The organism is Rhizorhabdus sp. GW822-FHT03C02 (assembly GCF_058801765.1).
Genome location: NZ_JBXANN010000010.1, coordinates 115344 through 169113, shown reverse-complemented (window position 1 = coordinate 169113; position 53770 = coordinate 115344). Strand labels below are relative to the sequence as shown.

The 53770-nt window shown below is 65.5% G+C and carries 59 protein-coding genes and 1 tRNA gene (2 of these 60 only partly in view); 29 read left to right on the top strand and 31 right to left on the bottom strand.

All coding sequences use genetic code 11. The features are described 5' to 3' along the window. Positions 1–1377, bottom strand: the 5' portion of a protein-coding gene (locus AC1RM6_RS22280; protein ID WP_493105258.1) for a lipopolysaccharide biosynthesis protein. It extends 147 nt beyond the left edge of the window; only the first 1377 of its 1524 coding nucleotides appear in the window; it begins with the start codon at positions 1375–1377; its stop codon lies off the left edge, out of view. A 182-nt stretch (positions 1378–1559) separates the two neighbouring features. Between AC1RM6_RS22280 and AC1RM6_RS22275 the strand changes: the two genes are divergently transcribed. The 9 genes from AC1RM6_RS22275 (at position 1560) to AC1RM6_RS22235 (ending at position 12822) form a co-directional block, all read left to right on the top strand. After that, on the top strand, positions 1560–2342 hold the full coding sequence (locus tag AC1RM6_RS22275; RefSeq protein ID WP_493105256.1) for a succinate dehydrogenase iron-sulfur subunit: 783 nt from the start codon (positions 1560–1562) through the stop codon (positions 2340–2342). A gap of 40 nt (positions 2343–2382) precedes the next feature. Continuing rightward, entirely contained in the window at positions 2383–3522 is a 1140-nt protein-coding gene (zapE, locus tag AC1RM6_RS22270; RefSeq protein WP_493105396.1) for a cell division protein ZapE, read from the top strand. A gap of 134 nt (positions 3523–3656) precedes the next feature. Further along, positions 3657–4619, top strand: coding sequence for a malate dehydrogenase (gene mdh, locus AC1RM6_RS22265; RefSeq protein ID WP_493105254.1), 963 nt, complete (start codon positions 3657–3659; stop codon positions 4617–4619). A gap of 86 nt (positions 4620–4705) precedes the next feature. After that, positions 4706–5590, top strand: a complete 885-nt coding sequence (gene sucD / locus AC1RM6_RS22260) for a succinate--CoA ligase subunit alpha (RefSeq protein WP_493105250.1) — start codon at positions 4706–4708, stop codon at positions 5588–5590. A 130-nt stretch (positions 5591–5720) separates the two neighbouring features. Continuing rightward, a complete protein-coding gene (locus AC1RM6_RS22255; RefSeq protein WP_493105249.1) occupies positions 5721–8627 on the top strand; it encodes a 2-oxoglutarate dehydrogenase E1 component in 2907 nt (968 codons plus the stop codon). Positions 8628–8629: 2 nt separating this feature from the next. Next, complete coding sequence (odhB, locus tag AC1RM6_RS22250) at positions 8630–9880, top strand: 2-oxoglutarate dehydrogenase complex dihydrolipoyllysine-residue succinyltransferase (RefSeq protein WP_493105247.1); 1251 nt, start codon at positions 8630–8632, stop codon at positions 9878–9880. 99 nt (positions 9881–9979) lie between these two features. Continuing rightward, positions 9980–11371 (top strand): dihydrolipoyl dehydrogenase, encoded by a 1392-nt coding sequence (lpdA, locus tag AC1RM6_RS22245; protein WP_493105245.1) that lies wholly within the window; start codon positions 9980–9982, stop codon positions 11369–11371. 160 nt (positions 11372–11531) lie between these two features. Next, on the top strand, positions 11532–12107 hold the full coding sequence (locus tag AC1RM6_RS22240) for a trimeric intracellular cation channel family protein (RefSeq protein WP_493105394.1): 576 nt from the start codon (positions 11532–11534) through the stop codon (positions 12105–12107). Positions 12108–12174: 67 nt separating this feature from the next. Further along, positions 12175–12822, top strand: a complete 648-nt coding sequence (locus tag AC1RM6_RS22235) for a hypothetical protein (RefSeq protein WP_493105244.1) — start codon at positions 12175–12177, stop codon at positions 12820–12822. Positions 12823–12829: 7 nt separating this feature from the next. On the opposite strand, the gene AC1RM6_RS22230 is transcribed toward AC1RM6_RS22235, so the two are convergent. From AC1RM6_RS22230 to AC1RM6_RS22200, 7 genes are all read right to left on the bottom strand, one after another. Continuing rightward, positions 12830–13366 (bottom strand): GNAT family N-acetyltransferase, encoded by a 537-nt coding sequence (locus tag AC1RM6_RS22230; RefSeq protein ID WP_493105242.1) that lies wholly within the window; start codon positions 13364–13366, stop codon positions 12830–12832. Beyond that, positions 13351–15234, bottom strand: a complete 1884-nt coding sequence (sppA, locus tag AC1RM6_RS22225) for a signal peptide peptidase SppA (RefSeq protein ID WP_493105240.1) — start codon at positions 15232–15234, stop codon at positions 13351–13353. The genes AC1RM6_RS22230 and sppA overlap by 16 nt, the downstream gene beginning before the upstream one ends. 99 nt (positions 15235–15333) lie before the next feature. Next, the gene (locus AC1RM6_RS22220; RefSeq protein ID WP_493105238.1) at positions 15334–16158 is read right to left on the bottom strand and encodes a transglutaminase family protein; all 825 of its coding nucleotides are present in this window, start codon (positions 16156–16158) and stop codon (positions 15334–15336) included. 1 nt (position 16159) lies between these two features. Further along, positions 16160–17095 carry an alpha-E domain-containing protein gene (locus AC1RM6_RS22215; RefSeq protein WP_493105237.1) on the bottom strand — a complete coding sequence of 312 codons (936 nt, stop codon included), beginning with the start codon at positions 17093–17095 and terminating at the stop codon, positions 16160–16162. Next, positions 17095–18555: a circularly permuted type 2 ATP-grasp protein gene (locus AC1RM6_RS22210; RefSeq protein WP_493105235.1), complete on the bottom strand. Its 1461-nt coding sequence runs from the start codon at positions 18553–18555 to the stop codon at positions 17095–17097. Before AC1RM6_RS22210 ends, AC1RM6_RS22215 begins: the two co-directional genes overlap by 1 nt. Before the next feature lie 226 nt (positions 18556–18781). Continuing rightward, positions 18782–19477 carry a response regulator transcription factor CtrA gene (gene ctrA / locus AC1RM6_RS22205; protein ID WP_493105233.1) on the bottom strand — a complete coding sequence of 232 codons (696 nt, stop codon included), beginning with the start codon at positions 19475–19477 and terminating at the stop codon, positions 18782–18784. A 374-nt stretch (positions 19478–19851) separates the two neighbouring features. Beyond that, positions 19852–20286: a hypothetical protein gene (locus tag AC1RM6_RS22200; RefSeq protein ID WP_493105231.1), complete on the bottom strand. Its 435-nt coding sequence runs from the start codon at positions 20284–20286 to the stop codon at positions 19852–19854. A gap of 132 nt (positions 20287–20418) precedes the next feature. On the opposite strand from AC1RM6_RS22200, the gene dinB reads away from it, so the two are divergent. Beyond that, positions 20419–21531, top strand: coding sequence for a DNA polymerase IV (gene dinB / locus AC1RM6_RS22195; protein WP_493105230.1), 1113 nt, complete (start codon positions 20419–20421; stop codon positions 21529–21531). On the opposite strand, the gene AC1RM6_RS22190 is transcribed toward dinB, so the two are convergent. Beyond that, a complete protein-coding gene (locus AC1RM6_RS22190; RefSeq protein ID WP_493105229.1) occupies positions 21528–22178 on the bottom strand; it encodes a uracil-DNA glycosylase in 651 nt (216 codons plus the stop codon). The genes dinB and AC1RM6_RS22190 overlap by 4 nt on opposite strands. Before the next feature lie 48 nt (positions 22179–22226). On the opposite strand from AC1RM6_RS22190, the gene folK reads away from it, so the two are divergent. From folK to AC1RM6_RS22175, 3 genes are all read left to right on the top strand, one after another. Continuing rightward, positions 22227–22733 carry a 2-amino-4-hydroxy-6-hydroxymethyldihydropteridine diphosphokinase gene (folK, locus tag AC1RM6_RS22185; RefSeq protein ID WP_493105228.1) on the top strand — a complete coding sequence of 169 codons (507 nt, stop codon included), beginning with the start codon at positions 22227–22229 and terminating at the stop codon, positions 22731–22733. A gap of 16 nt (positions 22734–22749) precedes the next feature. Next, a tRNA-Lys gene (locus AC1RM6_RS22180) sits at positions 22750–22825 on the top strand. Positions 22826–22916: 91 nt separating this feature from the next. Next, entirely contained in the window at positions 22917–23936 is a 1020-nt protein-coding gene (locus tag AC1RM6_RS22175) for a hypothetical protein (RefSeq protein ID WP_493105226.1), read from the top strand. 230 nt (positions 23937–24166) lie between these two features. Here AC1RM6_RS22175 and AC1RM6_RS22170 read toward each other — a convergent pair whose 3' ends face one another. Beyond that, positions 24167–24985, bottom strand: a complete 819-nt coding sequence (locus AC1RM6_RS22170; protein WP_493105224.1) for a site-specific integrase — start codon at positions 24983–24985, stop codon at positions 24167–24169. Positions 24986–25123: 138 nt separating this feature from the next. On the opposite strand from AC1RM6_RS22170, the gene AC1RM6_RS22165 reads away from it, so the two are divergent. The 4 genes from AC1RM6_RS22165 (at position 25124) to AC1RM6_RS22150 (ending at position 27102) form a co-directional block, all read left to right on the top strand. Next, on the top strand, positions 25124–25285 hold the full coding sequence (locus AC1RM6_RS22165; protein ID WP_493105222.1) for a hypothetical protein: 162 nt from the start codon (positions 25124–25126) through the stop codon (positions 25283–25285). Continuing rightward, positions 25282–26076, top strand: coding sequence for a hypothetical protein (locus AC1RM6_RS22160; RefSeq protein ID WP_493105220.1), 795 nt, complete (start codon positions 25282–25284; stop codon positions 26074–26076). The genes AC1RM6_RS22165 and AC1RM6_RS22160 overlap by 4 nt, the downstream gene beginning before the upstream one ends. A 92-nt stretch (positions 26077–26168) precedes the next feature. Next, on the top strand, positions 26169–26621 hold the full coding sequence (locus AC1RM6_RS22155; protein WP_493105218.1) for a hypothetical protein: 453 nt from the start codon (positions 26169–26171) through the stop codon (positions 26619–26621). Between the two features lie 19 nt (positions 26622–26640). Continuing rightward, positions 26641–27102, top strand: a complete 462-nt coding sequence (locus tag AC1RM6_RS22150; protein WP_493105216.1) for a M15 family metallopeptidase — start codon at positions 26641–26643, stop codon at positions 27100–27102. Between the two features lie 766 nt (positions 27103–27868). Here AC1RM6_RS22150 and AC1RM6_RS22145 read toward each other — a convergent pair. The 8 genes from AC1RM6_RS22145 to AC1RM6_RS22110 form a co-directional block, all read right to left on the bottom strand. Continuing rightward, the gene (locus AC1RM6_RS22145; RefSeq protein ID WP_493105214.1) at positions 27869–28399 is read right to left on the bottom strand and encodes a DUF6680 family protein; all 531 of its coding nucleotides are present in this window, start codon (positions 28397–28399) and stop codon (positions 27869–27871) included. A gap of 309 nt (positions 28400–28708) precedes the next feature. After that, positions 28709–28990 (bottom strand): hypothetical protein, encoded by a 282-nt coding sequence (locus AC1RM6_RS22140; protein WP_493105213.1) that lies wholly within the window; start codon positions 28988–28990, stop codon positions 28709–28711. A 144-nt stretch (positions 28991–29134) separates the two neighbouring features. Then, positions 29135–29545, bottom strand: a complete 411-nt coding sequence (locus tag AC1RM6_RS22135; protein ID WP_493105210.1) for a hypothetical protein — start codon at positions 29543–29545, stop codon at positions 29135–29137. After that, the gene (locus tag AC1RM6_RS22130; RefSeq protein WP_493105208.1) at positions 29542–29916 is read right to left on the bottom strand and encodes a hypothetical protein; all 375 of its coding nucleotides are present in this window, start codon (positions 29914–29916) and stop codon (positions 29542–29544) included. The genes AC1RM6_RS22135 and AC1RM6_RS22130 overlap by 4 nt, the downstream gene beginning before the upstream one ends. After that, positions 29913–30488, bottom strand: a complete 576-nt coding sequence (locus AC1RM6_RS22125) for a JAB domain-containing protein (protein WP_493105392.1) — start codon at positions 30486–30488, stop codon at positions 29913–29915. Before AC1RM6_RS22125 ends, AC1RM6_RS22130 begins: the two co-directional genes overlap by 4 nt. Beyond that, on the bottom strand, positions 30437–30943 hold the full coding sequence (locus AC1RM6_RS22120) for a hypothetical protein (RefSeq protein WP_493105206.1): 507 nt from the start codon (positions 30941–30943) through the stop codon (positions 30437–30439). The genes AC1RM6_RS22125 and AC1RM6_RS22120 overlap by 52 nt, the downstream gene beginning before the upstream one ends. Positions 30944–30963: 20 nt before the next feature. Beyond that, positions 30964–31317: a hypothetical protein gene (locus tag AC1RM6_RS22115; RefSeq protein WP_493105204.1), complete on the bottom strand. Its 354-nt coding sequence runs from the start codon at positions 31315–31317 to the stop codon at positions 30964–30966. 33 nt (positions 31318–31350) lie between these two features. Continuing rightward, complete coding sequence (locus AC1RM6_RS22110; protein ID WP_493105202.1) at positions 31351–31893, bottom strand: helix-turn-helix domain-containing protein; 543 nt, start codon at positions 31891–31893, stop codon at positions 31351–31353. Positions 31894–32022: 129 nt separating this feature from the next. Here AC1RM6_RS22110 and AC1RM6_RS22105 point away from each other — a divergent pair, with 129 nt between their 5' ends. The 3 genes from AC1RM6_RS22105 (at position 32023) to cysK (ending at position 36621) form a co-directional block, all read left to right on the top strand. Then, a complete protein-coding gene (locus AC1RM6_RS22105) occupies positions 32023–34302 on the top strand; it encodes an ATP-dependent helicase (RefSeq protein ID WP_493105200.1) in 2280 nt (759 codons plus the stop codon). A gap of 109 nt (positions 34303–34411) precedes the next feature. After that, positions 34412–35704: an MFS transporter gene (locus AC1RM6_RS22100; protein WP_493105198.1), complete on the top strand. Its 1293-nt coding sequence runs from the start codon at positions 34412–34414 to the stop codon at positions 35702–35704. Then, positions 35701–36621, top strand: a complete 921-nt coding sequence (gene cysK / locus AC1RM6_RS22095) for a cysteine synthase A (RefSeq protein WP_493105197.1) — start codon at positions 35701–35703, stop codon at positions 36619–36621. Before AC1RM6_RS22100 ends, cysK begins: the two co-directional genes overlap by 4 nt. 62 nt (positions 36622–36683) lie before the next feature. On the opposite strand, the gene AC1RM6_RS22090 is transcribed toward cysK, so the two are convergent. Next, positions 36684–38027, bottom strand: a complete 1344-nt coding sequence (locus AC1RM6_RS22090) for an AmpG family muropeptide MFS transporter (protein ID WP_493105195.1) — start codon at positions 38025–38027, stop codon at positions 36684–36686. Positions 38028–38099: 72 nt separating this feature from the next. Further along, positions 38100–38519: a response regulator gene (locus AC1RM6_RS22085; RefSeq protein ID WP_493105193.1), complete on the bottom strand. Its 420-nt coding sequence runs from the start codon at positions 38517–38519 to the stop codon at positions 38100–38102. A gap of 84 nt (positions 38520–38603) precedes the next feature. Here AC1RM6_RS22085 and AC1RM6_RS22080 point away from each other — a divergent pair, with 84 nt between their 5' ends. Then, complete coding sequence (locus AC1RM6_RS22080) at positions 38604–39923, top strand: dicarboxylate/amino acid:cation symporter (RefSeq protein ID WP_493105192.1); 1320 nt, start codon at positions 38604–38606, stop codon at positions 39921–39923. Between the two features lie 46 nt (positions 39924–39969). On the opposite strand, the gene aguB is transcribed toward AC1RM6_RS22080, so the two are convergent. From aguB to rpsD, 3 genes are all read right to left on the bottom strand, one after another. After that, positions 39970–40818 (bottom strand): N-carbamoylputrescine amidase, encoded by an 849-nt coding sequence (aguB, locus tag AC1RM6_RS22075; protein WP_493105190.1) that lies wholly within the window; start codon positions 40816–40818, stop codon positions 39970–39972. A gap of 10 nt (positions 40819–40828) precedes the next feature. Then, positions 40829–41830 carry an agmatine deiminase family protein gene (locus AC1RM6_RS22070; RefSeq protein ID WP_493105188.1) on the bottom strand — a complete coding sequence of 334 codons (1002 nt, stop codon included), beginning with the start codon at positions 41828–41830 and terminating at the stop codon, positions 40829–40831. Between the two features lie 132 nt (positions 41831–41962). Beyond that, positions 41963–42577: a 30S ribosomal protein S4 gene (gene rpsD / locus AC1RM6_RS22065; RefSeq protein WP_493105187.1), complete on the bottom strand. Its 615-nt coding sequence runs from the start codon at positions 42575–42577 to the stop codon at positions 41963–41965. A 234-nt stretch (positions 42578–42811) separates the two neighbouring features. Between rpsD and AC1RM6_RS22060 the strand changes: the two genes are divergently transcribed. Beyond that, positions 42812–43141 (top strand): chorismate mutase, encoded by a 330-nt coding sequence (locus tag AC1RM6_RS22060; protein ID WP_493105185.1) that lies wholly within the window; start codon positions 42812–42814, stop codon positions 43139–43141. Between the two features lie 99 nt (positions 43142–43240). On the opposite strand, the gene AC1RM6_RS22055 is transcribed toward AC1RM6_RS22060, so the two are convergent. The 3 genes from AC1RM6_RS22055 to AC1RM6_RS22045 all read right to left on the bottom strand — a co-directional run bounded on the left by AC1RM6_RS22055 (position 43241) and on the right by AC1RM6_RS22045 (position 46119). After that, the gene (locus tag AC1RM6_RS22055) at positions 43241–44053 is read right to left on the bottom strand and encodes a sterol desaturase family protein (protein WP_493105183.1); all 813 of its coding nucleotides are present in this window, start codon (positions 44051–44053) and stop codon (positions 43241–43243) included. Positions 44054–44209: 156 nt separating this feature from the next. After that, a complete protein-coding gene (locus AC1RM6_RS22050) occupies positions 44210–45040 on the bottom strand; it encodes a PEPxxWA-CTERM sorting domain-containing protein (RefSeq protein WP_493105181.1) in 831 nt (276 codons plus the stop codon). A gap of 359 nt (positions 45041–45399) precedes the next feature. Beyond that, positions 45400–46119 carry an RNA methyltransferase gene (locus tag AC1RM6_RS22045; RefSeq protein ID WP_493105390.1) on the bottom strand — a complete coding sequence of 240 codons (720 nt, stop codon included), beginning with the start codon at positions 46117–46119 and terminating at the stop codon, positions 45400–45402. 167 nt (positions 46120–46286) lie between these two features. On the opposite strand from AC1RM6_RS22045, the gene AC1RM6_RS22040 reads away from it, so the two are divergent. Beyond that, positions 46287–46946, top strand: coding sequence for a hypothetical protein (locus tag AC1RM6_RS22040; protein WP_493105180.1), 660 nt, complete (start codon positions 46287–46289; stop codon positions 46944–46946). A gap of 70 nt (positions 46947–47016) precedes the next feature. On the opposite strand, the gene AC1RM6_RS22035 is transcribed toward AC1RM6_RS22040, so the two are convergent. After that, complete coding sequence (locus AC1RM6_RS22035) at positions 47017–47439, bottom strand: organic hydroperoxide resistance protein (protein WP_493105178.1); 423 nt, start codon at positions 47437–47439, stop codon at positions 47017–47019. 125 nt (positions 47440–47564) lie between these two features. On the opposite strand from AC1RM6_RS22035, the gene AC1RM6_RS22030 reads away from it, so the two are divergent. Beyond that, entirely contained in the window at positions 47565–48029 is a 465-nt protein-coding gene (locus AC1RM6_RS22030; protein ID WP_493105176.1) for a MarR family winged helix-turn-helix transcriptional regulator, read from the top strand. On the opposite strand, the gene ada is transcribed toward AC1RM6_RS22030, so the two are convergent. The 3 genes from ada to AC1RM6_RS22015 form a co-directional block, all read right to left on the bottom strand. Continuing rightward, positions 48026–49084 carry a bifunctional DNA-binding transcriptional regulator/O6-methylguanine-DNA methyltransferase Ada gene (gene ada, locus AC1RM6_RS22025; protein ID WP_493105174.1) on the bottom strand — a complete coding sequence of 353 codons (1059 nt, stop codon included), beginning with the start codon at positions 49082–49084 and terminating at the stop codon, positions 48026–48028. The genes AC1RM6_RS22030 and ada overlap by 4 nt on opposite strands. A 103-nt stretch (positions 49085–49187) precedes the next feature. Further along, positions 49188–49442 carry a hypothetical protein gene (locus tag AC1RM6_RS22020; protein ID WP_493105172.1) on the bottom strand — a complete coding sequence of 85 codons (255 nt, stop codon included), beginning with the start codon at positions 49440–49442 and terminating at the stop codon, positions 49188–49190. 31 nt (positions 49443–49473) lie between these two features. After that, on the bottom strand, positions 49474–49986 hold the full coding sequence (locus AC1RM6_RS22015) for a hypothetical protein (protein ID WP_493105170.1): 513 nt from the start codon (positions 49984–49986) through the stop codon (positions 49474–49476). A gap of 113 nt (positions 49987–50099) precedes the next feature. Here AC1RM6_RS22015 and rpiB point away from each other — a divergent pair, with 113 nt between their 5' ends. From rpiB to nrdR, 3 genes are read left to right on the top strand one after another with little or no spacing between them, the layout of a single operon-like run. Next, positions 50100–50558: a ribose 5-phosphate isomerase B gene (rpiB, locus tag AC1RM6_RS22010; RefSeq protein WP_493105168.1), complete on the top strand. Its 459-nt coding sequence runs from the start codon at positions 50100–50102 to the stop codon at positions 50556–50558. Beyond that, complete coding sequence (gene glyA / locus AC1RM6_RS22005; RefSeq protein WP_493105166.1) at positions 50555–51868, top strand: serine hydroxymethyltransferase; 1314 nt, start codon at positions 50555–50557, stop codon at positions 51866–51868. The genes rpiB and glyA overlap by 4 nt, the downstream gene beginning before the upstream one ends. A 14-nt stretch (positions 51869–51882) precedes the next feature. After that, a complete protein-coding gene (nrdR, locus tag AC1RM6_RS22000) occupies positions 51883–52344 on the top strand; it encodes a transcriptional regulator NrdR (RefSeq protein ID WP_493105164.1) in 462 nt (153 codons plus the stop codon). Here nrdR and AC1RM6_RS21995 read toward each other — a convergent pair. Beyond that, on the bottom strand, positions 52334–52876 hold the full coding sequence (locus AC1RM6_RS21995) for a P-loop nucleotide/nucleoside kinase family protein (protein WP_493105162.1): 543 nt from the start codon (positions 52874–52876) through the stop codon (positions 52334–52336). The genes nrdR and AC1RM6_RS21995 overlap by 11 nt on opposite strands. A 56-nt stretch (positions 52877–52932) precedes the next feature. On the opposite strand from AC1RM6_RS21995, the gene AC1RM6_RS21990 reads away from it, so the two are divergent. After that, positions 52933–53709 (top strand): ImuA family protein, encoded by a 777-nt coding sequence (locus tag AC1RM6_RS21990; RefSeq protein WP_493105160.1) that lies wholly within the window; start codon positions 52933–52935, stop codon positions 53707–53709. Next, positions 53609–53770: the 5' portion of a Y-family DNA polymerase gene (locus AC1RM6_RS21985; RefSeq protein WP_493105158.1), read on the top strand. The gene runs 1365 nt beyond the window's last position; 162 of the gene's 1527 nt are visible here — the first part of the coding sequence; its start codon is at positions 53609–53611; its stop codon lies beyond the right edge, outside the window. The genes AC1RM6_RS21990 and AC1RM6_RS21985 overlap by 101 nt, the downstream gene beginning before the upstream one ends.

Sequence of the window (53770 nt, the reverse complement as noted above, 5' to 3'; positions counted from 1 at the left end):
CCCGGTCAGCAGCAGGATCGCCGCGGCCGCGGCCGCGGTGCTCGCCGCGGTGCGCAGGAAGGGCGGCGCGAACGGGTGGAGCCGCTGGCTGTACCAGAGCATCAGCATCGGCATCAGGTTCGAGACCGCGATCCCCGCCGACACCGCGATCGCCATGCCGTCGATCCCGCCCTGCGGCAGCAGCAGGAAGCCGGCGATCAGCGCGGCGCCCAGGCCGATGAAGCTGCTGAGCAGCGGATGATGGTAACGGCTGATCACCGCCTGGATCGATCCGGCCTGGCCCGTGATCGCCTCGATCATCCGGGTGACGGTCAGCAGCGCGAGCGCCCACCAGGCGGCCTGGCCGCCGGGGCCGAACAGGCCGAGGATCGCGGTGCCGGTGCCGACGATCGCGGCGACGATCGGCACCGCCACCACCATCGAGAGTCGGGTGGCGAAGCCATAGATCTCGGCGACATGGCGCTTGTCGTGGCGAACCGCCTCGGAGGCGAGTGGCGCCATCACATAGGTGAAGGCCATGCGCACCAGCTGCACCGCACTGGCGATCTTGCGGGCGATCGCGAACAGCCCCGACGCCGCGGCGCCCGCGGCGCCCGGGATGATCGCGTTGAGGATCAGCGGCGGCGCATCGGCGAACAGCCGGGCGACGATGTTGCTCGGCAGGATCGACACCCCGGCGACCAGCGTCCGGCCGATCATCGCGCCGCCGCGCAGCCGGAACACCAGGTCGATCCGGTAATAGCGCGCCATCAGCCGCGCCGAGAAGACGCAGGTGACCGCCAGCGAGCAGATGTGCGCGGCGAGCAGCCCGAGCGCGTCGGCGCCGAGCGCCCAGAGGATCGTCGCGGCGATCATCCGGATCACCTGTTCCCACAGCACCCGCAGCCTGATCTCGGGGCCGAACGCCTTGCGCGCGCGCAGCGCCGAGGTGCCGATCTCGACGAAGGCCCATAGCGGCAGCGCCCAGGCGAACAGCCGGATTCCGGTTTCGAGCGCGTGCGCGTCCTTGGCGGCGACGTTGACCAGCGGCGCCAGCCAGGGCGCGGCGAGGCTCGCGAGCGCCGCGACCGCCAGGCAGGGGCCGACGCCGAGGATCAGCGCGCTGCGCAGCGCGTCGGCGCGTTCCTCGTCGCTGGTGACCTGCGGCACCACCCGCTGCAGCGCGTTGGTCATGCCGAGGTCGAAGATATTCTCGGCGAGGTTCACCGCCGACCACAGCACCATGTAGAGGCCGTAGGTGGGCAGGCCGAACAGCCAGACATAGAGCGGCTGCGACACGATCTCGATGACTGCGCCGGCGCGCGCGAGCAGCGCCGTACCGGCGCCCTTGGCGACCTGGCGCGAGCCGGGTGGGAGATCGGGCGCGGGATCGACCATGGCCGCGCTTGTACGCGATGGGCAGGGTGGTTCAAGCCGGCTTGAAGCGGCTCTGAAGGCTCGCGAAATCGCCGGCCAAGGACACCGGGGCTGGCCGAGCGGTGTCCGATGCTGCTATGCGCCATTGAGCCGGGGGGCGCTATTCGCTATCGCGCGTCGGCAGACGAAGGGGATTTCGATTCATGGCCGAGTTCGCGCTACCCAAGAACAGCAAGATCAAGTCGGGCAAGGCCCACAAGGCGGCGGCTGACGCGAAGAAGGTCAAGAACTTCAAGGTCTATCGCTACGATCCCGACTCGGGCGAAAATCCCCGCTACGACACGTTCGAGATCGACCTCGCCGAATGCGGCCCGATGGTCCTCGACGCGCTGATCAAGATGAAGAGCGAGCAGGATCCCTCGCTCACCTTCCGCCGCTCGTGCCGCGAGGGCATTTGCGGGTCCTGCTCGATGAACATCGACGGCAAGAACGGCCTCGCCTGCACGACCGCGATCGAGGACTGCAAGGGCGATGTCCGCATCACCCCGCTGCCGCACATGGACGTGATCAAGGACCTGGTCCCCGACTTCACCCATTTCTACGCGCAATATGCGTCGATCCAGCCCTGGCTCAAGACGGTCACGCCGCCGCCCTCGGGCAAGGAGCGGCTGCAGTCGCCCGACGACCGCAACAAGCTCGACGGCCTCTACGAGTGCATCCTGTGCGCCTGCTGCTCGACCTCGTGCCCGAGCTACTGGTGGAACAGCGACAAGTTCCTGGGGCCGGCGATCCTGCTCCAGGCCTATCGCTGGCTCGCCGACAGCCGCGACGAGATGACCGGCGAGCGGCTCGACGAGCTCGAGGATCCGTTCCGTCTCTATCGCTGCCACACGATCATGAACTGCTCGAACGTCTGCCCGAAGGGCCTGTCGCCCGCCAAGGCGATCGCCGAGGTCAAGAAGATGGTGGTCGAGCGCCAGATCTGATGCTGGAGCTTGCCGCCGGGATGTCGTCGCGGTGAGCGGGCTGATCGAGAAATATGAGGCGATGGTCGCGTCGGGCGAATTGCGTCCCGACCCCGACCAGCGCGCGACCGTCGAGCGGCTCGCGGCGCTCGCCGCCGAGCTCGAGGCGCAGCCCGCCCGGGGCAGCGTGCTGTGGCGGATGCTGCGCAAGGCGCCCGTCCCGCCGCGCGGCCTCTATATGTGGGGCGGAGTCGGCCGCGGCAAATCGATGATGATGGACCTGTTCTTCTCCTGCACCGAGGTGCCGGCGAAGCGGCGGGTCCATTTCCACGAATTCATGCTCGAGGTGCACGACCGGCTGCGCGCCGAGCGGGTCAAGGAGAAGGGCGATCCGATCCCGCCGGTGGTCGAGGCGATCGCCGCCGAGGCCAAGCTGCTCGCCTTCGACGAGATGGTCGTCAACAACATGGCCGACGCGGCGATCCTGAGCCGGTTGTTCACCGGGCTGATCGATGCCGGCGTGGTCGTCGTCACCACCTCGAACCGTCCGCCCGTGGATCTCTACAAGGACGGGCTCAACCGCCAGCTGTTCCTGCCGTTCATCGCGCTGATCCAGGCGCGGCTCGACGTGCTGCCGCTCAACGGCCCGACCGACTATCGGCTCGAACGGCTCGGCGGCCATCCGGTCTGGTACGCGCCGCTCGGGCCCGTCGCGACCGCGGCGGTCAGCCATGCCTTTTTCCGGCTCACCGATTTCCCGCCCGAGGATCGGGTGCACGTGCCGTCGGCGGACATACCCGTCCATGGCGGCCGCAGCCTGCATGTGCCCAAGAGCCTCAAGGGCGTCGCGGTGTTCTCGTTCAAGCGGCTGTGCGGCGAGGCGCGGGGCGCGGCCGACTATCTGGCGATCGCGCGCCATTATCATACGGTGATCATCGTCGGGATTCCGCTGATGGGCCCCGACAACCGCAACGAGGCCGCGCGGTTCAAGGTGCTGGTCGACGCGCTCTACGAACATAAGGTCAAATTGCTCGCGACGGCGGCCGCCGAACCCGAGTCTCTCTATCCCGAAGGTGACGGTGCATTCGAGTTCGAACGCACCGTTTCGCGGCTGATGGAGATGCAGAGCGATGATTATCTGGCCGCCGGACATGGTCTCGAGGGCACCGCGGAGCCCGCATCTCCGCCAGAAACACGATAATCCGAAAAAACTACCAATTCAGTTGAATGCGGTGGTTGCCCCCTCGGGATCGGGGGGCTAAGCGGGCTGCGCATTCGGGTGGCCGCAACCCTTGCGGCCGCCTTCCTGTTGCGATTTCAAGCGGAGGAGCTGGCATGGCTCGGAATAAGATTGCGCTGATCGGCGCCGGTAATATCGGCGGAACCCTTGCTCATCTCGCGGCCTACAAGGAATTGGGCGACGTCGTGCTGTTCGACGTCGTCGACGGCGTCCCGCAGGGCAAGGCACTCGATCTGTCGCAGTGCGCTCCGGTCGAAGGCTTCGACGTCGCGCTCAAGGGCACGAACGATTATGCCGACATCGCCGGCGCCGACGTCATCATCGTCACCGCCGGTGTCGCCCGCAAGCCGGGCATGAGCCGCGACGATCTGCTCGGCATCAACCTCAAGGTGATGAAGGCGGTCGGCGAGGGCATCAAGGCCAACGCCCCCGACGCGTTCGTCATCTGCATCACCAACCCGCTCGACGCGATGGTCTGGGCGCTGCGCGAATTTTCGGGTCTCCCGCATGCCAAGGTCGTCGGCATGGCCGGCGTGCTCGACTCGGCGCGCTTCGCCAGCTTCCTCGCCGAGGAATTCAAGGTGTCGGTCAAGGACGTCACCACCTTCGTGCTCGGCGGTCATGGCGACACGATGGTCCCGGTCGTCGAATATTCGACCGTCGCCGGCATCCCGATCCCCGATCTGATCAAGATGGGCTGGTCGACCCAGGAGCGCATCGACGAGATCGTCAAGCGCACCCGCGGCGGCGGCGGCGAGATCGTCGCGCTGCTCAAGACCGGTTCGGCTTTCTATGCGCCGGCCACCAGCGCGATCTCGATGGCCGAAGCCTATCTCAAGGACAAGAAGCGCGTGCTGCCGTGCGCGGTCTATCTCGAAGGCCAGTATGGCATCGACGGCCTCTATGTCGGCGTGCCGGTGGTGATCGGTGCCGGTGGCGTCGAGCGGATCGTCGAGATCGAACTGTCGGCGGAGGCCAAGGCCAATCTCGACGTCTCGGTCGAGGCGGTCAAGGAACTGCTGGTCGCCTGCAAGGGCATCGACAGCACGCTGGCATGATGCCGGCGCCTGTCGCGGGCGCCATCTGCTGATTTCATACGCCCCGTCGCGGGCACCCGGTTGGGGAAGGAAGGTTCAAGAGGCTTATGTCGATCCTCGTCGATAAGAACACCAAGGTCATTACCCAGGGCATGACCGGCAACACCGGCAGCTTCCACACCCAGGCGGCGCTCGATTACGGCACCGCGATGGTCGGCGGCGTCACCCCGGGCAAGGGCGGCACCACCCATCTGGGTCTGCCGAACTTCAACACCGTCGCCGAGGCGGTCGCCGCCACCGGCGCCACCGCCAGCGCGGTCTATGTGCCGCCGCCCTTCGCGGCCGACTCGATCCTCGAGGCGATCGCTGCCGACGTTCCGCTGATCGTCTGCATCACCGAAGGCATTCCGGTGCTCGACATGGTCCGCGTCAAGCGCGCGCTCCAGGGTTCGAAGTCGCGGCTGATCGGCCCGAACTGCCCCGGCGTGCTGACCCCGGGCGAGTGCAAGATCGGCATCATGCCAGCCTCGATCTTCAAGAAGGGCTCGGTCGGCGTCGTGTCGCGCTCGGGCACGCTGACCTATGAGGCGGTGTTCCAGACCTCGGCGATCGGCCTCGGCCAGACCACCGCGGTCGGCATCGGCGGCGATCCGGTCAACGGCACCAACTTCATCGACATGCTCGAGATGTTCCTGGGTGACGACGAGACCAAGTCGATCATCATGATCGGCGAGATCGGCGGTTCGGCCGAGGAAGAAGCCGCGCAGTTCCTGATCGACGAGGCCAAGCGTGGCCGCAAGAAGCCGATGGCCGGCTTCATCGCGGGCCGCACCGCGCCTCCGGGCCGTCGCATGGGCCATGCCGGCGCGATCGTGTCGGGCGGCCAGGGCGGCGCCGAGGAGAAGATCGCGGCGATGGAAGCGGCCGGGATCAAGGTGGCGGCGAGCCCGTCCGAACTCGGCACCACGCTTGCGGCGGTGCTCAAGGGTTGAGTTGACGAATTCGATCGGCCGCCGAGGAGAGGGCGGCGGCCGGTTGAATGTGCATTGAACAGGCTTATTTGCTGCAATTCTGATGAAGGCTGGCCGGTTTGCCGGCCTGGTTGCAGCCAAGGAAGGTGACATGGGTATCGAAGGCGTCGGTTTCGACGGACCTGAAGGCGTGAGCCCCTCTTTCGTCGAGTCGCTGTATCGGCAATATCGTGCCGACAACAACAGCGTCGAGGCGAGCTGGCAGGAATATTTCTCCGGTCTCGAAGCGGGGGTCTCGGGCCCCAGCTGGGCACGCACGAACTGGCCGCCGGTGGCCGACGACGCGATGACCATCGCGCTCGACCCGCTGCAGATGACACCGGTCGCCAAGCCCGCAAAGGCAGCCGCTGCCCCCGCGGCGGCGGCACCTTCCGCCGGTCTCAGCGAAGCCGAGATCGAGAAGCGCGCGATCGATTCGATCCGCATCACCATGCTGATCCGCAACTATCGGGTGCGCGGCCATCTGATGGCCAATCTCGATCCGCTGGGTCTGAGCAAGCGCGACGAACCGGTCGAACTCACCGCACAGCATTATGGCTTCGGCGAAGCCGACATGGACCGCGAGATTTATCTCGACGGTTTTCTGGGGCTGCACAAGGCGACCCCGCGCGAGGTGATCGCGATCCTGCGCCGCAATTATTGCGGCAGCGTCGGCCTCGAATATATGCACATCGGCGACGTGATGGAGCGCCGCTTCCTCCAGGCACGGATGGAAGGCAAGGATGCCGAGATCGCGTTCACCCCGGCGGGCAAGAAGGCGATCCTCACCAAGGTGATCCAGGCCGAGCAGTGGGAGAAGTTCCTGGGCCGCAAATATGTCGGCACCAAGCGCTTCGGCCTCGACGGCGGCGAGTCGATGATCCCCGCGCTCGAGGCGGTGATCAAATATGCCGGCTCGTACGGCGTCAACGAGGTCGTGATCGGCATGGCCCATCGCGGCCGCCTGAACGTCCTCGCCAACCTGATGGCCAAGCCGTTCCGTGCGATCTTCAACGAATTCGCCGGCGGTTCGTCGAACCCCGAGGATGTCGGCGGGTCGGGCGACGTCAAATATCATCTCGGCACCTCGACCGACCGCGATTTCGACGGCAACATCGTCCATCTCAGCCTTGCGCCCAATCCCAGCCATCTCGAGGCGGTCAACCCGGTCGTGCTCGGCAAGGCGCGCGCCAAGCAGACCAAGCTCGACGATCTCGAGCGCGAGAAGGTGCTGCCGATCCTGCTGCACGGCGATGCCGCCTTTGCCGGCCAGGGCATCATCATGGAGTGCTTCGGCTTCTCCGGGCTGCGCGGGTACAACACCGGCGGCACCGTCCATTTCGTGATCAACAACCAGGTGGGTTTCACCACCTCGCCGCAGTTCGCGCGCTCGTCGCCTTATCCGTCGGACATCGCCAAGATGGTGCAGGCGCCGATTCTGCACGTGAACGGCGACGACCCCGAGGCGGTGACCTTCGCCTGCAAGGTGGCGACCGAATATCGCCATACCTTCAAGCGCGACGTCGTCATCGACATGTGGTGCTATCGCCGCTTCGGCCACAACGAAGGCGATGAGCCGGGCTTCACCCAGCCGCAGATGTACGACGCGATCCGTCAGCATCCGCCGGTCTCGGCGATCTACAATGCCCGCCTCGTCCAGGAAGGCGTGATCGACAATCAGTGGACCACCCAGGCCGAGGCGACCTTCGTCGATCAGCTCGAAGGCGATTTCGAGGCGGCCAAGAGCTACAAGGTCAATAAGGCCGACTGGTTCGAAGGCGACTGGTCGGGTTTCGCCGCGCCGCGCGAGGCGATCACCGAACGCCGCCTGGCGATCACCGGCATACCGCTCGACAAGCTGCAGGCGCTCGGCAAGCAGCTGACCACCGTCCCCGAGGGTCTGACGATCCACAAGACGCTCGGCCGTATCCTCGAGGCGAAGAAGGAAATGTTCGCCAGCGGCCAGGGCTTCGACTGGGCGACCGCCGAGGCGCTCGCCTTCGGATCGCTGCTCGAGGACGGCTATGGCGTCCGCCTGTCGGGCCAGGATTCGGGGCGCGGCACCTTCAGCCAGCGTCACGCGGTCTGGGTCGACCAGAAGGACGGCCATAAATATATCCCGCTCTCGGCGCTCGATCGCCGTTTCCAGGTGCTCGACAGCCCGCTCTCCGAATTCGGCGTGCTCGGCTTCGAATATGGCTATGCCTCGACCGCGCCGAACACGCTGGTGCTGTGGGAGGCGCAGTTCGGCGACTTCGCCAATGGCGCGCAGGTGATGATCGACCAGTTCATCGCCGCGGGCGAGGCCAAGTGGCTGCGGGTCAACGGCCTGGTGATGCTGCTGCCGCATGGCTATGAGGGCCAGGGTCCCGAGCATAGCTCGGCGCGCCTCGAGCGCTATCTGCAGCTGTGCGCCGAAGACAATATGCAGGTCGCCAACTGCACCACCCCGGCCAATTATTATCATATGCTGCGCCGGCAGATGGTCCGCAATTTCCGCAAGCCATTGATCGTGATGACGCCGAAGTCGCTGCTGCGGCACAAATCGGCGGTGTCGCCGATCGAGGACTTTTCGGGCGACAGCCATTTCCACCGCATCCTGCCCGATCCCAAGGCGCCGGCCGATGCCGACGTCAAGCGGGTCGTGCTGGTCTCGGGCAAGCTCTATTACGAGCTGGCCGAGGCGCGCGATGCGGCGGGCGACAAGAACACCGCCATCATGCGGATCGAGCAGCTCTATCCTTTCCCGGCCGAGGCCCTGGTCGAGCGCCTCAAGCGCATGACCAATCTCGAAACGCTCGTCTGGGCGCAGGAAGAGCCGAAGAACCAGGGTGCCTGGACCTTCGTCGAACCATTTATCGAGGATGTCCTGGGCGAGGTCGGGTCCAAACCCGCCCGTCCGATCTATGCGGGTCGCAAGGCCGCAGCCGCGACCGCGACCGGTCTCGCGCGGAACCATATCGCTCAGCAGCAGGCGCTCGTCGCCGAGGCGCTGGGCCACGATCAAAAGGGTAAGTGACAATGGCGACCGATGTGGTGGTGCCGACGCTCGGCGAATCGATCACCGAGGCGACACTGGGTCAATGGCTGAAGAAGCCCGGCGAGGCGGTGAAGGTCGATGAGCCCATCGCCAGCCTGGAAACCGACAAGGTGGCGGTCGAAGTGCCGTCGCCCGTCGCGGGCGTGATCGGCGAACTGACCGTCAACGAAGGCGACACCGTCAATGTCGGCGCGGTCATCGCGCGGATCGAGGCGGGTGCGGCAGCCGCGACCGCGGCGACCCCGGCGGTCGAGAATCGCACCGCGGTCGGCAAGGCCGAAGCGGCGGCGCCGCCCGAGCCGGCAGCGGCTCCGGCGACCGAGGATGCGGGCGATCCGGTGACGCTGTCGCCATCGGTGCGCCGCGCGGTGCTCGAGCACGGCGTCGATCCGTCGAAGATCAAGGGCACCGGCAAGGACGGCCGCCTGACCAAGGACGATGTCATCGCGGCGGCGAAGACCCAGCCGAAGCCGGCGGTTCCCGCGGCAGCGGCGGCGCCTGCTCCGGCGGCTCCCGCCTCGACCGCGAACGGCCGCAAGGAAGAGCGCGTCCGGATGACCCGCCTGCGCCAGACGGTCGCGAGCCGGCTCAAGGAAGCGCAGAACACCGCGGCGATGCTGACGACGTTCAACGACGTCGACATGACCGCGGTGATCGAGGCCCGCAACAAGTACAAGGATCTGTTCGAGAAGAAGCATGGCGTCCGCCTGGGCTTCATGGGCTTCTTCGTGAAGGCCGCCTGCATGGCGCTCAAGGACATCCCGTCGGTCAACGCCTCGATCGAGGGCGACGAGATCGTCTATCGCGACTATGTCGACGTGTCGGTCGCGGTCTCCGCACCGAACGGGCTGGTGGTGCCGGTGATCCGCAACGCCGAGACGCTGTCGGTCGCCCAGATCGAAAAGACGATCGGCGATTTCGGCGCCCGCGCCAAGGCCGGCAAGCTCAGCATGGAAGACATGAAGGGCGGCACCTTCACCATCTCCAACGGTGGCGTGTTCGGTTCGCTGATGTCGACCCCGATCATCAACCCGCCGCAGTCGGGCGTGCTCGGCCTGCACCGGATCGAGGATCGCCCGGTGGTGCGCGACGGCCAGGTCGTCGTCCGTCCGATGATGTATCTGGCGCTCAGCTACGACCATCGCCTGATCGACGGCCGTGAGGCGGTGACCTTCCTCGTCGCGCTGAAGAACGCGATCGAGGATCCGACCCGGATCCTGATCGACCTGTAAGCCTGAACCTCGGTGCCCCGCGTAAAAGCGGGGCCCGGGCGGGGTCATGCGCCCCCTATTTTACCATCCTGAGCCGATATGGCGGGGAAGGAAGACACTATGTCCGACTATGATTTCGACGTGATCGTCATCGGTTCGGGACCGGGCGGCTATGTCGCGGCGATCCGTGCGGCCCAGCTCGGTCTCAAGACCGCCTGCGCCGAAAGCCGCGCGACCCTGGGCGGCACCTGCCTCAACGTCGGCTGCATTCCGTCGAAGGCGATGCTGCACGCGTCCGAGCTCTACAATGAAGCCGCCACCGGCAAGCTCGCCAAGCTCGGCGTCAAGGTTCAGGTCGAACTCGATCTCGACACGATGCAGGCGCAGCGGCTCGATGCGGTCAAGGGCCTGACCGGCGGCATCGAATATCTGTTCAAGAAGAACAAGGTCGAGTGGCTCAAGGGCCTCGCCGCCTTCACCTCGAAGGACACGATCGAGGTCGCGGGCAAGAGCTACCGCGCCAAAAACATCATCATCGCCACTGGCTCGTCGGTGACCCCGCTGCCGGGCGTCGAGATCGACGAGAAGGTCGTGGTGTCGTCGACCGGCGCGCTCGAATTCGCCAAGGTCCCCGAGCATCTGGTGGTGATCGGCGGCGGCGTGATCGGGCTCGAGCTCGGCTCGGTATGGAAGCGTCTCGGCGCCAAGGTCACCGTGGTCGAATTTCTCGACCAGCTGCTGCCCGGCATGGACGGCGAAATCCGCAAGGAGGCCGCCAAGCTGTTCAAGAAGCAGGGCATGGACCTCAAGCTGTCGACCAAGGTCACCGGCGTCACGGTCAAGGACGGCAAGGCGTCGATCACCGTCGAGCCCGCCGCCGGCGGTACCGCCGAGACGATCGAAGCCGACGCCGTGCTGGTGTCGATCGGCCGCCGGCCCAACACCGAGGGCCTTGCGCTCGAGCGTGCCGGCCTGACCGTCAACAAGCGCGGCCAGATTGAGATCGGCCATGACTTCGACACCGTGGTCCCCGGCATCTGGGCGATCGGCGACGTCGTTCCCGGCCCGATGCTCGCGCACAAGGCCGAGGACGAGGGCATCGCGGTCGCCGAGAATATCGCCGGCCTCACCGGCATCGTGAATCATGACGTCATCCCCGGCGTGGTCTACACCATGCCCGAGATCGCCGGCGTCGGCCTGACCGAGGAGCAGGCCAAGGAACGTGGCGAGATCAAGGTCGGCAAATTCCCGATGCTCGCCAATTCGCGCGCCAAGACCAATCACGAGCCCGACGGCTTCGTGAAGGTGATCGCCGATGCCAAGACCGACAAGGTTCTGGGCGTCCACATCATCGCCTCGGTCGCCGGTACGATGATCGCCCAGGCCGCGCAGGCGATGGAGTTCGGCGCGACCAGCGAGGACATCGCCTATACCTGCCACGCCCATCCGACCCATTCGGAAGCGATCAAGGAAGCGGCGATGGCGGTTACGGGCAAGCCGATCCATATCTGATGTCCGGTCGCGACGATGCCCGCGCATCCGCGATCGATCCCGAACCAACCGGTCGGCCGGCGATGAGGCATACTCGTCGCCGGCCGATCTGATTCCGGGGCAGGCCGCCGTGCCGCACCCCGATCTCGCGGTGGTCCAGTCGGCGCTGCCGCTGCTCGACATGGCCGGGCTCGCGGTGTTCGCGATCTCGGGCGCGCTGCAGGCGGCCAAGCTGCGCCAGACGCTCGTCACCTTCGTGTTCTTCGCCGGCGTCACCGGTACCGGCGGCGGGACCGTGCGCGATCTGCTGATCGGTGCGCCGGTGTTCTGGATCCAGGACAACCGCGCGGTCTTCATCTGCCTGGCGGCTGCCGCGGCGGTGTGGGTGACGCCGCGGCGCTGGTGGAGCGGGCGCGCGCTCGACTGGTTCGATGCGGTCGGGCTCGCCGCCTATGCGGTGTTCGGCGCATGGAAGGCGATCGCCTGGGGGGTACCGCCGCTGCCCGCCGCGGCGATGGGGGTTCTCACCGGCTGCCTCGGTGGAGTCATCCGTGACGTGCTGGCCGGCAAGCCGTCGATCCTGCTGCGGCCCGAGCTCTATGTGACCGCTGCGGCCTTCTCGGCGGGGCTGTTCGTGCTGCTCGCCCGCACCGCCATCGACCCATTCGTGGCCGCGCTGATCGCGGCACTGGCGGGCTTCGCGCTGCGCGCGCTGGCGATCGTCAAGAATCTCGGACTGCCCGCCTATCGCCCCTGAACCGGGAACCGATGCGGGGGTGAAACGTCCTTTCGACGAAATCTGCCCCATATGAGGACAAGTGACGATGCGTAGCGTGATGATCGCCGGCCTTTCGATGGGCACCTTGCTGCTGGTCTCGTGCGGGCCCAAGACGCTGGCGCTGCCCGAAGCGCCGGTCGACCGCGCCGCGACCTGCGCGGTGGTGAGCGCCGCCGAAGCGCGCGCCAACGCGCCTACCGTCAAGGGCGACCTCGACTTCGCATCGCAGACCCGCATCGCCCATTATGCGATGCTGGCAGGCGCCGAGGACAAGATCTTCTCGACCGATAAGGCGCAGGCGGTGGTCAAGCGCATGGGCGAAGTCGAGGAACAGGTCACCAACGGCAAGTGGCAGGAGCTGATCGCGCCGTGTGGCGCTGCCTATCCTCTGGTCAAGAAGCTGGAAGGGGTCGAACTGCCGACCGACAAGTTCGATGCCCAGCTCGGCTGCTATGCGATGGCCGACTTCCTCGGTCGCTCGGTGTCGACCACCGATCCCAAGGGCGAGACCGAACTCGCAAGCTATGGCAAGATGAAACGCGATCTCGACGGCACCATCGGCAGCGGGCTGAAGGCGCGCGGCGCCGCGAAATATGAAAAGACGGTCGAGCTCAAGAACGAGGCGCTCAGCCACATGACCAAGCTCGGTGCGCCGATCGAGGTGATGAAGCTGTGCAAGGCGAAGTACGGCTGAGCCCGCATCACCCGCCGAAACGCGGCTCGACGGGCGTGGCGGGCCTCGGCGCCAGCTCGATTTGCCAGACTCCCATATCGTGCCAGGCGTCGAACTTGTAGCCGACCTGGTGGTGGATACCGATCGGGGCGAATCCCATCGCCTCGTGCAGCCGTACGCTGGGATCGTTGGGCAGGCCGATCTTGCCGGTCGCGACCAGAAAGCCACGCGTGCGCAGTTCGTCGAGCAGCGCCTGGTAGAGGACGCGGCCGAGCCCCCGTCCGGTCGCGCCGACCTTCAGATAGACCGTGGTCTCGACGATCCAGCGATAGGCGGAACGGGAATTGAACTCGCCGGCATAGGCATAGCCGAGCAGCTCGCCCCGTTCCTCGATCGCCAGATAGGGAAAGCGCGCGGCGGTCGCCGCGAAGCGACGGCCCATCTCCTGCACATCGGGCGGGTCGAGTTCGAAGCTGATGACCGTATCGCGGACATAAGGCGCGTAGATCGCCGCGATCGCGGCGATGTCGTCGACCGTTGCCGGACGGATCAGCGCGCCGCCCACAGGATCAGGCTGCGCATCAGGCTGTCGTCGGCGGGCACCGGTGCCGGCGATCCTGCCGGGCATTCGAGGCAGCGCACCTGGATCGCCGGGCCGCTGAGCACTGAATGTGCATCGGTCAGCGCGCGCAGCACCATCTGGTCGGGTCGGCCGGCGACTCGCGACCAGGGATCGATCGCTTTGGCGTCGGTGTCGGTCCCGCGCTTCGGCTCGGTCATCGAGCGCAGCAGCTGCTTCCACGGGCTCGGCGCCTTTTCGATATAGAGCGGATACACCGCGTCGGGCTTCAGCTTGGCGAGCTTCGCCGCGGCGGCGATCGCGTCGTCGACCGTTCCGAAGTCGTCGACCAAGCCGATCTGTTTCGCGGTGCTGCCCGCCCAGACATGACCCTCGGCGATCTGACGAACGCGTTCGATCGGCAATTTGCGCGACTGCGCGACCAGTCCGGTGAAGCGGCGATAGATGTCGTCGATCGATGCCTGGAGCATCGTGTCGAACTCGGGTGAGGTGCCGCGCAGCACGTCGGGCTCGCCCGACAGCGGGGTGGTCTTCACCCCATCGGCGGACAGGCCGAGCTTGGCGAGCGTTCCTTGGAAGGTCGGCAATATGCCGAACACCCCGATCGATCCGGTGATCGTCGACGGTTCGGCGATGATCCGGTCTGCGGGGGTCGAGATCCAGTAGCCGCCGCTGGCGGCGAGGCCGCCCATCGACACCACCACCGGCAGGCCGCGTGCCTTCGCCTGGAGGATCGCCGACCGGATCTGTTCGGAGGCGAGCACCGATCCGCCGGGCGAATCGACCCGCACCACCAGCGCCTTGATCCGGTTGCGGCCGAGTTCCTCGAGCAGCAGATTGGCGATCGTCTCGCCGCCCGCCGAACCTGGGCCGGCGCGGCCGTCGACGATGGTGCCGGCGACCGTCAGCACGCCGATAGCGGTGCCGCTCGATTTCTCGGGATGCGCCGTAGCCCAGTCGTCGAGACGGATCGCTTTGTAATCGTTGATGCCGCCACCGGCGGCGTCGCCGGCGAGCGACGCCACCCGTGCGTTGAAGCCGTTGCGGTCGCCGAGCCGGTCGACCAGCTTGGCGGCGAGCGCCGCCTTGGCCATGTCGCCCTCGCTTGCGGCGAGCGCCTGGTCGGGATGTGCGACATAGTCGGCAAGCAGCGCCTTGGGACGAACCTTGGCGACCCCGGCCTTCCAGTCGGTCCACAGCGTATCGGCGAGCTGCTGGTTGGCGGCACGGGCCTCCGGCGACTGGTCGGTGCGGGTATAGGGTTCGACCGCCGATTTGAACTGGCCGACCCGGAACACCTTGGTGGTGACGCCGAGCTTGTCGAGCAGACCCTTGTAGTAAAGGCGCGACCCGCCGGGGCCGGTCAGCAGCACCGCGCCGAACGGATTGAGCCAGACCTCGGTCGCGTGCGCGGCGAGCATATAGCTGTCGTCGGTATAGCCGGTCGCATAAGCGAGCACCGGCTTGCCGGCGGCGCGGGCGGCATCGATCGCGTGGGCGGCGGCGGCGATCGTCGCCTGGCTGCCGCCGGTGAAGCTGTCGAGATCGAGGACGATCGCCTTGATGCTGTTCGAGGTCGATGCGGTCTGCAGTGAGCGTTCGAGGTCACGCAGACGGGTTTCGTGGGTCGCACGGTTGCCGCCCGACAGGATCGCGATCGGATCGGCCTCGGTGGGCTGCTCGACCAGTGCGCCGTCGAGGTCGACGAGCAGTGCGCCGGAAGTCGCGACCACCGTGTTGGGCCGGATCGACAGTGCGGCGAACAGCAGGCCGAAGAAGATCAGCATCGCCAGCAGGACGAGCGCATCCTTGATGCCAACCAGGATTTTCCAGAGCCCCCGAACCAGCTTCATCACGTCACCCATGCACGCGGACGGAAGGTCCGCTTCGCCGCCCTAGATGCGGCGTCGAACGGCCAAGCGCAATGGCCGGACTGGTTATCGGTTCGGCAATCAGCCCTGATGCTGGCTCTGGGTCAGCGATACATCGACGCCGACGCTCAGCACTTCATGGCCGCCGCCGATGCGTGCGCCCGAAATCGGGGCGGCATCGCGATAGTCGAGGCCGATCGCCACCCGCACATAGGCGTCATGGGGGCAGCGGTCGTGCGCCGCGTCGAAGCCGATCCAGCCATAATCGGGGACATGGAGCTCGGCCCAGAAATGCGGCGCCTGGCGCAGTTCGGGATCGGCATCCTCGCTGAAGATATAGCCGGTGACGAACCGCGCCGGAAAACCGGCTTCGCGGGCGGCGGCGATCAGCACATGCGCCATGTCCATGCTGCAGCCGGAGCCGCTCGCGACGATCTCGGCGGCGGTGCGGATCGTGGTGCTGCGATGGACATGATGGCTGATCAGCCGATGTATGGCGGTATTGAGCGCATGGGCGCGGGCCAGCGGATTCTCAGTCTCGGCCTGTTCGCGCGCGACCTGCTCGATGGTGGCGTCGGTCGCGGTGAGATCGGTCGGCCGGGTGAAGACCGTCGGCGGCAGCGGATCAGTCGCCCCCGCGATCACCCCGGCGCGATCCTCGGTCAGCACCTCGCCGGTCACGCTCAGTCCGACCCGTTCGATCGGCCCTTCGATATAGAGCATCGACACGAGATTGCCGAACCCATCGCGCGACTGCTTGATACGGGCATCGCAATCGACGTCGATTCGCCAGTCGACGATGCTCTGCCCGAGATGGCTGTCCGGCGTCATGCGCAGCATCTGGACGACGCGCGCCTGCGGCTCGGTAAAGCGATATTCTGTGCGGTGCCTGATGAATAGACGCATGTCAGCCGAAGCGGAATTGAGACCCGATCGCCTGATTGAGGCGGGTGTTTTCGTGAATGAACCCCGTCAGCCATTCATGCAAGCCCTGTCCGAAGATCGCATCGATGGTTGCGCGTTCGATCGACGTCTGGCGGATCCGGGCCAGGCGATCGGCCTCGCCCTGCAGGCCGGTGCGCTTGCCGATGGCGTTGAGATGCTGAACGACCTCTTCGGACGAGGCATAGAGTGAGCGGGGCAGTTCGCGGCGCAGGCACAGCAATTCGGCGACGAGCCAGGGTTTGAGGCCTTCGCTGTAGAGCCAGCGATAGGCGGTGTTGGCCGACACGGTGTGGAGGATCGTCGTCCACTGGTCGCGGTCGATCGGGCCGCCGACCTTTTCGCCTTCGGGCAGCAGCAGATGATATTTGACGTCGATCAGCCGCGCGGTGTTGTCGGCGCGTTCGACCGCGGCACCGAGGCTGATGAAACTATAAGCCTCGTTGCGCAGCATCCGGTGGAGCGCGCCTTCGAAGCCGCGGGTCTCGGCGCGAATCGCCTCGACGATCGCCAGCGTCGTCTGGCTGTTGCCGGTGGTGGCGCGGCCGCGCAGTCCCAGCCAGGCGCGGTTGATCGCTTCCCAGGCATCGCGGCTGAGCGCGGTCCGCACCGACTTGGCATTGCTGCGCGCGGCGTCGAGGCAGGAGCGGATCGAACTGGGATTGTTCGCCGACAACGTCAGATAGCGGCTGATGTTGAGCGGCGAACGGGTTTCGCCGGTCAGGTTGAAATCATAATCGGCAGCGGCGACGAGCAGGGCGCTGTCCCAGGCGCCCTGTCCGGCGGGACGCGGCGACAGCGCGTCGAGTCGGATCGTCGCCTCGATCAGGCGGGCGGTGAATTCGGCACGCTCGACATAGCGGCCGATCCAGTACAGCGAGCTGGCGGTGCGTGAGAGCATCAGCGTGCTCCCCCTTCGCTGCGGCCGCCGGTGTCGGCGAGGATCAGGCTGTCCTTGGTGCCGCCGCCCTGGCTGGAATTCACCACCAGCGATCCTTCGCGCAGCGCAACCCGGGTGAGGCCGCCCGGGGTGATGGTGACACCCCTCGAGCCCGAGAGCACGAACGGTCGGAAATCGACGTGGCGAGGTGCCACGCCCTTGTCGGTCAGGGTCGGCACGGTCGACAGCGCCAAGGTCGGCTGGGCGATGTAGCGCTGGGGCTCGGCGATCAGTGCCGCGCGAAACTCCTCGACCTGCGCCTTGGTCGCGGTCGGGCCGACGAGCATGCCATAGCCGCCCGATCCGTCGACCAGCTTCACGACGAGCTGCTCGAGATTGTCGAGGACATATTTGAGTGCTTGCGGCTCGCGGCAGCGGAAGGTCTCGACATTGGGCAGCTTGGCTTCACCGCCCGAATAATATTTCACGATCTCCGGCATATAGCTGTAGATCGCCTTGTCGTCGGCGATGCCGGTGCCGGGTGCGTTCACCAGCGCGACATTGCCGGCCATATAGGCGGCGATCAGCCCCGGCACGCCGAGCAGCGAATCGGGTTTGAACACCAGCGGATCGATATAGTCGTCGTCGATGCGGCGGTAGATGACGTCGACCTTCACCCGGCCCTCGATCGTCCGCATCCACACGACGTCGTCGTCGACCTCGAGATCGGCGGCCTCGACCAGTTCGATCCCCATCGAGTCGGCGAGGAAGCTATGCTCGTAGAAAGCCGAGTTGAAATGGCCCGGGGTCAGCAGCACGCAGACCGGGCTCGACCCCGACGGCTTGGGGGCGACCGACTGCAGCGTCTCGAGCAGTGAGTCGGGATAGGAATCGATCGCGCGGACCGGAAATTGTTCGAACAGTTCGGGGCATAGCCGCAGCATCGCCTCGCGATTCTCGAGCATGTAGGACACCCCCGACGGGGTGCGGGCATTGTCTTCGAGCACCCAGAATTCGTCGGGGCCGGTGCGGACGAGATCGATGCCGCAGATATGCGCGAAGATGCCGTGCGGCGGCTTGGCGCCGTCGAGCATCGGGCGGAATTGCGGGTTGGCGAGGATCAGTTCCTCGGGAACGACCCCGTCCTTCAGGATCTTCCGTTCGCCATAGACGTCGGCGAGGAAGGCGTTGATCGCCTCGACCCGCTGCACGAGCCCTTCGGAGAGATTGGACCATTCGCGTGCGGTGAACACGCGCGGGACGATGTCGAAGGGGATGATCCGTTCGGAGGATTCATCCTCGCCATAGACGGCGAAGGTGATGCCCAATTGTCGGAAGGCCGCTTCGGCCGCTTTCTGCCGCCGATCGAGCTCGGCGGGGGGTGTCGTTCTAATCCAGTCGCTGAGGCCCTCGAAACCGGGCCTCCCCACCGCATCCGCAGATGCGCCCCAGATTTCGTCGAAAGCTTTGGTCCCCGGCATAGGCTCCCGCGTTTCATCGTTTCGTGCCCGATGTTGCAACGCTTTGTTGCGCTGCACAAGGGCACGATGAGAGGTTATTTCAATTGGCGGATATTGCAAACCCCAGCCGCCAGAACGCCGCCGGTTTCGCCGGGTTCCGAGGCCCGATCACGGGACCGCAAACAAAAAGACCGCGGTCCTTGCGGACCGCGGCATTTGGCTACCTCTGGAAAAGGGGAGAGAAGGATCAGGCGGCGGCCTGGGCCTCTTCGGGATCGCGCAGCACATAGCCGCGGCCCCAGACGGTCTCGATATAGTTGTCGCCGCCACAGGCCAGGCTGAGCTTCTTGCGCAGCTTGCAGATGAAGACGTCGATGATCTTGAGCTCGGGCTCGTCCATGCCGCCATAGAGATGGTTGAGGAACATCTCCTTGGTCAGCGTCGTCCCCTTGCGGAGCGACAGCAGCTCGAGCATCGCATATTCCTTGCCGGTCAGATGGACCCGCGCGGTGTCGACCTCGACGGTCTTGGCGTCGAGGTTGACCGAGAGCTTGCCGGTGCGGATCACCGACTGGCTGTGACCCTTCGAGCGGCGGACGATCGCATGGATGCGCGCGACCAGTTCCTCGCGATGGAAGGGCTTGGTGACATAATCGTCGGCGCCGAAGCCGAGCGCGCGGACCTTCGAGTCCATCTCGCCGATGCCCGACAGGATCATGACCGGGGTCTGGACCTTGGCGGTGCGCAGCTTCTTGAGCACGTCATAGCCGTGCATGTCGGGGAGGTTCAGGTCGAGCGCGATGATGTCGTAATCGTAGAGCTTGCCGAGATCGAGGCCTTCCTCGCCCAGATCGGTCGTGTAGACGTTGAAGCCCTCCGAGCCGAGCATCAGCTCGATCGCCTTGGCGGTGGTGGGATCATCCTCAATCAGCAAAACGCGCATGCTTCATAGTCCCTGCTCTTGGCGCGAGGCGGGTCGGGCCCGTGTCGCTGCATCCATCCAAAGATTAACCATCACCGCTATGAAGGCAAAAGGTTAAGAGCCCATTAAGCTTGATTTCGGTTTTTACCTAGGCGGGAACCTGCGCCGAAGCTCTATGCGGCCAACCCCTTCCGATGGGTTAATACCCGAAAACATTGGGGAAATTAATCTTTCTTACCGGAAGCGGCAGGGCGGACATCCGCCGATATGCGGCATGGTTAACGTCGTGAACACCATCATTCTGCGAGAAAATCGAAAAAATGGCGGCCGAACCGAGGTTCGACCGCCACCGTTCCCGCCGCTCCCAACAGGGTGCAGGGAATCTCTCGAATTGATCAGCCTACCGCGGCGAACTGCACGTCACCGGCGGTTGGCGCGCTCGATGCTTCGTCGTTGCGGTGACGCAGGCGGGTGATGTTGTCGCGCGCCTGATCGATCTTCTCATGAGCGATCGTCGACACGTCGTCGGCGACCTTCTTGAGGGTTTCGCGGCTACTGGTCGCGGCCTGGGTCAGACGCTCGCGACCGATGAAGGCGGCGACGCCGGCAAGCGCGGCTGCGGCGAGCGCGCCGATACCGATCGACACCGTGGTGCGGTTGAGGGGCACCGACTTGACCGCCTTGGTCGCGCTGTCGAACACGCTCTGCGCTTCGCTCTTGATCGAACGCGTGCGGGTCGTCGTGCTGCGGCTGGTCGAGGCCGGGGTCTTGCGGGCGCGGGTCGGACGCTTTGCGGTGCTGGTGGACCGCGAACGGGTGGTAGTTGCCATGGTCACTCTCCAAAATCTGAACCTGTCGGGGGATAGAACCCGCAGAGATTGCCGGGGTTCCGCAAATGGCCAAGTTCGCGCCGAAGCGATGGCTGGCATCGGCGGACGCGCTGCTGTATTCGCTTTGTTCCCATGGCTGACCAGTCCCCCAGCCCCGACGTCGCGCTGCAACCCGAGCGCAAGATCATCCATATCGACATGGATGCCTTTTATGCGTCGGTCGAGCAGCGCGACGATCCGGCGCTCCGCGGCAAGCCGGTCGCGGTCGGCGGCACCCGCGAACGCGGGGTGGTGGCCGCCGCCAGCTATGAGGCGCGCGCCTTCGGGGTGCGGTCGGCGATGGCATCGGCCGCCGCGCGGCGGCGCTGCGCCAGCCTGATCTTCGTCAAGCCGCGCTTCGAGGTTTATCGCGCGGTGTCGCGGCAGATCCAGGCGATCTTCGCCGACTATACCGACCTGGTCGAACCGCTCTCGCTCGACGAAGCCTATCTCGACGTCACCACCAACCATCTCGGCCTCGCCACCGCGACCGAGGTCGCGAAGGCGATTCGCGCGCGGATCAGCGCGGAGACCGGGCTGACCGCCTCGGCGGGGGTGTCGTACAACAAGTTCATCGCCAAGCTGGCCTCGGACCACAACAAGCCCGACGGGCTGTGCATCGTCCGCCCCGAGCGCGGTCTCGCCTTCATCGATCCGCTGCCGATCGGTCGCTTCCATGGCATCGGTCCGGTCACCGCGAAACGGATGGACAAGCTCGGCATTCACACCGGCGCCGACCTCAGGCGCTGCAGCCGCGAGTTCCTGGCGCAGCAATTCGGCAAGTCGGGCGATTATTATTATCTGGCCGCGCGCGCGATCGACCATCGTCCGGTCCGGCCCGACCGGGTGCGCAAGTCGATCGGCCATGAGACGACCTTCTTCAAGGACCTGACCGCGCATGACGAGATGGCCGCCTTCATAAATGAAGCGAGCGAGACGGTCGGTCGTCACGCGCTACGCAACGACAAGCTGGGGCGGACGGTGTCGATAAAGCTCAGATATGCCGACTTCCGCACGATCACCCGCGCGAAGACCTTGCCGTTCGCGATCAACGACGCCGCTCGCATCGCCGAAACCGCGCTTTCGCTGCTCGCGCCGCTCGAACCGGTCGAGCAGGGAATCAGGCTGCTCGGGGTGACGCTGTCGGGGTTCGGCGAGGAAGAGCCGGTGACCGCGGAGCAACTGGCGCTGGCGCTCGAATTTTAGGACCGAAACTCGGCTGCGCGCGCGAATATGTCGTCGAACATCTCGGCGGTGATCCGGCCGGTGTTCTGGTTGTAGCGCGATGGATGATAGCTATCGATCAGGATCACCCCCGATGGGAAACGATGCTCGGCACCATGGCCGAACCGGGCCTTTGGCAGCTTGCCGCCGAGCGCCTTGACCGCCGACTGGTGGGCGATCTGGCCGAGCGCGACCGCGACCCGCAGCTTCGGCAATGCGCGCAGCGGCGGCTCGAGGAAGCGGCGGCACATATGGGCCTCCTGCGGGGTCGGCTTGTTGGCGGGCGGCAGGCAGCGCACCGCGCTGATCACGATCGTCGCGTCGAGCGTCAGGCCGTCGGCAGGGTCGGCGCCATAGGCACCGCGTGCAAAGCCGTGCCGCAGCAGCGTGTCGTAGAACAAAGGCCCCGAATCGTCGCCGGTGAAGGGCCGGCCGGTGCGGTTGGCGCCTTTCATGCCGGGCGCGAGGCCGACGATCGCCAGCCATGCGTCGGGGTCGCCGAAGATCGGCACCGGTCCGTTGAACCAGTCGGGATGCGCGACGCGCTGCTCCTCGCGAAACGCCGCCAGCCGCGGACAGAGCGGGCAGTCGTGCGAGGGTTCGAAATGGGGGAGCGGTGACGTCGGCATGGCCTGGACCTAGACCAGTCCGGCCCGCGCGGATAGGCGAAGCAGCCTATGCACAATATCTACGCCATCGCGCTCGGTTCGAATCGCCGCCACGGCCGCCACGGCTCGCCCCGCGAGGTGGTGGCCGCCGCGATCGCGGCGCTCGAGGCGCAGGGCCTGTTCGTTCACGCGGTGTCGCCGATCATCGCGACGCCGGCGCTCGGGCCGGCCGGCCGCAGCTTCGCCAATGCCGCGGCGCTGATCGAGACCGATGCCGAACCGCTCGACCTGCTGGTCTTGCTCAAAGCGACCGAGCGCGCCTTCGGCCGTCGCCGCGGTCGCCGCTGGGGGCCACGGGTGCTCGACCTCGACATCATCCTGTGGTCGGGCGGGCGATGGAACGATCGCCGCCTCCAGATCCCGCACCCCCAGGCGGCGAAGCGCGATTTCGTCCTGAAGCCGCTCGCGACGATCGCGCCGACCGCATTGATCGGTCCCGATTATCGCACGGTCGCTCATGCCCGCACGCGTCTGGTCCGCGCCAAGCCGGTTGACCCGACGGCGCACCCTGAATAGGGAGGCGCCCTTGGTCGGGCTCGTAGCTCAGTCGGTAGAGCAACGGACTTTTAATCTGTAGGTCATGGGTTCGAATCCCATCGAGCCCACCAAGCAATCCCGGGCGTTTCCAGGCGCCGGGATTTCCGCTATTGCGACAGCGTATTGCAACAACGTTCCGACATTGGCGGGATTGCATCCATTATGAAGCGATTCGTTGAGCAGTATTGGCATGCTTTAACTTTGGCGCTACGCCTTGGTCGATTGCGATCGGGGGGACGGATGAAAGTTAAAAATGAGGTGAAGGACGGCCTTCATCCTTGGATATTGGTGCCGGGATTGGTTCTTCTCTTAGGAGTGGTTGTCGCTGAGGCGCACGCTGCTCCAGGCGGATTCGATCTCCATCATATGTTCATGGCGTTTGCTAAAGAGCTGTCGATCGCGCTCTTGATCGGGTGGCTGATTGCTATCAGTATCGACCGAGTGGCAAGGGCGAAAGATGCGCGCGACTCTGAAGCGCGTAGACAGGCCATTGCAGAAAATGTCGTGAAAGGTGTTTTTGGCGTTCAGTATCCTGCTGACTATGTTCAAACGGTAATTGAAACAGGTTTTACATCTAAGATCGTTCGTGAAAATTATCGTGCCAACTATACAGTTAGGCCATTGAATCCTGCAGAACTGGAAAAAATGGGAGTTGATCCTGGGCGTCTAGTGATATTCAACGCGAAGCGTAGCTTTCGGTTGAAGAATGTCTCAAATAACGACTTGTCATTTCCGATCCGTGCCCACATTCCAGCCCGGAGCTCGCCTAAGTTTCGTGAGATGGCAGGTGTAAAGGCGGCCGCCTTCGACGGTCACCAGCTTTCTGCCGAAGAGATTGAAGCGGCGCTTGAGCGAGAGGGTCCGCAGGACGATCACCGAAAATATGCATGGATCCGCCGCATTCCTGCAGGCGGGCATATCGACGTCGCCTTCGATTCTATCATGGTGAAAGAATTGTCGGACAGCGAGGTTTGGGTTAGCGCCCATCCCACCTCCGACGGCGTCGATTTTGCGGTTCAGGTTATTCCCGGAATGCAATTTGGGCTACAGCCAGCTACGACGAGTCAGCTGCGGCAGGAGTTGGTTTCGCAGGAGCACGGGAACGGCACTTGGAAGATCGATGGACCGCTCCTACCTAACGAAAGCGTTGTTTTTTGGTGGAGATCGCCAGAAGATGGTTAAATTTACCATCAATTGTGGATGGAACGGCTTGACATCCATCGCGTTAATCCCCCAGAAACCTCTCGCCTGGTATCACTTGGGGTAGCAAAGGAGACGGCTATGATTCGTATCGTACTTCGAGGCGATGGTGGCTCGAGAGACTAAAGCTCTCTGATAACCAGAAAAAGAACGGCCGGGATGAAAATCCCGGCCTTTCTTTTTGTCTGCTCTAAGCACCAGTTTTTAACGCTTTATGTAGGCTTGGCGGCGCTCTCCGGCGGTTTGCGCCTTCGCCTCGGTCGCCTTGTTATAAGTAGCCGTCTGCTGCAGCGTCTTGTGTCCAGACACCGGCCTGATGTCGAAAAGCCAGCGTCGCCCAGCTCTGTCGCGCCGCCATGGCGGAATCCGGTCAGCGTCATCTCATTCGGCAGGCCGGTGGCGTCGCGGATTTTGCGGAAGATCCGGCCCGCCCGGTCCTCATCATAACGCTTGCCAGTGTCCTCGAAGAGCACGATCTGCCCGGCGCCCGCGGCAATGCGGTCGAGTTCCTCCTCGAGAGCGGGATAAAGCTGCGCGCCGTCGGCGCCGGCGAGCGGGATTACTTGCCGCTTGCCGGTCTTCGCCTGGCGCATCGCGAACTCGACGCCCGGCCGGTAGTCCTCCCAGAAGAACCCCTTCATCCGATCTCGCTCGTCACCGAAGTCGAAGCCGTCGTTCACGCGGCGGACGAGCTCGAACATGATAGCCGCGGCCGTCGCCATCGACTGATAGCCCAGATCGCGCGCCTTTGCCCTGAACAGGTCATATTCGGCGCGGCTGGTCGCGCGGTTGCCCTTCTCGGTCGCGGTCGACAGGCCCATCTTCGCGAAGGGGTTCAGCTTGACCTTGTTGTGGCGGACCGCCTCGTTCCACACGCGCCGGCAGACCTGCATTGCATAGGTGCCGCCGCGCGGCCCGTGCTTCTTCTTCATGGCCGTGTGCAGCTTGTCAGCGTGCGCCGCGGTGATCTCGACTGCCCGCCGCTCGCCGAACAGCGACGTCTTGAGCGCGAACGCCTCGAGCTTCTCCATATAGGCCCGATAGTCGCGCCGAGTCTTGACGAGGCGCGCTGAAACCGATCGAGGCCCCGGTACCAGGCGAACAGGGCTTTGACCGTGCCTTCGGCGGCCTTGCCCTAGACGCCGAGGCGCCAGTCGTCGAGCGCAGCGTTGAGCAGATCGACCGCGGCGTCGATCGCGCGCGCCGACGTCATGGTCGACGACGAGCGGCGCCCATGGATCGGGTTTTGCGATTTCACCGGCCGGCGCAACATCACCGTGGCCTGCGGCACGCCGGGCGGCGATCTGACCAGTTTCATCGGCAAGGGGTGATCGATCCGCGCGCGGACGTTTCCTATCCGTCGCTGACCCAGAACCGGAACATCTACGGCGAGCCCGAGCCCAAGGTCACCTGCGCCAACGACGGCGAGGCCGTCGCCTGGTACCCGCCATACCCGACCGGCATGCAGGCGATCGTCGCGCTCGGCAAAAGCCTGCGGCTGACGCTGCGCAACCAGGCGAAGCGTCGCCAGCCCAAGCTGGCGATGCCGGGCGCGACCCCGACGATCAATGCCGATCGGGCGGTGATCAACTATGCTTCGCGGCTGACGATCCCCGGCCTGTTCGAGGCCGCGACGATGACGCTCTATCTGGTGTGGCGCGTCGTGCCGACCGACCTGTCGGCCGGATCGCTGCGCCCGTCGTTCGCCTGGTTCAACGGGACCAACGGGTCGGGCATTGCGCCCGGTGGCGCCACGAATATCCGCTATTATGCCGACTTCGGCGGCGCCAACGTGTTCGGCACGATGCCCCTGACCACCGGGCGCAACAACCTGATCGCCTTCTATGTCCTCCGCATCGAGGAGGGGGGCGGGATGAAGCTGTTCAACATCACCGACGGCACCACCCACACGGTCCCCAACACTGCGGCGCGCAATCCGGTCACCAGCCGGCCATTCTCGATCGGAGGGTCGCAAAGCGGCTTTAGCGGCCTCGCCGAGATCCTGCACGCCGACGTGCAATATGGCGCGCCCACCGACGCGCAGATCCTTGCGAACTGCGCCGATTTCGCCAGCTTCCTCAAGAACCAGCGCGGCGTCGCAAGCCTCGTCCCCGGCGTCTGATCGCCTTCCACCCTCGCCAGCTCGCGCCCGCTTCCGGCGGGCTTTTTCACGCCCGCGCGAGCCGGGTGTGCCTCGCAATAGGAGAACGCCCGGTGAGCCCATGGATCGAAGCCGCGATGGCGAAATATGGCTGGATCTGGATCGGGCTGACCTTCGGCCTGGCGGCCATATATGCGCTGCTGATCAAGCGCGGCGTTCGCATCCGGCCGTCGTTGATAATCGCCGACGTCCTGCTGCTGCCGCTGGTGGCGCTGATCGCCTATTCGATCGTCAGCCGGATGGGTGCCGACGGCGAGACCGGCGCGCTCATCACCGCGCTGGCGACAGTCGGCGCCGATCGGCTGGTCAAGCTCTACATGGAGCGCTTCGTTCAACGGGTCGACAACGAGCTGCGGATGGTGACCGAGCAGCACAAGGCCGAGATCCGCAACGAGGTCCAGACCGAGATCAGCGGCAAAGCTGTGGTCGACGATCACCTGACTGGTCGGGCGCCCGACGAATATCTCGCGCTGAAGCGCGCGCCCGCCGACCCCGTCGCCCCCTGACCCTCACAAAGGAATCGCCATGCCCGCACCCGACAGCCGCCGGCTGGAGGATCTGGACCCGCGCGTTCAGATCCTCGCCCGCCGACACCTTGCCGCCTGTGCCGCCGCGGGTATCCCCTGCACCGTGACGTTCACCTATCGCGCGCCTGAGACGCAGGACGCGCTCTATGCCCAGGGGCGGACGAAGCCCGGCAAGGTCGTCACGAACGCCCGCGGCGGATCGAGCTTTCACAATTACCGGCTGGCCTATGACGCGACGCCGACCTGCCTGCTGAAGCTCCCCAATTGGGGCGACACGCCCGAGCACCAGCAGGAGACCAATCGGATCTGGGCGCTCTACGGCCAGCTGGCGCGCGCGCTGGGCCTGCGCTGGGGTGGTGACTTCAAGAGCATCAAGGATCGGCCGCATTGCGAGTGGAGCGGCGCCCTGACGATCGCCGACCTGCGCGCCGGCCGCCGGCCGATCGAGAAGGTGCTATGAGGTGCACCTATTGCGGATCGGGGGGCATATGAAGAACCTTATGTCCGCACACCTTCTGCGGCTCTTCCGCGCGTCTTCACCTCCGCTGAACCTACTGCGGCGGCCGGGACCATGCGTATGAGGCTTGCCCGAAGATCATGGCGGCGCATCGGCGCGACCCGCGCGCTATGGTCCTAGATCGGCGGCGGTAGGCGGCCGGCCCGATAGCCCTAAGCCTCGACGGCCCGCCCATGCGTCGCTTGCGCGGCGTGTCGGCGGGTCTTTTTATTGCCGCGGGTGTTCCGGCGATAAGAACGCGGTTCAGGTCCGGGCTTTAGGGTAGGCGGCGGAAGACATTAGGCGCGCTTTTTCTCATCCGGTAAGTTTAGATGAGACCTGAAGCACAGTGCCTTCCACAGACAGATATTGGTCCTCCGAAAAGTGGATGCGGGATGCCGTCTCGTTTCCACTCACCGGGCGAACATATTGCACCAGATCGGCGTTAACGGCGACTTGTGGCCCCTTAAGCATTGTAAATGTTGTGAAATTTGCCAAGAAGAGATCCTTTCGCGGTATAAATTCATCGCCGGCCAACTCTAGCTAGACCAGCTATAACGCCATGCCTTTGGGGCATCGTCAAAGGCATGGCGCTTAAATTCAATATACTGTCGCCCCCATCTCCTCGAGCCAGGAGGACGAGCGCTCGTCGACCAGCGTAGCCAGACGGAGAACAAGTGCAAACTGCCATTGAAAAATAAGGCAAACCTGTCGCCTTGTAAGCGGGTGCCTAGCGCCGCTGCAGAAGCTGCCGTCGTGCAGTTTTCTCCTCCGCCTCAGCGAGAGCAGCCTCGTCTAGTTTCTCGAGGGCCTGCGGATAATAGCCGGCCCGGATATCGAACGTCGAGATTTGCGCGCCGAGCCCGACATGGTTGGCGATCTTTTCGATAACGGTATGGTACCGCTCTACAGCGGCGATTGCCTGGAACGGCTCAGCGCGCGCCGCCTCCATGAAGGACCGGTAAGCCGTTCTGACGTCCGGCACATCAACGAACACGACGTCAATCAAATTGAGGGCCGATATCGCTTCATGGTGCAGCATCGTCGCCCTGCGCGCCATGAGAGCGGTAAATACCGTCATCTCGAGCCGCCTTTTCTCGGCTGCCGCTTCGTTCTGCGTTCGCAGTTTTTCCGCCCATTCCGCGGCCCACTTCGGCGCCTTAGCGGCGATCACAATCGCCACCACCGACGCAACCATGACGGCAACGGCCGCCGCTGCCTGCAGCCAGTCGGTAACGCTCGGCCCGATCTCGACAACCACTTGCGACATATCCCCCCTGGGTCCGCGCCTCATTGGGAGCGCGAAAGCAAGCTATACCGGGTCAATTTCCATTACGACAAGGAAGGGTAAGCCCTTGAAATGACGTAAGCGTACAAACGCGAATCTGTCGCAATCGCCATTGATAACATTGGCGATTTGGACGGACTTTTAATCTGTAGGTCATGGGTTCGAATCCCATCGAGCCCACCAAGCAATCCCGGGCGTTTCCGAACGCGCCGGTGTGCGTCGCCATGATCGGCGCTGCCGGCGATACCGAGACGGGCCGATCGAGCGCGAGTCGGCGCGGTGTCAGAGATCGGGAACCGGACCCTCGACCTTGACGTCGGCTTCGTTCTGGTCGGGGGCCCAACTGAGGGCGACAAGCTTCAATTCGCTTCCCTCGGCGGTGTGGACGACGATCGGGCCGCTGGCCTCCATCGCGGCATTGAGTCCGCCCTCGAAGCGCAGGATCCCCCGCGCGACCTGCGCACCCTCTTCCTCGGAAACATTCAGCACATAGGTGACGGCGCCCCGGGGAATGCCCTCGACGATGAGGGCGCCTTCACCGTTGATGATGCGGAGATGGTCCATGCTTGCGTCCTCATGATGACGATATGATCGGATAGCATTCCGGATCGACACGGCCAACGCGTCGGGCACGCGAAAGTTACGGCGCCGATACCGTAGTTCTGCTGATCAGCATTTGATCGGATTGGAGCCGCCGATGGGGTTGCCCTAAGGTTGCCATGCGGTGGCGGGGTGATGGTATCGCGCCATGCGACATGGCGAGCATGATCGATGCACAAGGTCGATGTCCTGGATCCGGTGGCCCATTATCGCGATCGGGCGGCGCTGTACCGCCTGCATCCCACAGGCGGCGGTGCGGGGATCGACGGCGTGCCGGTGCGCGAGCGGCTGGCGCAGCAATTCGAAGCGCGCGCCGATGCGATCGAGGCGGCGCTGGTCAGGCGCAACGCGCTCGCGGCGACGGTCGATCGCATTGCCGAGCGGGTCGAGCGGAGCATTCCGCCCATCGAGCCGCGGTCGCGCGCCGATCGGCTTTCGTCGACCGCCGATATTCTCGTTCAGATGGATCGGCTGATCGATCGCCTCGATGCGCTCGGGCTGGGAATCGCCGCGGCTCACCTGTCGATGGCGGCGGAGACGATCAGGGCGGGAATCAGCTCGGCCGAGAAACTGTCGAGCAACGCCTCGAGCAGGTTGCGGCCCGACGCCGACAACTGAACGAACACCCGCCGACCATCGCCGATATCTCTGGTCCGCAGGACGAGCCCGCGTTCGGACAATATGTCGAGCCAGCGCAGCGATGTCGTCGGCGAGATCGCCGCGAGCGCGCCGACGCTCGACGTCTTCACCCGGACGCCGCGCGCCTCCGATGCATAGAGGTCGAGCAAGATATCCCACGCGGGATCGCCGAACAGGTCTTCGCCGAACATGTCCTCGCGCCGGCGCCGTGCGGCGAGGATGGCGATGGCGAGATCGGTCCGCGCGTTCATAGCAGCCCTTCGGCCTCGAGGCTGGCATAGCCGCCGCGGGCGATGATCAGATGGTCGAGCAGCTGGATGTCGAACAGCCGCGCGGCGTCGGCGATTTCGCGAGTCACCCGGACATCGGCGCGGGTCGCCACGGGATTGCCCGAAGGGTGATTATGCGCGCAGATCAGCCGTGTCGCGCCGAGCTCCAGCGCGCGGCGGACGATGTCGCGTGCGGATACCGGTGCGGCGTCGATCGATCCGCGGCCGATCAGTTCGTCGGCGAGCAGCCAGTTGGCGCCGTTGAGGAACAGCACGCGGAAATTCTCGATCGGCTCGTGCGCCATCGTCATCATCAGATAGTCGATGGTCGCACTGGCGCTGGGAATGACCGGGCCATGATCGAGCTGGGCGGTCAGGATGGTGATCATCGCGCGCCGGACCGATCCGATCAGCGCGATGCCGGCAGGGTCCGCGCCGGGAATGGCGAGCAGCCGCTCCGCGCTGGCGGTCACGACCGCGCCGAGCGATCCGAACTCGACGATCAGTCGCGCCGCGAGCGCTTCTGCAGAGCCTTGATCAGCATGTCGAAGAATCTCTCCGAGGATCTTCGTATCCTGGGGCGGTTTGCCACGCCGATCGCGAGCACGAGCATCTGCGGATAGAACCAGAACTCGGTGCCCTGGGAAAGAACCCGTGGCGGTACGATCTCGCCGGCCATCTTGGCCGCGAAGATCAGAACCGGAGGAATTTGAAACGCCGTCACCCATAATGGCCAATATCGATCGGAGTAGAGGGCGATCGTTCCGAACCCCGCGAGCACGACCAGTTCGACCAGGAAGCGGTGGCGGCTGATCTCGTGCCAATCGGGCGACATGGTGCCCGACGCGAGCGGGGACAGGATCGATCCGACGATGATGACCGCCACCGCGCAGCGTTCGGGCCAACCGCCGCGAACCGCTGCCCAGATGCAGATCGAGAGTTCGACCAGAACACCCAGTATTTGCCAGTTTGCGGTGGACATGAGTTGACCGCACCACGCGTTGCACATGCGGTCAACCCCTTCATCCTTCAGGCAGCGACCACAGATAGCGGTGCCGGCGCGGCCTGGGCACATTCTTCCCACGGCCCGAACATGCGTGGATCGAGGTGATTGCGCGCCGCATCCTCCGCCAGCGCCTTATGCGCCGCGACCATGTCGCCGCGTGCAGAGACCATCGCCATCAGCGACGCGGCGGCGCGCGCCATCGCATCCTGGCCGGTATCCGGGCTGAACCGGCCGCGTTCCTGAGCCGCAGGGATGAAGTCAATCAGTTGTGCGGCTTCGCGCACCGCGGCGGTGGCGGCACGTTCGGCCGAAAAAAGCCGTTCCGCGACCCCCATCACGGCTTCACGACGTTCGACGATAATCTGACGATTGAGCATTGGTCCCCCTTCGCGGAGGAATGCTCCTCCGCACTATTGCTGGTGTTGAGCTGTCCCGGACGAGCGCTCGGGCAAAAGCTGCCGGAGCGCGACGAGGCTGGCGGAGAGACCAGCGAGAACGAAGATGCAGAAGCCGCCGATCAGCGCCATCCACAGCAGACGTTCGGTGATAGTCAGTTCATTAAAGGGCCTCCGCCGGGTCCGAAACGGAAGCCGCCAGCCGCGATCGACGGGGTGAATATCCAGCGCGAAATGCGCCGGCTCTTCCCTTACCACCCCATCACTACGGCGTTCGGCTTCCACGGCCAGAATGGCGTCCGGCGCGACTTCGGCAAGCGGCAGCGGATACCTACGTAAATGGTCCGTAGTCGGCTTTTCGGCGGCCAGCAGCAGCCGTGCGGCCTCGATCCGGGTCGCAACGCCCAGCGTCTGCATCGCCTTTTCGAGATGGACCTCGACCGTGCGCGGCGAGATTCCGAGTTCGCGACCGATCTCCTTCGAGGTCATCGGTTGCGCCGCCAGCCTCAGGCACTGCCTTTGCCGGTCGGTGAGCTGGGCGAGGCGGTGGTCGTCCATGGCGCCAGTCTAGTGCAGGGCGGCGGGCGTGCAATCGCGGCGGACTTCGGTTCGCCGATTTTGCGCCGATCCGATTCCCCCGCCTGACGGCCCTTGCCCGGTGCGCCGCTGTTCCCTACCTGTTCACGCGTGACTCACGACATTCCAGCGCCCGAACCCGGCTATCTGCGCGGGCTGAACCCGCCCCAGCGCGAAGCGGTCCTGACCACCGAGGGACCGGTGCTGGTACTTGCGGGAGCAGGCACCGGCAAGACCGCGGCGCTGACCGCGCGGCTCGCCCATCTGGTCGCGACGAGGCGCGCCTGGCCATCCGAGATCCTGGCGGTGACCTTCACCAACAAGGCCGCCCGCGAGATGCGCGAGCGGGTCGGGCGGATGCTCGGCGAGGCGGTCGAGGGGATGCAGTTTCTCGGGACCTTCCATGCGGTCGCTGCGCGGATGCTGCGGCGCCATGCCGAACTGGTCGGGCTGACGCCCAGTTTCACCATCCTCGACACCGACGACCAGCTGCGGCTGCTCAAGCAGATCCTTGCCGCCGCCGACCTCGACGAAAAACGCTGGCCTGCGCGCCAGCTCGCCGGGGTGATCGATCGCTGGAAGAATCGCGGGATGGTCCCGGCCGACATCGACGCCGGCGAGGCGGAGGCTTTCGCCAATGGTCGCGGCGGCGAACTCTATCAGCAATATCAGGACCGGTTGCGCGCGGTGAACGCCTGCGATTTCGGCGATCTGCTGCTGCACATGCTGACGATATTGAAGACCCATCGCGACGTGCTCGAAAGCTATCAGCAGCGTTTCCGCTATGTGATGGTCGACGAATATCAGGATACCAACAGCGCCCAATATCTGTGGCTCCGCCTGCTCGCGCAGGAGCGCAAGAATATCTGCTGTGTCGGCGATGACGACCAGTCGATCTATTCGTGGCGCGGCGCCGAGGTGGCGAACATCCTGCGCTTCGACCGCGACTTTCCCGGCGCGACGGTGATCCGGCTCGAGCAGAATTACCGGTCGACCCCGCACATCCTCGCGGCGGCTTCGGGGGTGATCGCGCATAATGGCGGCCGGCTCGGCAAGACCTTGTGGACCGCCGAACCGGATGGCGAGAAGGTGCGTGTGGTCGGGGTCTGGGACGGACCCGAGGAGGCGCGCCGGGTCGGCGACGAGATCGAGGCGCATCAGCGCGCCGGCGGCGGGCTGAACGACTGCGCGATCCTGGTGCGCGCACAGTTCCAGACCCGCGAACTCGAGGACCGGTTCATCGCGATCGGGCTCCCCTACCGGATCGTCGGCGGCTTCCGCTTCTACGAACGCGCCGAAATCCGCGATGCGCTGGCCTATCTGCGGGTGATCAGCCAGCCGGCCGACGACCTGGCGTTCGAGCGGATCGTCAACACCCCCAAGCGCGGGCTCGGCGACAAGGCGGTGGCGAAGCTCCATCAGCTTGCGCGTGCCGAGGATATTCCCCTGACGCTGGCAGCGGCGCGGATATTGGGCACCGACGAACTCACGCCGCAGGCGCGCCGCGCGCTCGGCAATCTGGTCGGCGATATCGCCCGCTGGCGCGATCGGCTGTCCGAATTGCCGCATGCCGAGCTGACCCGGCTGATGCTCGAGGAATCGGGCTATGTGGCGATGCTCCAGAACGAGAAGTCGACCGAGGCCGACGGCCGGCTGGAGAATCTCAACGAACTGACCCGGGCGATGGAGGATTATGAGAATCTTTCGGCGTTCCTCGAGCATGTCAGCCTGGTGATGGACAATGATGCCGACGCCGACACGGCGAAGGTGACGATCATGACGATCCATGCCGCCAAGGGCCTGGAGTTCGAAACGACGTTCCTCGTCGGCTGGGAAGAAGGCGTGTTCCCCTCGCAGCGTGCGCTCGACGAAGGCGGGCTGGCCAGCCTCGAGGAGGAGCGGCGGCTCGCTTATGTCGCGATCACCCGCGCGCGGCGGCGCTGCACGATCGTCCATGCCGCCAACCGGCGCATCTACGGTCAGTGGACCTCATCGATCCCGTCCCGCTTCGTCGGCGAGCTGCCGGCGCCGAATATCGAGACCGAGACGACGATGTCGGGCGGCGAGTCGCTGTGGCGCGCGCAATGGTCCGAGCGGGCCGACCCGTTCGCGCATGTCGGGCGGGGCACCGGCCGCGGGCCGGGCTGGCAGCGGGCGAGCGCCGCCGGCGGGGTCGCGAACGCGCCGGGCGGCGGCCGGGTGGTCGAGGCACGCGCTTCGGCCGTCAGCTTCGCCCAGCCCGGGCGCAAGGATATCGCGGTCGGACAGCGGGTGTTCCACAGCAAGTTCGGCTATGGCGCAATCGCCGAGATCGAAGGCAACAAGCTGGAGATCGACTTCGAGCATGCCGGCCGCAAGCGGGTGCTCGACAGTTTCGTGAGCCTCGGCTGAGGAGGGGCGAACGGCAGGGTGTTTTATTTCTAGCTGATTGATAGACTTTGCCGGCTACGACCAAAACTGCGGTTGCCCGGGTCCCGGCGAAGCGCCTAGAAAAGCGCGCATGGCCTCATCGACATCACCCTTCGCGATCCCCGCTTATCGTCATTATTGGCTTGCCCGCTTCGCTTCGACGATCGCGCAGAACTCGATGGTCGTGGTGATCGGGTGGCAGGCCTATGACATTGCCCGCCGCGACGGGATGTCGCTGGGAGCGGCGGCATTGCAACTCGGCTGGATCGGGGTCGCGCAATTCCTGCCGCTGATGGTGCTGACGCTCGTTACCGGTCTGGTCGCCGACCGGATGGACCGGCGCTGGATCGCGCGGGCCACCGCCGCGCTGGAGATGTTCTGTGCCGGGGCGCTCGCGCTGATGGCGTGGCACGACAGCACGACCTTGCCGGCGCTGTTTGCCATCGCCGCGCTGCTGGGCGTGGCGCGCGCTTTTGCGGCGCCGGCGCTCCAGGCCCTGGCGCCCAACCTCGTGCCGCGCGCGCTGCTGCCGAAGGCGATCGCGATGAGTTCGATCGCATGGCAGGTCGGCGCGATCGTCGGACCGCCGCTCGGCGGCTATCTTTACGCGACCGGACATTTCGCGCCCTATCTGGTCAGCACGATATTGTTCGGCCTGGTGATCGTCATGTTGATGTTGATCGGTCCGGTGCCGCGCACTGTGCTCGATGGAAAGCGGCATCCCTGGCGCCAGATGATGGAGGGTCTGTCCTATCTCGGGCGCAACCGCCTGGTGCTTGGCGCGATCTCGCTCGATCTGTTCGCGGTGCTGCTCGGCGGCGCGACCGCGATGCTGCCGATCTATGCGCGTGACATATTGCATGTCGGATCGTCGGGTCTGGGGCATTTGCGCGCGGCCCCTGCGGTCGGATCCGCTCTCACTGCCATCTGGTTCGCGCGTCATCCGCTCAAGACCAATGTCGGCTTCAAGCTGCTGGTCGCGGTGGCCGTGTTCGGCGTTGCGACGATCGTCTTCGGCGTGTCGCAACTGACACCCTTTCCGATGGTCGTCGCGCTGGCCTGTCTCGCGCTGCTCGGCGCCGCCGACATGATTTCGGTGTTCGTGCGCCAGACGCTGATCCAGCTCTACACCCCCGACGAGATGCGCGGCCGGGTCGGTGCGGTGTCCACGCTGTTCATTTCCGGATCGAACGAACTGGGTGAAGCCGAATCGGGCTTCCTTGCGGCATTGATCGGGCCGGTGGCAGCGGTGGTCGGCGGCGGGATCGGCACGATCCTGGTCGCGATCCTCTGGGCGAAGCTGTTCCCCGAGATTTTGCGCGCGCGGACGTTCGATCCGCCGCGGACATTGGAAGACGCCCCTTTGCAGGAGAAGGCAGCATGACCAAAGCCAATTCGATACTGGAGACGATCGGCAACACCCCGCACGTCCGCCTCAACCGGCTGTTCGGCGATGCCGAAGTCTGGGTGAAGTCCGAACGCTCGAACCCCGGCGGATCGATCAAGGACCGGATCGCGCTGGCGATGATCGAGGACGCGGAGGCGACCGGCAAGCTCAAGCCCGGCGGCACGATCATCGAACCGACCAGCGGCAATACCGGCATCGGCCTGGCGCTGGTCGCCGCGGTCAAGGGCTACAAGCTGGTGCTGGTCATGCCCGAGAGCATGTCGATCGAGCGGCGCCGGCTGATGCTGGCCTATGGCGCGAGCTTCGACCTGACCCCGCGCGAGAAGGGGATGAAGGGCGCGATCGAGCGGGCGCTCGAACTGCAGGCGGCGACCCCGGGCGCCTGGATCCCGCAGCAGTTCGAGAATCCGGCCAATGTCGACGTCCATGTCCGTACCACCGCGGAGGAGATCTACGCCGATTTCAAGGACAGCCCGATCGATGTGCTGATCACCGGGGTCGGTACCGGCGGCCATATCACCGGCGCCGCGCAGGTGCTCAAGGCGCGCTGGAGCGGGCTCAAGGTGTTCGCGGTCGAACCGACGCTGTCGCCGGTGATCTCGGGCGGGCAGCCGGGGCCGCATCCGATCCAGGGGATCGGCGCGGGTTTCGTGCCGGCCAATCTCCACACCCAGCTGCTCGACGGGGTGATTCAGGTCGATCCCGCCGACGCCAAGGAATGGGCACGGCGTTCGGCCCGTGAGGAAGGGTTGCTGGTCGGGATCAGCTCGGGCGCGACGCTGGCGGCGATCGCGCAGAAGCTCAAGGAACTGCCCGCTGGCGCGCGGGTGCTCGGATTCAACTACGATACCGGCGAGCGTTATCTGTCGGTGCCGGACTTCCTGCCGGAGTGATCCCATTCGTCATGCCGGCCCCCGGATCGTGGCTTCGCGCCGTTCCGGGGGCCGGCATGACGTTATTGCTGTGCCGTCGCGGCCGTCTCCTCGCCGGCACTGCCCATCGATTCGTCGATCAGCCCGGCGCGCATCATCAGCCAGAAGATCGCGATGCCCGGCAGCGCGGCGACGGTGGTGAGCAGGTAGAAGTTCACATAGCCGATGCCCTCGATCATCGCGCCGGCGGTGGTGCCGGTGGCGAGGCGTCCGACGACGCTCGCGGCTGCCGAGATCAGCGCATATTGGGCGGCGGTGAAGCGCAGGTCGCACAGCGCCGAGAAATAGGCGACCAGACAGACGCCGCCGACCCCGCTCGAGAAATTCTCGAAGCCGATCGCGCCGGCCATGGCGAGGTTGCTGTGCCCGCTGGCGGCAAGGCCGGCGAAGCTGAGGTTGGAGACCGCCATCAGCCACAGGCTGACCAGCACCGAGCGCTTGAGGCCCAGCCTGGCATAGAGGATGCCGCCGATGAAGATGCCGACGAGCAGCGCCCAAAAGCCCACGCCGACATCGTAGATCGCGATCTCGTCCTTGCTGAAGCCGAGATCGTTGAACAGCAGCCGGAAGGTGAGATTGGCGAGGGTGTCGCCGATCTTGTGGAGCAGCACGAACAGCAGCACCAGGAAGGCGCCCTGACGGCGGAAGAATTCGAGGAAGGGCCCGACCACCGCGGTACCGAGTTCGCGCAGCGAATGGCGGGTGGCGATGACATGATGGCGTTCGGGCTCGCCGATGACGAGGCCGGCGATCATCGCCGGCAGCGCGAAGCCGGCGCAGGCGATATAGGCCGCTTCCCAGCCCTGGCGCTGCGCCACCACCAGCGCGAGCGCGCCGGCACCGCTGGCGCCGATCCGCCAGCCATATTGCGACATGCCCGCGCCGACGCCGAGCTGCCGCGGTTCGAGGATTTCGATGCGATAGCCGTCGATGACGATGTCGTAGGTGGCGCCGGCAATGCCGAGCAGGATCGCGGCGCGCACCACCGCCATCAGGTCCGCCGCCGGATCGGTCAGTCCCATGTTGATCACCGCGGCGATCACCAGCAGGCCGGCGAAGATCAGCCAGGAGACGCGCTGGCCCAGCCGTCCCAGGATCGGCAGCCGCACGCCTTCGACGACCCAGGCCCACAAGAATTTGAGGTTGTAGGCGAGGATCACCAGCGCGAAGGCGGTGACGCTCTTCTTCTCGATGCCGTTCTCGGCGAGCCGGCTGGCGAGCGTCGCGCCGATCATCGCGAACGGGAAGCCCGACGACATGCCGAGGAACAGCGCCGCCAGCGGCGCACGCTCCAGATAGGGCCGCAGCCCGTCGATGAATGTCGGCTCAGTCGCGGCCGACGCGCCGTCCCCCGGTGCGGTGCTCATCAAGCGAGCATAGCGGGCCGTTGCCGCGAGGGAAGGGGGCCGCGCAAAAGAAGGGGGCGGCGCTGCCAGCCCTCAATAGAGAGTCAGCCCCTTCGGGATCCGCTTCGCACTCCCGCCGCCCAGATGCATGTCGATCGCGTCGATCGCCAATTTGAGGTCGCGCTGGCTGTAGGGCTTGGAAAGGCAGCCGACCGCGATCTGGGGGGCATCGATCGGGCAGGTGGCCGTGACGAAGATCAGCGGGATATCGGCCTGCTTCGCGGCGAGCGCGACATCGCGGCCCGACGTGCCCCTGGCCAGTTTCATATCGGAGAGGATCAGGTCGATACCGCCTGCCGCGAACAGCGCGACCGCCTCCGGCGCATTGTCGACGGTGCCGACGACGACATAGCCGCTGTCGGTCAGGAAATGCTCATTGTCGAACGCGACCAGCGGTTCGTCCTCGACGATCAGGAGGCGCTGGATCGATCGTTGGCGTTTGGCGAACAGCATGGATCGTCCGACGTCCCTTTCCGATGCCCTTGACCCGGGCCGGGTTTGGCCCGACCACAGGCGCTTCCCAAATTGGAGACGCCCGTGGCCAAGCGCCTCACCCTCTATATTCTCATCGCGATGCTGCTGGGCATAGTGATCGGCATCACGCTGAACCAGACCATCGACGACAAGGCGACGATCACCAACGTCACGGGCTATATTTCGATCCTCACCGATCTGTTTCTGCGGCTGATCAAGATGATCATCGCGCCTCTGGTATTCTCGACGCTGGTCGTCGGCATCGCCCATATGGGTGACACGTCGGCGCTGGGAAGGATCGGCGGCCGATCGATCGGCTGGTTCCTGAGCGCGAGCCTGCTGTCGCTGTCGCTCGGGCTGATCATGGTCAACCTGATGCAGCCGGGCGTCGGACTCAATCTGCCCTTGCCCGACGTGACCGCGAGCAGCGGGGTCACCCAAGGCGATTTCAGCCTGAAGCAGTTCGTCACCCATCTCGTTCCCAAGAGCTTCTTCGAGGCGATGGCGACCAACGAGATATTGCAGATCGTGATCTTCTCGATCTTCACCGGCGTGGCGATGACCGCGATCGGCGAGCGCGCGGCGCCGTTGCTGCGCGGGATCGAGGCGCTGGTCCAGGTGATGCTCCAGATCACCGATTATGTGATGCGCTTCGCGCCGATCGCAGTGTTCTCGGCGGTGACCTGCGCGCTCGCCGAGCAGGGGCCGGGCATCCTGATCACCTTCGGCAAGTTCATGGGCGGCTTCTACCTGACGATGCTGACCTTGTGGGTGCTGCTATTGGGGTTGTGTTTCCTGCTGGTCGGCGGGCGGACCAAATTGCTGGTCCGCTATATTCGCGAGCCGATCCTGCTCGCCTTCACCACCGCTTCGTCGGAGGCGGCCTTTCCGCGCACGCTCGAGGCGCTCGAGCGGTTCGGGGTGCCGCGCCGGATCGCCAGCTTCGTGCTGCCGCTCGGCTATTCGTTCAACCTCGACGGGACGATGCTCTATTGCACCTTCGCGACGATGTTCATCGCCCAGGCTTATGGCATCCATCTGTCGTTCGGGCAGCAGATCACGATGCTGCTGATCCTGATGGTGACCTCGAAGGGAGTCGCCGGGGTGCCGCGCGCCAGCCTGGTGGTGATCGCCTCGACGCTGGCCTTCTTCAAGATCCCCGAAGCCGGGCTGCTGCTGATCCTCGCGGTCGACCATTTCCTCGATATGGGGCGGTCGGCGACCAATGTCGTCGGCAATGCGGTGGCGAGCACGGTGGTCGCGAAATGGGAAGGCGTGCTCGAAGCGCTCGACGCGCCCGAGATCGAGCCGCCGCATGCGCCGAGCAACACGATTCACGCCGGCCGGCGCGGGCTCGATATCGATCCGTCGCAGATCGAATAGCGCTTTTCTGAAGCCCTTCCCGTTTAGGGGAGGGGCTTCAGAGAGCCTAAATATCCTGGACCAGCCGGCCGTAGAGTTCGGGCCGGCGGTCGCGGAAGAAGCCGAAGGCCGCGCGGTGGCGCTTGGCGAGCGCGAGGTCGAGCGTCGCGACCAGCACCCCGGTCTCGTCGCGGCCGAATTCGGCAAGCATGTCGCCGCGTTCGTCGCAGATGAAGCTGTGACCGTAGAAGGTCTGGCCGTCCTCGGTGCCGATCCGGTTCGAGGCGACGACGGGAACGACGTTCGACACCGCATGACCGACCATCGCCCGGCGCCACAGCCGGCTGGTGTCGAGGTCGGGATCGTGCGGCTCGTTGCCGATCGCGGTCGGGTAGAACAGGATCTCGGCGCCCATCAGCATCATCGCGCGCGCGGTCTCGGGATACCATTGGTCCCAGCAGATGCCGACGCCCAGCGTCGTCTCGGCGGCCGGCCAGACCTTGAAGCCGGTGTTGCCGGGGCGGAAATAGAATTTTTCCTCATAGCCCGGGCCATCGGGGATATGGCTCTTGCGATAGACCCCGGCGACCTTGCCGTCGGGCCCGATCATCGCAAGGCTGTTATAATGATGCGGCCCGTCGGCTTCGAAGAAGCTGGTCGGGATGTGGATTCTGAGCTCGGCGGCGAGCGCCTGCATCGCCAGCACCGCCTTGTGCGAGGCGGTCGGCTGGGCGCGGGCGAACAGGCCCTCATCCTCGACCCGGCAGAAATAATGGCCCTCGAACAGTTCGGGCGGCAGCACCACCTGCGCGCCCCTGGCCGCGGCCTCGCGGACGAGCTTCGAGACCTCGAGAATGTTGGCGTCGATATCGTCGGTGAAGCCGAGCTGGAGCGCGGCGACGGTGATGCTGCTCATGTCTCTTTCCTCAGGCCGACGGGATCTGCTGGCTGATGCAGTGGAAGCTACCGCCTCCGGTCAGGATATGGTCGGCGCGAAAGCCGGTGACGATGCGGGTCGGGAAGATCTTCGCGATCGCCTCGACCGCGGCCTCGTCATTGGCGGCGCCGTAGAGTGGGACCACCACGGCCGCATTGCCGATGTAGAAGTTCATATAGGAGGCGGGGATGATGTCGCTCTCGCCATCCTCATCCTCACGCTCGACCGCCCCGGGGGAGGGGATGCCGACCACGGTCAGGCCGAACGCCTCGGCGCGCAGCTTCGCATCGGCATAGACCGCGGCATTGGGATCGTCGGCGTCGACCGGTTCGGGAATCGCGATCACCCCTTCGGCGACGAAGCGGGCGAGATTGTCGACATGGCCGTCGGTATGGTCGTTGGCGAGGCCGTCGCCGAGCCACAGCAACCGGTCGATGCCGAGATCGCGCTTCAGCGCGGCCTCGATGTCCTCGCGGCGCATGCCGGGATTGCGATTGGGGTTGAGCAGGCATTGCTCGGTGGTGACGCCGATGCCCGATCCGTTGACGTCGATCGCACCGCCTTCGAAGATCCAGTCGGCCTGGCGGATGGGCCAGCCGGTGCGCGTGGCAAGCCGGGCGCCGATGCTCTCGTCGCCGGCGAGGTCATATTTGCCGCCCCACCAGTTGAAACCGAAATCGGTCGCCGCGCGGCCATCGGCTCCGACGACGACGATCGGCGCGGTGTCGCGCAGCCAGATGTCGCCGAACGGCTCGACGATCACCTCGGCGGCGTCGCCGGCCAGTTCGCGCGCGCGGGTGGCCGAAGACTCGTCGGCGGCGACCAGCACGACTTTCTCGCCGGCCCCGCCGGCATGCACCGCTTTCGCAAAGGCGACGACTTCATCGCGCGCGGGTTCGAGATCCTCGAGCCAGAGCTCGGCATGGCTGGGAAAGCCGATCCAGACGGCGTCGTGCGGCGCCCATTCGGCGGGTTGGCGATAGTCGGTCATGCGCGCCCAGATAGCGATGCGATGTGACAGGTGAAAGGGGTGAAGCGGCCACGGCTGTTCGAACATGGCCCATAAAGAAAAAGGGCGGCCCCCGAAGGGACCGCCCTCTTTCCGCCGATATCCCGGTAGGGATCAGCGCGAATAGAATTCGACGACCAGATTGGGTTCCATCTTCACCGCGTAGGGAACCTCGTCGAGGGTCGGAACGCGGATGAAGGTGACCTTGGCGGCGCCATCGGGGGCGACATAATCGGGGATGTCACGCTCGGACAGGCCCTGCGCCTCGAGCACCAGCGCCATTTCCTGCGCCTTGCTGCCGAGGGTGATCTCGTCGCCCGGCTTCACCAGACGCGAAGCGATGTTGCACTTCACGCCGTTGACGCGGATGTGGCCATGGCTGACCAGCTGGCGGGCGGCGAAGACCGTCGGCGCGAACTTGGCGCGATAGACGACCGCGTCGAGGCGACGCTCGAGCAGACCGATGAGGTTCTGCGAGGTGTCACCCTTCATGCGGGCGGCTTCGGTGTAGTTCTTCTTGAACTGCTTCTCGGTCACGTCGCCATAATAGCCCTTGAGCTTCTGCTTGGCCTTCAGCTGGATGCCGTAGTCCGACAGCTTGCCCTTACGGCGCTGGCCGTGCTGGCCGGGGCCATATTCGCGCTTGTTGACCGGCGACTTCGGGCGGCCCCAGATATTCTCGCCGAGGCGGCGATCGAGCTTATACTTGGCGCTGTTGCGCTTCGACATGGGTAATCCTTTGGCAATTGCTGTGACGTTGGTCCCGGTATCCGCTCTGCTGGGGATCCGGTCAGGGATCCGGCACGGCCACCGCTTCACCGGGGTGCGGGGCCAATTGCGAAGCGGGGCCTATGACCGCGAACGCCGTGATAGTCAAGCTGGGAAGCCTTTGTTAGAGGCCGATGCCGCGAGGCTGAACCAGCGGTGCGGCTTCAGCGTGTGCTGAACCAAAGAAAGCCCGGCATGACCCAGCAAAGCATTGTTCCTGCCGCCGACTGCACCGACCTGACCCAGGTGCGTTCGGCGATCGATTCGCTCGACACGTTGATCGTCACCCTGCTGGCCGAACGCACGCGCTATGTCGAGGCAGCGGCGCGCATCAAGTCCGATCGCGGCGCGGTGCGCGACGAGGTCCGCAAGGCTGCGGTGATCGCGCACGCGGTGAAGGTCGCCAATGATCGCGGCTTTCCGCCGAGGCTCGCCTATCGGCTTTACGACATGCTGGTCGAGGGATCGATCGCGCACGAACTGGAGACGTTCGACCTCGATGCGGCGCGGGAGGCCGGTGGCTGACGAGATACTCCGCTTTAGCTAGAGCGGCGCGCTCATGCCATGATCGAAGTTCGCGGGTATCGATGAAGCCGGTCGGATATTGCCATCGGCAGCGCGGCCTCATTCGGCCGGCGTCGGGACGGTCCTGTCGGTGGTTTTCGGAGGAAGGTCGGGCTGCTGGGCGCGAATCCCATAGTCCTGGGGCCATTCGTCGCGCGGCAGATAGAGGGTCCCGAACATCCGGTCGACGAAGGGCAGCATCGGCGCGAAATTGCGATTGGTATGGGTGTCGCGCGAATGGTGCCAATGATGGAAGTGCGGCGACGAGATGACATGTTCGAGCGGGCCGAGCTTCCAGCGAAGATTGGCGTGAATGAAGAAGCTCCAGATCGTGCCGAACACGGTGAACAGCACCGGGCCCAGCGCGCCGGCCATCGAGGTGGCGCTGCCGAAGCCGAGCGCGTAGAGCGGGACCAGCCCGCAGAGCCGCGTGAAGATGATGTCCACCGGATGCGCACGGGTGTTGACCAGCCAGTCGAGTCCGTCGGGCTGGTGATGGACGGCATGGAAATGCCAGAGCCAGGGATGGCTGTGCATCCAGCGATGGCCCCAATAATAGCCGATCTCGCCGATCAGGAAGGCGCCGCCGATATGGAGCCAGAGCGGCAGCGCCTCAATCGCAGCATAATAGCCGCCTGGGACGATCAGCCGGGTCGCGGTGATCACGACCGAAATCGGGGCGGCGAGGATCAGGCCGGTGATCAGCCCGTTGAGGAAATAATAGCCCAAATCCTGCCAGAGCATCGGCCGCATGATCCGGCGCTCGCGCAGCGCGAAGAAGCGCTCGAGTGGTACGAAGATCGCACACAGCACCACCAGCCACGCGCATAGCCGCAGCACATTGACGCCGATCGTGATCAGTTCGTGCGACATGACATCTTCATAGCCGGGTATCGGGCCCTATGGGCAAGGCGCGATTTCCCGGACGGGCATAATAGTCCAAAGGCTTGTGGCCCTGAAATGGAAAAGCCCGCCTTTGGGGGCGGGCTTGGATCCACAGCTTTTCCGGTGATCGGTTTCGATCGATTGTCAGGCGATGCCCATCGCCAGCTGCGGCCGGGCCGCGCGACCGAAATTGACCCCGCGCTTGCGCATCACGCCGCCGACCAGGCCGAAGCCGAGCAGCATCATCGCCCAGGTGGCGGGTTCCGGAACTTCCATTGCCGAGACGCCGTCGAGCAGCGCGAACGGCGGCTGCCCTTCGGGGGCGCCATAAGCGAGGAACGACAGGGTTTCGGTGGTGTTCTGCGCGGTGAAGATCTTGGTGACGTACTGCCAGTCGGTGAACCCGTGGTTCGGGTTGTAGTTGGTCGGGGTCGACCAGCTTTCGCTGCCCAGCGACACCGTCCAGCCCGAGGTCGTGTCGCCATCATAACCAAGCTGCTGGGCCGAGGCGTACCAGAAGGAGATGGCGTAGAGGTTGCCGACGGTCAGCCCGCTGACGGTCTGGCTGATCGGCTGGGTGTAGGGCGTGAAGGCGCCGTCGGCGGCGATGAAATTGCCGCCGGCGGGGCTGTCGACGAAGCCGTTCGAGGTGCCGTTGCCCGGTCCCCAAAAAACCAGCGACGGGCCATAATGGGTCACGGCGCCGCTGCTGGTGGCCGTCCCGGGGGTGTAGACGAAATTGAAACCGGTGGTGGTCCAGCCGGCGAGATCGGTGCCGCCGGTGCCGGCGGTCGCTCCGGTCGCGCTCAGATCGCCGATCTCGGTCGAGGTCGAGGCGACGGCAGCGCCCGTCGTGTGGTTGACGAGGTCTTCGAAATCCCCGTTGACCAGGGGAATGATCCTCGTCGCCTGAGCGTGACCGACCATCGTGAAGGCCGCCGCAGCCGCCAACAATGTCCTGACCAACTTCGCCATACGCGCCTTCCCCAAACAAAATCGTTCGAGACCTATAACCTATCGCGATTATTGGCGCAATCGCCTCGGGCGACCGTCAACGTTAACCAAATTGCCCGGAATTCCGCCGCTATCGGCGCTTCGGAGGTCGCTCGGGTGCGGCATTCCGTGCCAAAAATCCGGGTAAAATCAGGCCGTTCGCCGGCAGTTCAACAAAATTTACATTGTCGCGAATAATAAGTGTCGGGATTTTTTACAGTATAGATTCGATTCATTATTCAAATTCGAATCGGCGTGCCGCCGCGATTCCGCGGCGTCATGGCCGCCGCGCGAATCGGGCGCCGAATCGGATCGGGCTTCTCTCGGCGGTGAATCAGGGATCAACGGGCGTGCGGACGCTCGATTACGCTGAGCACGCCCCGCATCGTTCTGATCTCCTGATGGCTCCAGCCCGGTTTAGTGAGCAGGGTGCGAAGCATCTTCTTGGTCACGGCAGTCCTGTCGACGGGAAAGAAATAACCGGATTTCTCCAGTATAGATTCAAGATGACCAATCAAACCTTCAAGTTCTCCCTGGTCGGCCGGCGGCGCGATTTCCACCGTCGGCGGTGAAGCAAGTTCGATTCCCTTCGACCATTCATAGGCGACCAGGATCACCGCCTGCGCCAGATTGAGGCTGCCGAATTCGGGGTTGATCGGCACCGTGATGATGGTGCGTGCCAGCGCGACATCTTCGGACGCGAGGCCCGATCGCTCGGGCCCGAACAATATCGCCGCGCGGCCACCATCGTCATGGATGGCGCGGGCGGCGACTTCGGGCGTAACGACCGGTTTGGTGACGCCGCGCTTGCGGACGGTGGTCGCATAGACATGGCTGCAGTCGGCGGTCGCTTCGGCGACGCTCTCGAAGACCTGCGCGGCCGCCAGCACCCGGTCGGCGCCCGAGGCCGCCGGGCCGGCATCGGGATTGGGCCAGCCGTCGCGGGGCGCGACGAGCCGCATCTCGGTGAGGCCGAAGTTGAGCATTGCCCTGGCGGCCTTGCCGATATTCTCGGCGAGTTGGGGGCGGACGAGGATGATGACGGGATTGGTGCTGCTCATGGAGCGCGCGATTAGCCTTCCTTGGCCGGCCACGCCACCATCTCCGCGGGCGGCGGTCGAGCCGTCGTATCGCGCCGTCGCATCGCGCGGTCGCGAGTCATCTGGCGTTCAGCTTCGTCGAGGCAGCCTTTCCACCGCTGAATCATCTGAATGGAGGCAGATCTCTCATGCGCATCATCTCGAAACTGCTGATCGCCGGAACGGCGGCGATCGCGGTGGGCGGGGCCGCCTTCGCCGCGGACGTCGCCGCGGCCAGGGCCGTCCGGAGCGACCATGTCATGACCGTCCGGATGCCCGACGGCACCGTTCGGAACATTCCCTACCCCGACGACGTCGCACCGCGCATCGTCTTCGTGCCGGTAGCGGCCGCGGTTCCGGTGCCGGCCGCGCGCCCGGCGGCGGCGATGATGGTCTCACCGTTCGCGATGTTCGACCGAATCGCGGCGCAGATGGATGCGCAGGCCGACGCGATGCTGCGGCAGGCGGTAGCGATGTCGGCGGCGCAATCATCGGCACAGGCGCCGGTCCTGCGAGTCGCGGCGTCGGATGGCCGGCCGGTGTCCGGCGGAGCGGTCAGCTATTCCTTCTTCTCGTCGACCAGCAGCGACGGCAAGGTGAGCTGCAATCGCAGCGTCCAGATCACCTCGTTCGACCCGAAGCAGCCGCCCAGGGTCGCGTCGCAAAGCTCGGGCGATTGTTCGAAGATGGCCGACATCAATGTCCGCGCGACGGCGGCCCCGGCCCCGGCACCCAGGCCGGTGGTCACACCCGCCCGTTACGAGTCACCTCGCACCAAGCCGGCATCCAAGGCCGAACCGACGATCTGATCATCGCCGATCGTGCAGAAGAAAAAGGGCCGGATCGCTCCGGCCCTTTTTCCTTGTTGGCGGTTTCGGCTCAGAGCAGCGTCAGCCGCACGTCCAGGCCACCGCGGGTCGCGTGGCTATACGGGCAGACGATATGCGCCTGGTCGACCAGCGCCTGCGCGGTCTCGCGGTCGAGCCCCGGGAGCGCGATCGCCAGGGCGACGTCGAGCCCGAAGCCGGTGCCGTCCTCGCGCGGGCCGATGCCGACGGTGGCGGTGACGCTGCTGTCGTCGGCGACCTTCACCTTCTTCTGCGCGGCGACGAACTTGATCGCGCCGAGGAAGCAGGCCGAATAGCCGGCGGCAAAAAGCTGCTCGGGATTGTTGCCGGCGCCGCCCGGGCCGCCGAGTTCCTTCGGGGTGACCAGATCGACCTTGAGCGCGCCGTCGCGGGTTTCGGCGTGGCCGGTGCGGCCGCCGGTCGCGGTGGCTTCGGTGGTATAGAGAATGGCCATGATGCGTTCCTTTCGATCTTCGAACCTTGCTGGCGCCGTCATCGGCGTCGGTGAGGGTGAGATAAAACGTGCACGATGTAATTGCGAGCAATCAATTTCGATCGCGCTGATCGGATTTTTCCATCGTGCACGATGGAATCCGCGCCTATATGGTCGGGATGGCCGATCATCTGCGCCTCGACGATCAATTCTGCTTCGCGGTCTATTCGACCGCGCACGCGCTCGGCCGCGCCTATAAGCCGCTGCTGGCGCAGCTCGGCATCACCTATCCGCAATATCTGACGTTGCTGATCCTGTGGGAGCAGGACGATCGCAGCATCGGCGAGATCGGCGAGCGCCTCGGTCTCGAATATGGCACATTGTCGCCGATGCTGAAGCGGCTCGAGACGGGCGGCGCGATCGAGCGGGTTCGCAATCCCGACGACGAACGGCAGGTGCGGGTGCGGTTGACCGACAAGGGCCGCGGCATGCGCGAGGTCGCGAAGGGCTTCCCGAAGGCGATTCTCGCGGCGACCGGGCTCGACATCGCGGGAATTCAGGCGCTGCGCGGATCGCTCGTCGACGTGCGCGACACGATCGACTCGAATTAGCCGGCCTCGCGCTCCAGCAGCGCGCGCTTGCGTTCGATCCCCCAGCGATAGCCCGACAATTCGCCGTCGTTGCGCACGACGCGGTGGCACGGGATCGCGATCGCCAGCGCATTCGCCGCGCAGGCGCCGGCGACCGCGCGCACTGCCTTGGGGGCGCCGATCGTCCGGGCGAGGTCCGAATAGCTGGCTGTCCGTCCCGCTGGGATCGCGCGCAATGCCTGCCAGACGCGCTGCTGGAAGGCGGTGCCGCGGATATCGAGCGGCAGTGACAGGCCATCCGCCGGCTGCTCGACCAGTGCCACCACCGCGTCGATCGTCGCGCCGAAATCGGGATCGGCGATGATCGCCTCGGCGCGCGGAAAGCGATTGTGCAGATCGTCGACCAGCAAGGCGTCGTCGTCGCCGATCAGGATCGCGCAGATTCCGCGGTCGCTTTCCGCGGCGAGGACACGGCCGAGCGACGATCGGCCGATGGCGTAGCGAATCGCCGCATCCTTGCCGCCCTTGGCATAGGTCGACGGACGCATGCCCAGCGCCGCGTCGGCGGCGGCATAGAAACGGCCGCTCGATCCGAAGCCCGCCTCGTAGAGCGCGGCGGTGACGTTCGCGCCGTCCGCCAATGCTTCGCGAACCCGTGCCGAACGCTGCGCGTCGGCATAGCCCTTGGGGGTGAGGCCGGTGATCCTGCGGAACAGCCGGTGGAAATGGTGGGGGCTCAGGCCGGCGCCATCGGCGAGTTCGCCGAGCGACAATGCCTCCTCGGCGTCCTCGATCCGGCGGCAGGCGGCGGCGATCAGCGCGGCCTGACGCTCGGCCAGCGGCGGCTGGTCGGGGCGGCAGCGCTTGCACGGCCGAAATCCTGCCGCCTCGGCTGCGGCGATATCGTCATGGAAGGCGACGTTGCGTGGATTGGGGGCGCGCGCCGCGCAGGCGGGGCGGCAATAGACGCCGGTGGTCGCGACCGAATAGACGAAACTCCCGTCCGCCGACGGATCGCGTTCGACGAGCCGCGACCAGCGCGGGTCGAGGGTGATGGCCTGGGCGACGGCGTTCATGGGGCGATCCTTTCGCACAATCTCGATGTGCGATCACCCTGGCGCGGTTCAAGCCCGGATGCGTCCCGATGCTTGCTTTCGAATCATGATCCCGCGGTCCGCCTCAGGCGGCGGCGCGCTTGTCCGAAATCTTTTCGCAATCGGGACAGGGCCCGCGATAGGGATAGGGATCGGCGGCGTCGTGCCAGTGCGCGACCGCCGCCTCGAAAATATCGATCCCCTCGCCATAGCCGAGCGCGCGCAGGACATCGTTGGTCAGATAGTCGAGCGCGCGATGCGCCTCATGCCCGCAGGACGCGGCGGTGATCGCTCGGGCGCGGGCCGCGAAGTCTTCGGGGGTGATCGTCGGGGCGGTCATGGGCGCGCCCTAATCCCGTCGCGGCCCGGTATCAAGCCCCGGGGGCGGCAGGCGCCGCCGCGGCGGGCGCGGTTGCCGGGGCGCCGGCCGCAGGCGCCTCGTCGCGGCAGAAGCCCTCGCCCTGCTGGATCATCAGGCAGTTCTGCTTGCCGGCGAGCCATTTGAGGCCGGTCTCGTCCCCGGTCGCGGCGCGGACGCTTTCGGGCCGCCCGTCACGGGTGAAGCGGATCACGTCGCCGTCGACGCTGCCTTCATAGCTCTTGGTGCCGTCGAGCAGGGTGATGCCGAGCACATAGCGGCCGGGTTCGCCGGCCTTCTGGATGTCGAGGACCAGACCTTCGACGCCGATCCACTTGCCGACCCAGGCATCGGTCGGCAGCGGTGCGCTGGCCGCATTGGCGGCTTCTGCCTCCTGGTCGGCGGCCTCGACCGCGAAATTCTCGGTCGCGACATTGTCGGGAATCTTGGCGTCCTGGCCCTTGGCGCAGGCAGCGAGGACGAGGAGAGCGGCGATCGCGCCGGCGCGGGGAAGGATGGTGTTCATGTCTCCCCAGATAGGCTAAGCAACGCGCAACACCAACCCGCCCGTCCCAAATGATGTGGCAATAGTGGGGACGACCCCCTAGAGAGCGCGCAAACCCGACTCAGGATCCCATCATGGCCGACACCATCGCCGTCGCATCCGATCATGCCGCATATGAGCTCAAAGGGGCGCTCGTGCGGTGGCTTCGCGACGAGGGGCATGACGTGGAGGATCTCGGGCCGGCGACCGCCGACTCGGTCGACTATCCCGATTATGGCTACAAGCTTGCCGAGGCGATCGCCTCGGGGGCCGCGGTCAAGGGCATCGCGATCTGCGGATCGGGGATCGGTATCTCGATCGCGGTCAACCGTAACCCGGCCGCGCGCTGCGCGCTGGTCTCCGAAGTTCTTTCCGCGAAGCTGTCGCGCGAGCATAATGACGCCAATGTCATCGCGCTCGGCGCTCGGCTGATCGGGATCGAGCAGGCCAAGGCCTGCGTCACCGCTTTCCTGTCGACGCCATTTGGGGGTGACCGCCACCAGCGCCGCGTCGACAAACTCTCCCATCCCACCATCGCGAAGGAGCCCGCATGAGCACCAACCCCGCCGTCCTTTCGGACGTCCAGCCCGACGGCTTCTTCACCCGTGGCCTTGCCGCCGCCGATCCGGCGGTTTTCGCCGGTCTGTCGCAGGAAATCACCCGTGAAAAGAAGCAGATCGAACTGATCGCTTCGGAGAATATCGTCTCCAAGGCAGTGCTCGAAGCGCAGGGCTCGGTCTTCACCAACAAATATGCCGAGGGCTATCCCGGCAAGCGTTACTATCAGGGCTGCCACCCGTCGGACGTCGTCGAGCAACTGGCGATCGACCGCGCCAAGCAGCTGTTCGATTGCGGCTTCGTCAATGTCCAGCCGCATTCGGGCGCGCAGGCGAACGGCGCGGTGATGCTGGCGCTGACCAAGCCGGGCGACACGATCATGGGGCTCAGCCTCGATGCCGGCGGCCATCTGACCCATGGCGCCAAGGCGGCGATGTCGGGAAAATGGTATAATGCGATCCAGTATGGCGTGCGCGAGGACGATCACCGGATCGATTTCGACCAGGTCGAGGCGCTGGCGCGCGAGCATAAGCCCAAGCTGATCATCACCGGCGGATCGGCCTATCCGCGCCACATCGATTTCGCCCGCTTCCGCGCGATCGCCGACGAGGTCGGGGCGCTGTTCATGGTCGACATGGCGCATTTCGCCGGGCTGGTCGCGGGCGGGGTCCATCCGACCCCGTTCGGCCATGCCCATGTCGTGACCACCACCACCCACAAGACGCTGCGCGGTCCGCGCGGCGGCATGGTGCTCACCAATGACGAGGCGATCGCCAAGAAGATCAACTCGGCGGTGTTCCCGGGGCTGCAGGGCGGCCCGCTGATGCATGTCATCGCCGCCAAGGCGGTCGCTTTCGGCGAAGCGCTCCAGCCCGACTTCCAGAGCTATGCCAAGGCGATCGTCGAAAACGCCAAGGTGCTGGCGGCACGGCTCAAGGAGCGCGGCGCGGATCTCGTCTCGGGCGGTACCGACACCCATCTCGCGCTGGTCGACCTGCGCCCGATCGGGGTGACCGGTCGCGACGCCGACGAGGCGCTCGAGCGCTCGGGGATCACGTGCAACAAGAATGGCGTGCCCAATGACCCGCTGCCGCCGGTCAAGACCTCGGGTATCCGGGTCGGATCGCCCGCCGGCACCACCCGTGGCTTCGGCCCGGCCGAGTTCCGCGACATCGCCGACATGATCGCCGATGTGCTCGACGGCCTCGCCAAGAACGGTCCCGAGGGCAATGGCCAGACCGAGATGGCGGTCAAGACCCGGGTCGAGGCGCTGTGCGACCGCTTCCCGATTTACCCCGAACTTTGAGGGCGAATCGCTAGATGCGTTGCCCCTTTTGTTCGCATGAAGACAGCCAGGTGAAGGACAGCCGCCCCACTGACGATGGGGCGGCGATCCGCAGGCGCCGGCAATGCGAGGGCTGCGGCGCGCGCTTCACCACCTTCGAGCGCATCCAGCTGCGCGAGCTGACGGTGGTGAAGAGCGAAAGCAAGCGCGAGCCGTTCGACCGTTCGAAGCTCGAACGGTCGATCGCGATCGCCTGCCGCAAGCGGCCGGTCGATCCGGTCCGGATCGAACGGCTCGCGACCGCGATCCAGCGTCAGGTCGAAACCTCGGGCGAGAGCGAGATCGCCGCCAATGCGATCGGTGAGATGGTGATGGACGGTCTGAAGGCGCTCGACAGCGTCGCCTATATCCGCTTCGCCAGCGTCTATAAGGATTTCCGCGAGGCCAAGGATTTCGAGGATTTCGCCGGCGCGGTGACCGACGCGATCAAGGACTGACCGAGGGGAGACCCAATTCCTCCGCGATCCGCGCTGCCGCGGTCTCGGGTGGCGTGTCGGTCGTGTCGATGCTGATCGCAGGTTCGGGCATCGCTGCGAAGCTGCGGTCGAACTGATCGCGTAAGCTCCGCAGCAGATCGAGCGAGCGCAGCTTGTTGAATTCGCCGCGGCTGGCGTTGTCGATCCGGCGTTCCTGTTCCGCGGCCGATAGGGTCAGGCGAACGAAGACCAGTTCGCCGCCCTTGGCCGCGATGATGGCACGCAGCCGATCGGGGAAATCGGGGGCGACGCTCGGTTCGGGGGCGAAGGTGAAGATCGTCGAGATGTCTTGGTCGACGGCCTCGCCCATCGCCTCGATCCAGAAGCGTTCGCGCAGCCGGACGAAGGGCTCTGATCCGAACGTGAACAGTGCGCCGACCGCATCGACGATCAGGTGATTGTGGAACAGCGCGAAGCCGGTCCGCGCGGCAAGCGCGCGCGCGATGGTGAGTTTGCCGGCGGCGGCGGGGCCGTAGAGGAAGATCAGCTTCATGGCGACAGACTAGCCGGCTTGACTCTGCTGGCAATGAGAACAAAATAAGAACATATATGAGCGAGTCGCGTGACATCATCGCCTCCCTTCGCCGGCGCATCGGTGCGATCGAGGGGATGAAGCCGTGCGCCGGGGGCGATCTGTTCGCGCTTGGCGACATGCTCGATGCCCGGCTCGAGGGTGGGCTGCCGCGCGGGCGGCTGCACGAATTGTTCGCCGCCACCGAAGCCGACCAGGCCGCGGTGGCGGGTTTCGCGCTGATGCTGGCGATCCGGATCGGCGGCGGTCCGATAGTCTGGCTGCGGCAGGATGGTGCGGTGCGCGCCGCCGGTCATGTCCATGCCGCCGGCATGGTCGAACTCGGCTTCGATCCGGCTCGCCTGATCGAGGTCGCCGTTCCCGACGAGATCGCGCTGCTGCGCGCCGCCGGCGATGCGGTGCGCTGTTCCGAGGTCGCGATGGTGCTGATCGAGCCGTGGAAGGCGGCGCGCGCGATCGATCTCACCGCCAGCCGGCGGCTGGCGATCGCCGCCGAGGCATCGGGGGTGACGGTGCTGATGCTGCGGAGCCAGGCCGACCCTGCCCCCAGCGCGGCCTATAGCCGCTGGCAGATATGCGGTGCCGCGGCGGTACCGCTCGAGGGCGATGCTCCCGGCCATGCCACGATCGAGGTCGCGCTGCTGCGCCATCGCCGCGGCCTTGCCGAATTCCGAATCTGTCTGGAGTGGGACCGTGACCAGCGCTGCTTCAGGGAACCGGCGCTATCTGGCGCTCTGGTTTCCTTTCCTGCCGACCGATCGCCTGCGGCGGACGTCATCCGGCTTAGCGCCTGAAACCCCGTTCGCCTGTGTCGAGAAGATCAAGGGCGCGATCCGGCTGGTCGCGGTCGATCGG

What these genes read in the sequence shown, in the direction of transcription:
- sppA (WP_493105240.1), bottom strand. Translation starts at nt 15,234, where the DNA reads ATGAAGCTGGTTCGGGGGCTCTGGAAAATCCTGGTTGGCATCAAGGAT.
- AC1RM6_RS22255 (WP_493105249.1), top strand. Translation starts at nt 5,721, where the DNA reads ATGGGTATCGAAGGCGTCGGTTTCGACGGACCTGAAGGCGTGAGCCCC.
- AC1RM6_RS22115 (WP_493105204.1), bottom strand. Translation starts at nt 31,317, where the DNA reads ATGCTCAATCGTCAGATTATCGTCGAACGTCGTGAAGCCGTGATGGGG.
- AC1RM6_RS22150 (WP_493105216.1), top strand. Translation starts at nt 26,641, where the DNA reads ATGCCCGCACCCGACAGCCGCCGGCTGGAGGATCTGGACCCGCGCGTT.
- glyA (WP_493105166.1), top strand. Translation starts at nt 50,555, where the DNA reads ATGAGCACCAACCCCGCCGTCCTTTCGGACGTCCAGCCCGACGGCTTC.
- AC1RM6_RS22035 (WP_493105178.1), bottom strand. Translation starts at nt 47,439, where the DNA reads ATGGCCATTCTCTATACCACCGAAGCCACCGCGACCGGCGGCCGCACC.
- AC1RM6_RS22210 (WP_493105235.1), bottom strand. Translation starts at nt 18,555, where the DNA reads ATGCCGGGGACCAAAGCTTTCGACGAAATCTGGGGCGCATCTGCGGAT.
- AC1RM6_RS22015 (WP_493105170.1), bottom strand. Translation starts at nt 49,986, where the DNA reads ATGAACACCATCCTTCCCCGCGCCGGCGCGATCGCCGCTCTCCTCGTC.
- AC1RM6_RS22070 (WP_493105188.1), bottom strand. Translation starts at nt 41,830, where the DNA reads ATGACCGACTATCGCCAACCCGCCGAATGGGCGCCGCACGACGCCGTC.
- AC1RM6_RS22240 (WP_493105394.1), top strand. Translation starts at nt 11,532, where the DNA reads ATGGCCGGGCTCGCGGTGTTCGCGATCTCGGGCGCGCTGCAGGCGGCC.
- AC1RM6_RS22275 (WP_493105256.1), top strand. Translation starts at nt 1,560, where the DNA reads ATGGCCGAGTTCGCGCTACCCAAGAACAGCAAGATCAAGTCGGGCAAG.
- AC1RM6_RS22130 (WP_493105208.1), bottom strand. Translation starts at nt 29,916, where the DNA reads ATGAACGCGCGGACCGATCTCGCCATCGCCATCCTCGCCGCACGGCGC.
- rpsD (WP_493105187.1), bottom strand. Translation starts at nt 42,577, where the DNA reads ATGTCGAAGCGCAACAGCGCCAAGTATAAGCTCGATCGCCGCCTCGGC.
- AC1RM6_RS22220 (WP_493105238.1), bottom strand. Translation starts at nt 16,158, where the DNA reads ATGCGTCTATTCATCAGGCACCGCACAGAATATCGCTTTACCGAGCCG.
- odhB (WP_493105247.1), top strand. Translation starts at nt 8,630, where the DNA reads ATGGCGACCGATGTGGTGGTGCCGACGCTCGGCGAATCGATCACCGAG.
- AC1RM6_RS22040 (WP_493105180.1), top strand. Translation starts at nt 46,287, where the DNA reads ATGCGCATCATCTCGAAACTGCTGATCGCCGGAACGGCGGCGATCGCG.
- AC1RM6_RS22215 (WP_493105237.1), bottom strand. Translation starts at nt 17,095, where the DNA reads ATGCTCTCACGCACCGCCAGCTCGCTGTACTGGATCGGCCGCTATGTC.
- AC1RM6_RS22170 (WP_493105224.1), bottom strand. Translation starts at nt 24,985, where the DNA reads ATGGAGAAGCTCGAGGCGTTCGCGCTCAAGACGTCGCTGTTCGGCGAG.
- AC1RM6_RS22235 (WP_493105244.1), top strand. Translation starts at nt 12,175, where the DNA reads ATGCGTAGCGTGATGATCGCCGGCCTTTCGATGGGCACCTTGCTGCTG.
- folK (WP_493105228.1), top strand. Translation starts at nt 22,227, where the DNA reads ATGCACAATATCTACGCCATCGCGCTCGGTTCGAATCGCCGCCACGGC.
- AC1RM6_RS22090 (WP_493105195.1), bottom strand. Translation starts at nt 38,027, where the DNA reads ATGAGCACCGCACCGGGGGACGGCGCGTCGGCCGCGACTGAGCCGACA.
- AC1RM6_RS22055 (WP_493105183.1), bottom strand. Translation starts at nt 44,053, where the DNA reads ATGTCGCACGAACTGATCACGATCGGCGTCAATGTGCTGCGGCTATGC.
- AC1RM6_RS22045 (WP_493105390.1), bottom strand. Translation starts at nt 46,119, where the DNA reads ATGAGCAGCACCAATCCCGTCATCATCCTCGTCCGCCCCCAACTCGCC.
- AC1RM6_RS21990 (WP_493105160.1), top strand. Translation starts at nt 52,933, where the DNA reads ATGAGCGAGTCGCGTGACATCATCGCCTCCCTTCGCCGGCGCATCGGT.
- AC1RM6_RS22020 (WP_493105172.1), bottom strand. Translation starts at nt 49,442, where the DNA reads ATGACCGCCCCGACGATCACCCCCGAAGACTTCGCGGCCCGCGCCCGA.
- dinB (WP_493105230.1), top strand. Translation starts at nt 20,419, where the DNA reads ATGGCTGACCAGTCCCCCAGCCCCGACGTCGCGCTGCAACCCGAGCGC.
- rpiB (WP_493105168.1), top strand. Translation starts at nt 50,100, where the DNA reads ATGGCCGACACCATCGCCGTCGCATCCGATCATGCCGCATATGAGCTC.
- aguB (WP_493105190.1), bottom strand. Translation starts at nt 40,818, where the DNA reads ATGAGCAGCATCACCGTCGCCGCGCTCCAGCTCGGCTTCACCGACGAT.
- cysK (WP_493105197.1), top strand. Translation starts at nt 35,701, where the DNA reads ATGACCAAAGCCAATTCGATACTGGAGACGATCGGCAACACCCCGCAC.
- nrdR (WP_493105164.1), top strand. Translation starts at nt 51,883, where the DNA reads ATGCGTTGCCCCTTTTGTTCGCATGAAGACAGCCAGGTGAAGGACAGC.
- mdh (WP_493105254.1), top strand. Translation starts at nt 3,657, where the DNA reads ATGGCTCGGAATAAGATTGCGCTGATCGGCGCCGGTAATATCGGCGGA.
- AC1RM6_RS22110 (WP_493105202.1), bottom strand. Translation starts at nt 31,893, where the DNA reads ATGGACGACCACCGCCTCGCCCAGCTCACCGACCGGCAAAGGCAGTGC.
- sucD (WP_493105250.1), top strand. Translation starts at nt 4,706, where the DNA reads ATGTCGATCCTCGTCGATAAGAACACCAAGGTCATTACCCAGGGCATG.
- AC1RM6_RS22120 (WP_493105206.1), bottom strand. Translation starts at nt 30,943, where the DNA reads ATGTGCAACGCGTGGTGCGGTCAACTCATGTCCACCGCAAACTGGCAA.
- AC1RM6_RS22190 (WP_493105229.1), bottom strand. Translation starts at nt 22,178, where the DNA reads ATGCCGACGTCACCGCTCCCCCATTTCGAACCCTCGCACGACTGCCCG.
- AC1RM6_RS22200 (WP_493105231.1), bottom strand. Translation starts at nt 20,286, where the DNA reads ATGGCAACTACCACCCGTTCGCGGTCCACCAGCACCGCAAAGCGTCCG.
- ctrA (WP_493105233.1), bottom strand. Translation starts at nt 19,477, where the DNA reads ATGCGCGTTTTGCTGATTGAGGATGATCCCACCACCGCCAAGGCGATC.
- AC1RM6_RS22140 (WP_493105213.1), bottom strand. Translation starts at nt 28,990, where the DNA reads ATGGACCATCTCCGCATCATCAACGGTGAAGGCGCCCTCATCGTCGAG.
- AC1RM6_RS21995 (WP_493105162.1), bottom strand. Translation starts at nt 52,876, where the DNA reads ATGAAGCTGATCTTCCTCTACGGCCCCGCCGCCGCCGGCAAACTCACC.
- AC1RM6_RS22085 (WP_493105193.1), bottom strand. Translation starts at nt 38,519, where the DNA reads ATGCTGTTCGCCAAACGCCAACGATCGATCCAGCGCCTCCTGATCGTC.
- ada (WP_493105174.1), bottom strand. Translation starts at nt 49,084, where the DNA reads ATGAACGCCGTCGCCCAGGCCATCACCCTCGACCCGCGCTGGTCGCGG.
- AC1RM6_RS22175 (WP_493105226.1), top strand. Translation starts at nt 22,917, where the DNA reads ATGAAGCGATTCGTTGAGCAGTATTGGCATGCTTTAACTTTGGCGCTA.
- AC1RM6_RS22100 (WP_493105198.1), top strand. Translation starts at nt 34,412, where the DNA reads ATGGCCTCATCGACATCACCCTTCGCGATCCCCGCTTATCGTCATTAT.
- lpdA (WP_493105245.1), top strand. Translation starts at nt 9,980, where the DNA reads ATGTCCGACTATGATTTCGACGTGATCGTCATCGGTTCGGGACCGGGC.
- AC1RM6_RS22050 (WP_493105181.1), bottom strand. Translation starts at nt 45,040, where the DNA reads ATGGCGAAGTTGGTCAGGACATTGTTGGCGGCTGCGGCGGCCTTCACG.
- AC1RM6_RS22060 (WP_493105185.1), top strand. Translation starts at nt 42,812, where the DNA reads ATGACCCAGCAAAGCATTGTTCCTGCCGCCGACTGCACCGACCTGACC.